Genomic DNA, 57,671 nt, shown 5'->3' with positions numbered 1-57,671 from the left:
GACGAAAATGAGGTCCGGTTTTTGAGCCAGAAAGCCTTCAAAGTTAAGTGGGGAAGATTCGCCGACAAGATGAAAGCCCTTTTGTTTGTCTTTCGGGAAGTAGCTGTAAAAGTTATCGCTGATGGTAGCTTTAGGTGCAATTTTGACGGGAATACCGAGTGGGATCAGGTATTCCATGAGCTGCTGGCTTGTGGCCGCGACCTTTTTCGGCTGTGCAGGAATGGTTTTTTTGCCTGTTGCATCGGTAATTGTTCTTTGCTTGGTCGATGTATGATCCGTATTTTGGTCACCTTGTTGTCCGGTGCAGGCCGACAGCAAAGTTAACGTCAAGATCAAGACGGCGATTCGTACAAGTACTTTTCGATTATATGAAAAAAAATGCATGAAGTTGGCTCCTTTTAATGAAAATGATTATCAATTTCATTAAAATGTTACCAAAATGCGACAATTTCGTCAATCATCAAAATTTTTGGCGAGTCATTTAACGAATTTTTTTCTCATGCTTTGGCGGGTTCAAGTTTTTTTGAAGAGCGGGAATGTGGTCATTTAAAAATTTTCTTGCATAAACAGCTGAATCATTTCTTGTTGCAGATTGGTCAGAAGATGATTTGATCGATAGACGAGCTGGATTAAGAATTCCGGCTGCGGCTGATCGCGGAGCGTCAATACGGCGACCGGATCCTGCGGCAGCAGGGCGGCCGCGCTGAGCAGGCTGATGCCGACACCCTTTGCAACCATGCCTTTGATAATCTGCACATCATTGGTTTGGTAGATGAGTTTCGGTTTAATCTGTGCCTGTCGGCTGAGTTGATTGAAGGCGATGGAATGCACAAAACGCTCATTTAACTGAATGAAGGACTCTTGCGCAAGATCGTAAAATCGGATTGAACCGTTTTTGGCTAAAGGGTGTGCTGGGCTTGTAATCACTTTAAACGGCTTTCGTGTAAGCAAACTTACGGACAGCTGGTCATCTTGAATAGGCGTGGTAGAGCCAAGTAAGGCGAGATCGAGCTGTCCGTTTTTTAACTGATTCAGGAGCGACTTGGAGCCGTCTTCATGCGTGTCCAGATGGCCAAGCAGATTTTTCTGGGAAAGTCTTGCTGAAAGGGCCGGGAACAGCGCGCTGCCGATAATTGGCGGCAGGCCTAGCCGGACGCGTTCGTGTTTGATCGCTGAAATTTCTAACTGTGCTGTCTTTAATTCCTGCAGCATTTGCGTGGCATGCTGCGCAAACTGTCTGCCGCAATCCGTGAAGGTGAGCGCGTTGTGCGATTGGTCGCGAATGATCAGCTGTGCGTCGAGCTCTTTTTCCAACCGCTGAATTGCTGCCGTGATCGTCGGCTGACTGACCTTAAAAAAACGAGCAACTTTTGTGAAATTTTTATCCTGACACAGCCGGTTATAATAGTGCAGATCACGTATGTTCATTCGGAATCCTCTCTCATTAAATCGTCTTATCCATTATTCTATCATGTACCGTACGCATGAAAAAACCGCCCAATGGAGCGGTTTTGGATTCCATGATACTAAGTATGAGGATTGAGGACGTTCTGATAAAAGGATCGGCGGTTTTTATATAGGGTCAGTTCGAGACCTGTAGACCGCTTGAACGGTTAAGAAGCGCGTACTTAGAGAAGTCCAATTAATTTCATCCACAGTGAACCGAGCCCGAGCCAGATGATGAAATAGACGATGGCGAGCATCGCGTTTAATTTCCACCAGGTTTGTTGCGTGACGTAACCTGATGAGAACAAAATCGGTGCCGGTCCATTGCTGTAATGCGTTGTTGAAGCAAAAAGGTTGCCAAAGAAGCCGAGCATTAGTGCAGCAAGCAATGCCGGAACCCCCGCTGCCAGGGCGACACCGAGCAGCGCACTGTACATGGCACTGATATGGGCCGTCGCGCTGGCGAACAGATAGTGACTGTAAAAATAGGCGAGGATGAGCACGACAAGCACGATCATCCAGTTCATTCCGTGGAGGCCACCTGAAATAAAACGGCTGAGCCATGGAATAAAGCCGAGTGTGTTGAGCTGACCGGCCATCATTACCAGAATGGAGAACCAGACCAGTGTATTCCATGCGCCTTTTTCACCAAGAATATCATTCCAGGAGAGAACCCCGCTAAGCAGCAGCAGCGTTAACGCGATAAATGCGGTTAGTGTTGCATCAATGTGCACTGTGCCGCCAAGCACCCATAAAACCAAAGAGATAAGGAAGATACCACTCATAAATTTTTCCGGACGCGACATTTTGCCAAATTCTTGCAGTTGACTTTCCGCCCACTCCTTGGCGTTCGGTGTTTCCTTGATTTCCGGGGGAAACCATTTATAGATTAAAAAAGGAACCACAATTAATGAAATCAACCCTGGAATTAAAGCAGCAGTGAACCAATTCATCCAAGTGATGGAAACATGCACCGATCTGGCGAGCGACTGCGCTAATGGGTTTCCGGCCATGGCTGTAAGAAACATGGCCGAGGTAATGATGTTTCCGTGGAACGCTGAAAAAATCAAAAAAGATCCCATTTTGCGCTGCGTATGACGTTCCGGACTGGAATCAAAAGAGCGCGACAGTGAATTGATGATTGGGAACATAATGCCACCGGCGCGAGCGGTGTTGCTTGGCGTTGCTGGAGACAGAACCAGATCGACACCAATCAGTGAATAGGCGAGGCCCAGTGTTTTTTTGCCGAATCGTTTGACAAAGTTTAGGGCAATCCTTGTGCCGAGTCCGGTCTTGATAAACCCGCGAGAAATAAAGAACGCCATCGCAATCAACCAAATGCTGTTGTTGCCAAATCCGGCAATAGCAGTCTCCAGCGGTACTTCTCCGGTCAAAACGCTTAATGTAAAGCCGATCACGGCCACGGCGCCAATCGGCAGCGGCTGGGTGATGCAGCCGATAATGGTGGCGACAAAAATGGCAAACATATGCCAAGCGGCGGGGGAAACCGCTGCCGGTTTAATTGGCGTCAGCAGCCATAAAATGACGCCAACCAATACAGGAATCAGAAATTTCTTGTAGCTGATTTTCTCTAATGTCATCGTTGATCGCCTAGATCTTTGTATTCAGGGAGCCATTTTTCTTTTTCAATTGCCGCGGCAACATGAGTCATTGGTTCCCGGTTCAGATTCTGCGCAACCGCGCATTTGGCCACAGCCAGAGCAACCGTTTGCGAGAAGGCATCCAACTTGGAAACCGGCGGGAGAACAGCCGCACCCGGTTGATCCGGATCAACAATACCGCCGAGCGAGTGGGCGGCAGCTGAAATCATTTCATCTGTTAATAATCGTGCCGTTGAAGCGATCACGCCAAGGCCGAGTCCAGGATAAACGAGGGCGTTGTTCGCTTGGCCGATGTGGTAGCTGATGCCGTTGTAGCGGACGTCCGGAGCAGGAATGCCTGTCGCAACGAGTGCACGGCCGTCCGTCCACTGAATAAGCTCTTCCGCTTTGGCTTCAGCGAGTTTCGTTGGGTTGGAAAGCGGGAAGATGATCGGGCGTTCGGTATGAGCGGCCATTTCTTTCACGATTTCTTCGGTAAACGTCCCCGGTTGCGTCGAGGTGCCGACGAGAATGGTTGGATGAATAGCGGCAACAGCAGCCCGCAAGTCCGTGAATTGTTCCGGGTTTTCAAATTCCGAACGGTTGCGAGCAAATGGCTTTTGTTCCGGGGTCAGCGTTGGATCGTCATCAAACAGCAAGCCCTGCTTATCCACCATATAAAAGTGTTGTTTGGCCTCTTTTTCAGACAAGCCCTGTTGCAGGAATTCATCATAAATACGCTTGGTGATGCCTGCCCCTGCGGTTCCTGCGCCAAAGCACATATAGATTTGTTCGGTCATTTTCTGTTTAGAGATATTAAGCGCACCGAGAATAGCGGCTAAAACAATGATTCCGGTTCCCTGAATATCGTCATTGAAGGTTGTGATTTTGTCCTTGTACTTGTTTAAAATGCTGGCGGCATGATCACGGCCAAAGTCTTCAAAGTGCAGGTACAGGTTTGGAAACAGCTGCTCCGCAGTTTCAACGAATTGGTCAACGAATTGGGTGTAGCGATCACCTTTGATGCGTTCATGGCGATTGCCGAGATACATGGGGTTGTCCAGCAGCTTTTTATTGTTTGTGCCTACATCCAGTACAACGGGCATCACCTGACTCGGATCAATACCGGCAGCAACGGTATAGACCATCAGCTTGCCAACCGATATATCGACGCCTTGCACGCCCCAGTCGCCGATACCGAGAATGCCTTCAGCATCGGTGACAACGATCAGACGGATGTCACGACCGCCAGCGGCATTTTTTAAAGCATCTTCCATTGCATCCGGATCGTTGATCGACAAGAAAGCGGCATTCTGCGGCTCTACGAACAGATTGCTGTAGTTTTCGATGGTGTCGGCAACCGTCGGATCATAGACAATCGGCATAAATTCAACAACATGCTGACTGAATAACTTAAAGAACAAGACACGGTTTTCGTTAAAAATTTGCATTAAAAAAAGCCGTTTTTCTAAGTTGGATGACTTTGATTTGAATTGGGCATAGGTTTGTTCCGTCTGCTCCGCCAAGGTTTGTACGCGAGGCGGGAGCAGCCCGGCCAATCCATAGTTTCGCCGTTCTTCTTCTGTAAACGCGGTTCCTTTGTTTCGAAAAGGATCATTTAGAATCGATAGTGGGTTCATAGAAAAGGATCTCCTTAACCTTTAGGATGGTTCATGAACATCATAGAAAGGCACGCAGAATATAGTCAAACGTAGCAGAAGCAATCAGATTTATTTATATGAAAGGACGAATTGCGGAATTTGTCCGTCTATTGACATTATTTCCTCTTGAATTTCTTTTATAATGAAGTGAAAATGAATTTTAATGATGATGCATGAGGACAGCGTGAACGATCGTGCGAAAGCATATAGAAAAGGCCGCTGCGTGTGAACCGAGTTTTAATCGCGTTCCGTGCGGCGTTTCATTTGACTTTCTTGGGGAGGAAAGGTTATGAAACCGGACGACTGTAGTTACCACATTTATTTGAATCTTTTAAAAGAGGAGCTTATTCCTGCGACAGGCTGCACGGAACCGATTTCCGTTGCTTATGCGGCGGCAATGGCAAGAGAAGTACTGGGCGTGCTGCCCGACACATGCACGATTGAGGCAAGCGGAAACATCATCAAAAATGTTAAAAGTGTCGTCGTTCCGAATACGGGGGGACTAAAAGGAATTGCGGCAGCCGCTGTGGCAGGCATTGTCGCCGGAGATGCCTCAAAGAAATTGGAAGTGCTGGGCGCGATCGAAGAGGCGGCGAAGTCTCAGATTAAGGAATATCTTAAAGCGCATACCGTGACGGTACTTCCAGCGCACAACGACATTGTTTTTTTTATTGCGGCAACGGTGAAAAAGGGCAATGACGAAGCAACGGTTGTGATTGAAGACAAGCATACCAACATCGTTCGGATCGTGCGAAATGGGGAAACTCAGTTCGAAAAAGGGGACGGCCCTGCTGAGGGCGGCGGCTTGACGGATCGGAACAGTCTAAATGTCAAAGATATTTTAGACTTTGCAGACAGCGTGCGTCTTGAAGATATAGCGGAAATCATTGAAAGGCAAGTCACGTATAACTGTGCTGTATCGGAAGAAGGATTAAAGCACGATTGGGGCGCTAATATAGGGAAAGTGCTGCTGAAAGCATATGGCAATGATATTAGAACGCGCGCTCGCGCTGCCGCAGCGGCCGGATCCGATGCACGGATGAGCGGCTGCGAAAAGCCGGTCGTGATTGTCTCAGGCAGCGGCAACCAAGGAATGACCGCATCGCTTCCGGTGATTGAGTATGCAAAAGCATTACATGTTTCACGTGAAAAGCTTTATCGCGCCCTGGTCTTGTCGAATCTGACGACCATTTACCAAAAAGCGGGCATCGGACGCCTTTCCGCATACTGTGGTGCGGTGAGTGCCGGATGCGGCGCGGGTGCCGGTATAGCTTATCTACATGGCGGCGGTTATGAGGAGATTGCGCATACGATTGTCAATGCACTGGCGATCACATCGGGGATTGTTTGCGACGGCGCAAAGCCTTCTTGTGCGGCCAAAATCTCCTCGGCGGTTGATGCCGGCATTCTTGGTTATCACATGTACCAGAATAAGCAGCAATTTTTTGGCGGCGATGGTATTGTGACAAAAGGTGTGGACGCCACCATTCGTAACGTTGGAGTTTTGGCCAAAGATGGCATGCGGCAAACGGATCGTCAGATTATTGATATTATGCTGAACCGGACCAGCAGCAAGCAACCCGCAGGAAATAAATCTTAAACACGTATGCAAAAAGCCCCGCAGCGCTGAGGCAAAATCGGCTGTGCGAGGGCTTTTCGTATTTAAGTTTACCAGGAGGGTACGACCGAGCCTTTAAATGTTTTTTTGATATAGGCTTTGATTTCATCAGAATGGTAGTATTTTTTGATTTGCTTGACCACTTCATCGTTCTTATTTTCGTTGCGGACAACAAAATAATTCGGATAGCGGTTATGCGTGAGCGATTCATGATCAATCGAATCGTCCAAAATCGTCAGTCCGGCACCCATTGCGAAATTGGAATTGATCGCTGCTGCAGTGACTTCGTCCAAATGGGAGGTAATTTGCGCGGGATCCATGGCAACGAACTGAATTTTTTTGGGGTTGCTGGCAACGTCACGGGTAGATCCGGTTGTTTGCGTTCCCGGTTTCATTTTGATGACGCCTGCTTTTTCAAGAAGGGTCAGGCTGCGCGGTTGGCTGGATGGATCGTTTGGGATGGCGATCTTGTCTCCTTTTTTTAGATCCTTGAGATGCTTGATTTTATTGGAGTAGATCCCCATTGGCAAGGCGACCGTCTTGAAAACATCCGTTATTTTATAGCCTCGGTCCTTGATTTGTGCTTTTAGAAACGGCAGGGTTTCATAGCTACTTGCATCCAAATCGCCGCCATCCAATGCGGTATTCGGCTGGTTATAGTCGTTAAAGACTTTTAAATGAATGGTGAGCCCATCTTTTTTGGCAAGTTTCGCAACCTGCTCCATAATCTGTTCGTGTGGTCCGCCGGTCACCCCGATGGTAAGTTCTTTCGTGCTGAGTGAGCCGGATGTGCTGGATCCGCATGCGGACAGAGCAAAAATTAGTATAAGAATTAATCCGATAAACACTGGCTTGACGTGATGCTTCATCTGTTTTGCTCCTCTTTTTTGGGTTTGTAGCTTCTTTCTATCTGTTTATATTAGCAAGGCTCGGCTCATTAAACAAATAAAACACAGATGTTAACTGTGCTTTTGGCGGCAACGATAAAAAATTTTTCCAACCTTGGATGCCCGGATTCGTGCGCTCATCGCTAAACGAGCGGGAAATCATGGGAAAAATACTTTAGTGAATAAACGCGTTGCATTGCGAAATGCGATGTGTTAGAATAGCAACACTCACCATTGATGAAGAAGAACTAGAGAAAGAAAACAGGAGAGGGTGTTGCAGGTGGGAAGAGAAAAGATGACGGTGAAAACGTTTGTAAATCACGTGCTTGTCGGTCATGCGGTTGGAATTGTGGCAGCGTTGGTACCGTCGGCATTGCTCGGTGAATTGAGTAAAGCGTTGATGGGACGGGTGCCGGTTTTCGGTACGATCTATCAATTGGTCACAATCTTCATGCTGGCCGTTCCTCTACTAATTGGGGCGGCTGTCGCCTACCAGTTCAAAATGAAGCCGATTCCGATGGCTTGCGTGGCAGCTGCCTCATGGGCTGGATCGGGTGCATTGAAATTTACAGCCAATGGCATCGTCGTTACCGGAATGGGCGATCTGGTGAATACCTTGGTGACGATCAGTGTCACTTGCGCCTTGGTGCTTCTGATCGGCCATCGTTTGAAATCGTTCGAACCACTTGTATTGCCACCGGTCATCTGTATCGTCGGAGGCGGATTAGGTGTTGTTCTCTATCCGTTCGTCCACAATGTAACGGTTGGGCTTGGACAAGTGATCAATAGCTTCTCCATGCTTCAACCGATCCCGATGAGCGTTTTGATCGCAGCCGTTTTCTCGGTCGTCATGATCTCGCCGATTTCAACCGTAGCCATTGCATCGGCGATTGGCATGAGCGGTATCGCATCCGGAGCAGGCAATTTGGGCTGCGTGGCGGCGGCCGTTGGTATGTTTGTCGGTGGACTGCGCGTCAATAAAATCGGCCTTTCTCTCTCCATCTTGCTGGGGACACCGAAGATCATGATTGCGGCAATGGTCCGTCAGCCGAAAATTTGTATTCCAATTGTGCTTAACGCAACCTTCCTTGGCGTCATCGGTGCCTTGTTCCAAATTAAAGGAACGCCGATCAGTGCCGGATTCGGCTTCTCTGGAATGGTAGGACCGATCAATGCGCTGCATTTTATGCCTGGCGGCGCAACAGCGGCGAATCTGCTGATTATCGGTTTGGTTTACATCGCCGCACCCTTTGCCGGCGGCTTCTTCTTCGAATGGCTCTGCCGCAGCGTGCTCCATCTCTATGGTTCAGAAGACTACAGTACCGAAATGGCAGAATTTAAGAAAGAAAAGAAGCAATCGAAGGCAAAGCTTGTGTTGGAAAAAGCTTAATCGTATTAGAAAACTTGGCTTTGCCAAACCTCTGGCGAGGGCAAAGTCTTAGTTGTACTGACACTCGTTTCCTTGAATTTTTTTATATACTTTCTTACCAGTGTAAAAAGGAACCCCTCACGTGGCAGTTCACGCGAGGGGTTTTTAGCGTTTAATTCAAATTCGATACCTGAATCATTCAGTGCTCAGGATCTCCTCGATCCGTCTTTCGGTCTCTGAATCTAAGATCAGATCAGCGGCTTTGGCATTGTCCACGATTTGTTCCGTTTTGCTGGCACCTACGACGACACTGGCAACCTGCTCCTGACGAAGCACCCAGGCAAGGGCCAATTGTGCCATGCTGACGCCTAATTCAGCAGCGATTTTCTTAAGTTTGTTCACTTTACTCAAATTGAGTTCGGTCAGATACGTGCGGATCCCGCCTTTATTCTCGGCGGCACGGCTACCGGCCGGAAATTCACTGACGGAACTGTATTTTCCGGTCAGCACACCTTGCGCGAGCGGCGACCAGCAGACCTGACTGACACCATGCGCCGCACTTGACGGAATCACTTCGGCTTCGATTTCGCGGGACAGCATATTGTATTTAGACTGATTTGCCACGAAATGATTAAGCAGTTTCTGATCGGCAATATGTGCTGCTTCGGTGATTTGAGCCGCCGTCCATTGGCTGACACCGATGTAGTTTATTTTGCCTTGATGAATCAAATCGTCAAACGCACGCAGCGTCTCCTCAATCGGTGTTTCCGGATCAAAGCGATGGCAGTAATACAGATCGATATAATCGGTGTTCAATCGTTTTAGGCTGGCATTCGCCTGTTCCATAATATGTTTTCGGGAAAGGCCATGGTCATTTGGTCCATCACCCATCGGAAAGAATACTTTTGTCGAGAGCACGATCGCTTCACGTGGGAAGGCTTTAATCGCTTTTCCGACGACTTTTTCCGCTTCACCGCGCATGTATACATTGGCAGTATCAAAAAAGTTGATGCCCAGATCATAAGCTTTATGAATGGTACTTATTGCGTTTTCTTGTGCGACATAACCGCCGTAAGTCAGCCAGCTGCCCAGACTGACGGTGCTGACTTTGACGCCGGTACTGCCGAGATGGCGATACTTCATCAGAAACCTCCTCAAAATACGTTTTTTGCGGAATGCCTTCAGCGGACAATCACATGATCTCTTTAATGATAGCTGTCTTTCTCATTAAGCGCACGCAAAGAGAACCGCAAGCCAGCTTGTCCAGCTGCAACAAAAAGGACAGCCTGATTGCGGCTGCCCGTATCGTCTTCACGGCATCGGACACCAAACGATGATTTTGTACGGCACGGTTTGGGCGGGGATACTTTTTGTTGCTGCGCCGTAAATCACAATCAAATCACGATTTGCCGGATTAGGATTGAAGTCTTGGCCGTTTGCCAGCATAACCTGTGTAAACGGTCCCAAGTTTAATTGTAGTTGACCATCGCGGCTCAAGAGCTGTTCGTTGAAAAAACCGACCTTTACATTCTGATCGGAGCGTTCCTTTACAAGAATGAGCGCTCGGTATTGCGGTGGATAGATGAGAATAACCGGCGCGTTTCCGTCATAATATCCGCTGACCCGATCGCCAATTCGAATCTTGGCTTGGTCGACAACGTAAGTCATTGGCGACACCACAAAACGAACAACCTGATCGTTATTCTCCAGCGTCATCAGCTTCCAGCAGCCTGAATTTTCACCGCTCGGGCTGGTGATATAATCGTCAATCGCCGTAACAATGCCTTGAAACGATCGCCACTCCATACGCGTCACCCCTCACCTATTCTTCTTGATAAAGTCACCTATGGTTTTACTGTATGGTTTTGTGGCGGATGTGTGCCTAACTCAAAGGGTCCGTTTCCTGCCATTGGCAAAAAATAAGTCTTAAGGCGTAGCGGAATCCGGACTTGAGCGCATTACCCTGGACGGCTTGGTGTACTATAGTAGGATTATAGAGATGCGGCTGGGCAAGGGATGAACGGCCACATGCATCTTAGTCGAACGGGTCATGAAAGGAACGAACATTATGGGACTTATTTTCGGATTGATTGCAGCGTTGATTCTCTTTATTATCTTCATTGTAATCGGCGGTGTGCTGATTACATCGGCAGTATGGATTGTGCTAGCCGTCCTAGCAATTATTTTCATCATCTTCTTTGGTTTTTTGTTCAAGTGGTTTTTAATTCTTTTGCTGATTGTTGGTATTTTCGTCTTGGTGAAACGCATGTTTAACCGCTAAGCAGGGTTAAATAAAAGAGCAGAGCGAATTTTCTCGCACGGCTCTTTTACTCATCAGTGACCTCCGGGTTTAATATTACGATGGTGCGACCAATCTTTTTGCCGCTGAGCAGGGCGGGCAAGGCGTTTGGAAGCTGGCTCAAGGGAATTTCTTTTTGAGCGATTGCTGCCAGCTTTTCCGGCTTATGCAATTCGGCGAGCCGCTGCCAAATGACCTGGCGGAGCTCCATCGGGCAAGAAACAGAGTCGATCCCGAGCAAGTTGACGCCGCGTAAAATAAATGGAAAGACGGTTGCCGGGAGCTCAGACCCTGCTGCGAGTCCGCAGGCGGCAACATAGCCGCCATAGCGCATCCTGCCGAGTAATCCGGCAAGCGGCTTTCCCCCGACCGAATCAACTGCCGACGTCCACTGCTGTTTTTGCAACGGCTTTACCGTTCCGTCAAATACAGCTTCACGTGCGATAACGCTCTGCGCGCCTAGCATTTTCAAATAGCTTGATGCCTCGGCGCTTTTTCCGGAACTTGCGACAACCGAATAACCGAGATCGGAAAGTAGTGCAACGGCATGGCTGCCGACGCCGCCCGACGCACCAGTGACGATTACCTCTCCTTTGTCCGGCGCAATCCCTGCCTGTTCCAGGCGAAAAACAGACAGTGCTGCAGTGAAGCCGGCGGTTCCAATCCTCATGGCTTCCTTGAGTGTTAGCCCTGAAGGCAGCGGAACGATCCAATCAGCGGGGATCCGTGCGTATTCACTAAATCCGCCAAAATGGGAAACACCAAGGCCGTAACCGGTTACAATGACCGGGTCGTCTTTTTTGAAACGCGGGTCTTCTGAGGATACGACAATTCCTGAGAGGTCAATACCGGGCACAAAGGGATAGTTTTTCAAAATATGTCCGTTAGGAATGGCTGCAAGACTGTCCTTATAATTGATCCCTGAGTAGCAAACGCGTATGAGCACGCCTGCTTCAGGCAGATCGTTTAATGTTAAGGATTCAATCCTGCGTGAAAAACTTTGCTCGATTTTGTTAACCACAAGCGCATGGAAACTTTTATTCAAGCATCTCACCTACTTTTCATTCAGATCACTTAGCGTTCTCATAGATTATAATTAGCGAAAGGATGCCGAAAGCCCTTCAATTTGGCGCAACTTTTTTGAACGCAGCCAGTTATAAGGGTTATTGAGGCTCGCCACGCTTTTTGCAAAGTTCGATACAACCATGGCTGCATTTCTACGATTTGATGAACGTTTGATACGACTTTTCTCTGAACATAAAGTAAAAAAAGGGAAAGCACCGTCGGCTTTCCTTTTTTCATTAGAAATTTATGCGGCACTCACTTAACAGAAAGTTATTAACCTGTGGATAACTTTCTGAATGGTGAATGTGCACTGTGGATAACATGCGCATGCAGTTTTTATCTTCTTGTGAGCATCCGCTGGTAGGCCAGTCGTTTGCCGTTCGGCATATCGAGGTAAACGACCCCGCGATACTCAAAACCGGCTTGCTTGATCACGTGCTGCATGCGCGGGTTTTCCGGATGAGTATCGATGCGCAGATCAGTATAGCCTTTAAGTGCTGCAGCGCTAATCAGGTGATCCATCAGCACTGAAGAAAGGTGACGGCCACGAAAATCGGAGGAAAGTGCGATGCGGTGTATCGACACATACGGAACGCCAGTCTGTACCCAAGCACCTTCTTTGATCGCTTCATAAGCCGGTTCGAGTTCTTCAAAAAGAACACCATAACCGGCAATTTGATCATCGGTGATCAGGACAAAGCCCCTTTTCTGTTCAAGGTCATGATGCAGGACAGTGTCGTCCGGATAGCCGTCCTGCCATTGATCAATGCCGTCTGCTTTAAGCAATTGTTTTGCCTGATCAATGATTTTTTGTATACCGGAAAAGTCATGCGGAGTTGCTTGGCGTAAATAAGCGGTCAAAAGAGGTCCCCCCAATCTATTGATATTGCAGGCTTAAAGGTAACTTGTGATGATGTAAGTAATGATTTCATTATATTATAGAATCCGAGAGTCAAGCAATCACGGTGTGTGCGGCGGCGTTTGGCTGATGAAACGGTGAAAGAGCATGCACTGATTTGAAACATTGGATAAGTCGTTACCATACATAAATGGCTTTAAATGAATACAATGCAATTTAAATTTCAATCCTTTAGGAGGGGCACGTATGTTATTCGGTGGGCGCTTGAAGCCTATTATCTTGCCCAGGCAGTCGTCAGCTATACTTTGGTGCTGCGACCGGAGCGAATCATTCTCGCCGGGTTGCTATTGGCAAAAAAGCACTTAAAAAATGAGTTTAAAAAACAAATCCCCCTGACCGGAACGGCAAGGGGGATTTAACGTATTTAACGCAATTTCAGTGCAGCGGTGTCCACTGCCAATTGGAAACTTCCGGGAGATCTTGTCCTTCATCGCGAATGAATCGGTGATGCTTGGCAATCATTCGATCCATTTCTGCGATAAATGCATCGCGTTTTTCTTCATAAGCCGGTTGAATCATGACGGCGGTCTTAGCGAGATGGAACCGGTCGAGATGGTTTAAGACGCGCATGTCAAATGGCGTGGTGATATCGCCGTCTTCACGATAGCCGTGAACCGTTAACTTGTTATTATGACGACCAAAGAACAAGCTTTCGATAAGGTCTTCGTAGCCGTGGAAGGCAAAGAGAATCGGCTTGTCTTTGGTGAAATAATGGTCGAAGGCTTCATCAGAAAGACCGCGTGCACTTTTCTTTGGACTTCTGAGTTTGAGCAGATCAACGACATTGACAAAGCGAATCTTCATTTCCGGAAACGCGTCATGCAAGAGCTGAAGCGCGGCGAGCGACTCAAGCGTGGGTTCGGTTCCGGCGCTGGCAATGACAAGGTCTGGTTCCAAGCCTTGATCGGTACTTGCCCAGTCAATCATTCCAAGTCCATTCGCAACAAGTTCCGAAGCTTCTTCGATTGAAAACCATTGCGGGCGTGGGTGTTTGGATGTAACCACTAGATTGATTTTATTACGGCTTTTGAAAATCTTATTTGCAACGGCAAGCAAGGTATTGGCATCCGCCGGAAGATATTCACGGATAAACGCAGGTTTCTTCTCAGCGAGATGCGTCAGCATGCCGGGATCTTGATGCGTATAGCCGTTATGATCCTGCTGGAAAACGGTCGATGATGCAATCACGTTTAAAGAAGGATAGGAACTTCTCCATGCGAGTTCACTTGCTTTGCGTAGCCATTTGAAATGCTGTGTCAGCATCGAGTCAACGATTCTGAGAAACGCTTCATAGCTGGCAAAAAATCCGTGTCTGCCGGTTAATGTATAGCCTTCAAGCCATCCCTCTGCCTGATGCTCGGAAAGCTGTGCATCGAGGACGCGGCCGGCGGGTGCGACGAATTCATCACGCGGTTCGTCGACCTCGCCGAGCCATTGCCGGCTTGTGGCTTCAAAAACCGCGCCCAAGCGGTTTGATGCCGTTTCATCCGGACCAAAAATACGGAAATTTGTTGGATTCAGCTTAATCAAATCGCGGGCGTATTCGCCAAAGATGATCATGTCTTGTGCCAGCTGTCTGCCACGTACTTTCGTGTCTGTCGCATAGCTGCGATAGTCAGGTAAACGCAGTTCGCGCGGATCTACGCCGCCGTTTGTGATTGGATTCACGGCCATTCTTTTGGTGCCCTTAGGAATGACTTGAGCGATCTCGGATTGTAATGATCCGTCCGCATTGAACAGTTCTTCCGGCTTATAGGACTTGAGCCAGCGAACCAATTCATCGCTATGCTCCAGATGGTTTTGATCGACCGGAATTGGAATCTGATGCGACCGGAACGAGTCTTCAACTGGTTTCCCTTCCCATGTTTTTGGTCCGGTCCATCCTTTGGGGCTGCGGAAAATAACGACCGGCCAATGCGGCATGGTTGGATCATCGTTTTCACGTGCTTGCTTTTGAATCGCTTGAATTTTTTCAATCGCTTGATCGAGCGCGCTTGCCATTTTCGGATGAACCTCTTGCGGATCATTTCCGGAAACAAACAGCGGATCCCAGCCGAGTCCTTCAAAATAGTGCTGCAAATCTTGATCGGACGTACGCGAGAACAAGGTTGGGTTGCTCAATTTATAACCGTTAATGTAAACGATCGGCAGAACGGCACCGTCATGAATCGGATTGATAAAATGGTTGGACTGCCAGGAAGCGGCAAGCGGTCCGGTTTCAGCCTCTCCATCGCCGACAACAACTGCGGCAATTTGATCCGGATTATCGAGAATGGCCCCGACACCATGGGAAATCGAATAGCCCAGTTCGCCGCCTTCGTGAAGCGATCCGGGCGTAATCGGGGCTGCGTGTGAGGCCACGCCGCCAGGCCAGGAGAACTGTTTGAACAACTTTTGCATGCCTGCTTTATCCTGCGTGATGTCCGGGTAAATTTCGGTGTAGCTTCCATCGAGATAACTATTCGATACCATCACTTGGCCACCATGTCCCGGTCCTTCGATATAGAACATGGTGACGTCATATTTGTTAATAATACGGTTCAAATGAGCATAGATAAAATTTTGTCCGGAAATCGTTCCCCAATGACCGATCGGATGCACTTTGACATCGCTCGCTTTAAGCGGACGATCCAGCAATGGGTTGTCTTTCAAATAGATTTGACCCACAGACAGGTAATTAGCCGCTTGCCAGTATTTATCCAATAAATCGAAGTATGCTTTTGAAGAATAGTCGCTTGCTTTTTCAGTTGATTGATTCATGCTGCAACGTTCCTTTCTCTTGCAAGATGCAATGCTGCTGATGCGCCACCCTTAATTATTTAGAGTGTTTGTTAAATGGACGAAAAAAATGAGTCGGCATTGATGAAAAGCAGAACGACGCGTTCAAGTAGGAGAAAAACGATTTCAAAAATGTTTGCCGTTCGCTTCAACAAGCGCTCTCTATTTCTTTTTCCCCAACACTCTTGATAATTCCTTTATTTTCTAAAAAAATTTTTCACAATGAAGCGGAAAGAACGGAACTTTTCTACTCGTGGTTGATTTGATTTTTGACTGGAACATCAAATCAAAGACAAATATAATAGGAAGAAGTAAACGATTCATTTGCCGCTTCTCTTAATGAAATTTATGGAAACAAACGGTGTGAATGGGACGAATGATTGTTTGGTGAACGTATCGTTTGATCGTACACTGTTACATTAACGATGAATGCGTATTGGAGGTTATTTCAGTGAGTGTTGAAGAACTGAAACTAAGCTATTTCTTTGAGAATACGGAAAGCTTTGCTGTTCCTGAAGTTTTTGAAGGGGTTGAGTACCCTTGGGAAGCTTTGCAAAAAGCAACACAGATTGTTGACGAACGGGTTGAAGAAAAGAAGCTGCAAGTCAATGAAGGCACTTTAGCCGAGGGCAGTTATCTGCACGGCAACTATTTGATCGGAAAGGGCACGCAGATTCATTCGCAAGTGACGATTGAGGGCCCGGTGATCATTGGTGAAAACGTGACGATTCAGTCCGGCGCGTTGATTCGTCCCTACACGGTTATCGGCAATAACTGCGTGATCGGTCACGGCTGCGAAGTGAAACATGCGATTGTCGGAAACGGCGCGAAGGTGCAGAGCTTCACGTTTGCAGGCGATTCGGTGCTTGGTCAAGGTGCACGTGTCGGTTCCGGTACGATTATTGCTAATCGCCGCTTCGATCAAGGCATCATCGGCGTCAAAGTCGGCGACACCTATACCAAATTTGACACTGATTTCTTCGGTTGCGTGCTCGGCGACTTCAGTCGAATTGGCGCCAACTCGGCGACACTTCCGGGAACATGCATCGGACCATATACGTGGGTATTCCCGCTGACCCGTGTTCATGGCTTTGTGCCAAAGGAAACGCGCGTATCAACAAGCAAAGCACTGAACTTTACCCCGAACAAGAAAATGAAACTGAAGCCGTAAAAGCAAATGAAAAGCATATGATTTTGCCCTGCGTCAAAAAATGGATGAGACCGGTATTTGCTAGCGAGATTGGAATATCGCGATAAGGCCGCAATCGAGCAGCAGCGAAACTTTGAATCACGGGACCTTCTTTAGGTCATGCTATAATGAACTTAAAAGTAACCGATTTCACCTATTATAGCGATGGGGCAGGGGGGATAGATGTGACGCGAACGCAAAAGGCAACATTTGCCGGTGGTTGTTTTTGGTGCATGGTTCAGCCCTTTGATCAAGAACCGGGCATTATCAAGGTGCGCTCGGGCTACACCGGCGGCCATACGGAAAACCCAAGCTATCGTGAGGTCTGCTCCGGAACAACGGGACATGCAGAAGCGGTGCAAATTACGTTCGATCCTGAGGTGTATCCGTATCGCAAGTTATTGGAACGGTACTGGCAGCAGATTGATCCGACCGATCGTCAAGGGCAGTTCCATGATCGCGGCGATCAGTACCGAACGGCCATCTTTTATCATAATGCCGAGCAGAAACATCTTGCAGAAGCGTCAAAAAAAGAACTGGAGCAAAGTGGACGTTTTCGTGAGCCGATTGTGACTGAGATTGTCGCGGCAGGTCCATTCTATCCGGCAGAGGAGTCGCACCAAAACTATTATCGAAAAGATCCGGGCAGCTATCGGCGCTATCGCCGGGGCTCCGGTCGGGATGATTTTATCGCGGAACATTGGGGAACAAAGAAAAACCATAAGCAGTTAAAAGAGCAGATGACACCGATCCAGTATGAGGTGACGCAGAAAAGCGGTACGGAGCCGCCATTTCAAAACGCATATTGGGACAACAGTAGACCCGGGATTTATGTCGATCTGGTCTCCGGTGAACCGTTGTTTTCGACGACCAATCAATACGATGCGGGCTGCGGCTGGCCGAGTTTCACGCGGCCAATCAGCACCTATCGGATAGTGACGCATCCGGACAATACATTGGGTATGTCCCGCACCGAGGTACGCAGCAAGCTGGGCGATGCGCATCTCGGCCATGTTTTCACTGAACCGACCGGAACGCGGTTCTGCATCAATTCAGCAGCACTGCGTTTTATTCCGAAAGAAGATTTGGAAAAGGAAGGCTATGGGGAGTACTTGGCGCTTTTTAAACAAGGTGCACGATGAGCGGGTTTTTAACCGCTCTTTTTTTCTGCGATTGAATCCGCTACACTGGAAGATAAAGGGAAAAAGGAAGTGCTTTAAAATGCAGCAAGCGAGTCGCGTTCAACATGACCATAATCAGGCAGTGTTCAAGCTCTCACCATTCAAAAAGTTGTCGGAGCAGCAAAAAAAGCTGAAGCAAAGCATTGAAGCTTTTTGCCGGGTCCACGTGCAAACTTCCGATCCGGCACTGTTCGTCATTCAGGGCGATGCGGGCACAGGAAAGAGTGTTGTGCTCAGTTCCGTCTTTAACACGATTCAAAGCGCGTCACGCAGCGGTGCTGCAGATGATCCGCTGGCGCATACGGAGAATTACCTGATTGTCAATCATGCGGAAATGATTAAACTGTACAAAGAGATTGCTGAAGAACTGCCGCATGTGCGCAAAAAGGACTTTATTCGTCCCACCTCGTTCATTAACCTCATGCACAAACGCGGAGCACGCGCGGACATTGCCTTTGTCGATGAGGCACATCTGCTGCTAAGCAAAAGTGACCGCTACAATCGCTTCAATCAGGACAACCAGCTTGAGGAAATCTTGAAATGCAGCCGAGTGGTTGTGATCGTCTTTGATGAAAAACAGGTACTGAAATTTAAAAGCTATTGGAATCCCATGGCTGTTAAACGGTTTATGGACGGTATCCCAAGCGAAACCTTTCATTTAACCGATCAGTTTCGGGTGCGTGCTGCTGCGGATGTTTCGGAATGGATCAATGCCTTCATCCATAAGCATGTGCTGCCGCTGCCGCACAAGCAAGCCTTTGATTTTCGCATCTTCGATGATGCGGGAGAACTTTTCCAAGTCATCAAAGCGCGCAACAGTCGCGATCATTTGTCTCGTTTACTTGCAACATATGATTATCCTTATGCGCTCGACGGCAAGGACTATTTTATTGATGAGCCGAATTTCCATGTGCGCTGGGACCGCTCGAAACCGACCGAGAAGCAGGCGTGGGCTGAGCGTGCCGACACAATTGATGAAGTTGGATCGGTGTATACGATTCAAGGCTTTGACTTGAATTATGCCGGTGTCATTCTCGGTCCAACCGTTACCTATGATGAGCCGAACGATCAGCTTGTGATTCGTCCCGAAAACTACCAGGATGGTGCGGCGTTCGTCAAACGCGATGATCTCGCTCATGTCGATGCGATTAAAGAGCAGATCATCCTGAACGCGATTAATGTATTGATGACGCGCGGCGTTTATGGGCTGTATCTGTATGCCAGCGATCCGAAGCTGCGGCGCAGGTTGATGGCGCTTCAGGAAAAGAGACGCTGACAAAAAGCACGCGGCTGCTTGCGAAAGCTGCGTGCTCAACCTTGTAAAAATTGATAGATACGACATGCCATGGCGAGGTTCATCCAGTCTTCGCTATGAGAAAGTTTAACCGATAAAATGGCTTCAATCTGATTGATCCGGTAATACAGTGTATTGTGATGGATCATCAATGCCTCTGTTGTTTTCTGCAGATTACGATTATGCTCCAAATAGACGAGGAGTGTTTTTAAGAGTTCTTTATGCTTGCGTGCATCATACTCCAGCAGCAGGCCCAGATGATCCTCAACAAAAAGCTTCAGCTCATCCGGGTCATGATTCATGAGCAAATGATCAATCCCGCCGCTGGAAAAACGGTACACTTTGCCGCTTTTTTTCTTTTTGAGCAATCGGATGCATTGCCGGGCGTCGTTGTAGGATTGATTTATTCGAATAAATCCCTCCTCCAAACGGCCGATGCCTACTTTGATCGCCCCCGGAAATTGATTAATGCGGGTGCTGAAGCGCGTCAGTTTCGAATCAATGGTTCGTTTCTCAGCATCAGATGGGAAGGATAAAAAGGCGACAATGGCTCCTCTTCTGTGGGCAACCAAGCCTTTAATCGTCACTTCCTTGAGTGCTTGTTCCAGCCACTTCATGCAGGCTTCACTGGCAAATTGCTCCTGAATTCCCGGAGTTGCCGCATGCGTGTACTCGCAGATGAGCACGGTGTAAAGATCCTTCTCATTCAGATCTAGATTTTTTGCCTGCTGAAGCATGTTCTCGTTAAAAGTATTACTCAGCACCTGATCAAAGATATCACCGAACAGCTGTCGCTTTGTCTGCTCAACAGCCTGCCGTTTCATGGACTCAAGTCCAAGAAATGAGGCGCTGTACTCAAGCAAGGTCCGGTCACTGTCGTTGAACGTATTTTTATTGATCCAGGCACAGAGAAATCCGATCACGCGTTCAGCACCGACTACGGGGATGATTAACAAAAGTTCATCCTCTGTCAGTTTGAGCAGCTGCCATTTTTTCACGCGTACGGAATAACGTGCTTCACGTGTTTTTAAAAAATGGTCCGGCAGTACGTGCTGCTCACTGGTTCCGCAGGAGGCAATAGGAAAGAGCAGTTCATCATAATAGACAATTGGCGTATGTGCGGTGCTGTACATCGCGCTCATGATTTCATTGATGCCTTTGTTATTACGACTCAATGCAGTCAGAATGTTATATAAGTCGAGCGTTTTTCGCAGCTGCGAGTGCTCGGTGCGAAGCGCGCGATAGGTGATATCCAGTTCACGCTTCGTCTTTTTCGCTTCGCGCTGGTTCTTATAACGACCGTATAATAATGAAATATAGTTTAGAACGTTCTGCAGTGTATCAACGATTTCCGGTGAAAAACAGGAGCCGTCGCTGAAACCAAACAAAACAACAACACCAAAGGATTGCTGGTTGTTGATAATTGGAAAAGCAAGCGCCGTGCTGGGCATCCGCTTCCACTGTGCTGCCTGAATCAGATAGTCCCGGTTTTTCGGCGACAGGGATGCCATGGCTTGTTGAAGAGCTGTTTTCGTGTTATAAACCAGCAATTCTTGTTTAGAAAAGGCGGTGCCGGCGAGCGACTCATCGGATGAGAGCTGAATGCGTTGATAATATTCATGATCGAATCCGATGCCGGACTCAATGACCAGTTTGCTTGTCCGCTCGTTATTCAGTAGCAATAAGCCGGCCTCGGCACCAGGGAGACCTGTAATCAGCGTGTCCAGCAATTTTGTGTAAAAGGAGTCGTCAACGTCATTTAATACCTCCCCGCTCAGACCGAGCCAAAGCTTTTCTTCAACGCTGCGCTTCTCTAAGGCTAATGCCGCTTCAAAGCATACAGGCAGAAATGTACGGCACTGCTGCAAATAGTCACGAAAAACGGCCGTTTTTTCCGTATCGAAGACAAGCAAAAAATGATCCGCTACAGAAACGCAGTCCGCTGCCTTTGGCAATTTGGCGATATAGTCCTGCTGAGGGAAGGCCCAGATGCAGTGCTTTCTGTCTCCGACCCGTTCCCACAATGAGAGATGGGTCAGCGCAAAACGACTGCACCAATTGTGAAGCGTTGCTGCGACAAAATGACGGTTATCCGGTTGTTTCTGGTTGCGGGTTCTGATCGTCAAAGGATTATCCTCTTTCTTTTTTCATCGCTGCTTGGCGATCCTGAAGTTTTACTCCTGCCCGGACTGCATCGATCCACTCATAGTATTCATCGATGAGCACATGCTTATTATTCTTGTAAATGGCGTTCAATTCCTGAATGGGCTCAGCTGAATCATCGACACGAAAGTCGACAAAGGGAAACCCCTCCTCAGCCACCACTTTGATTGCAGCCGCTTGTTTTCCGCGCGCGTCTCCGCCGACCTTGTCGCCTGCAAGCATCGCTGCAAGCAGACGTTCCTGTATTGGTCCGTTGGTTCGTTCAAAGGTTTCCGCTACGGCATAGAGTACATCCAGACTGGTCAGAATATTGCCTTGAACGGCAAATTGATCGCCGATAATATGCCCTTTGGCATCATCATTTTCAACACCGGTATAAACGGCACTGTTTCCAAAATGATCCATGACGATTAATTGACGCAATTCTCGGCCCGGATCTTTCATGAGCAGCGTATTTAACGTTTCATTGGCTGTTTTGCCCGCTTCCAGGTATTTGATTCCAATTGGCCCCAAAGTGGGGTTGACCCATCCCTGGGAAGCGATAATCCCGATATTGGCTTTAATGGTCGGGGAGTAGGCGCCGATACCTGGAAAACATGAGGTTACCGCTGCACCAAAATATCCGGTTTCTTTACATTTGGCGACAATTGAATAAGTCATTGGTGCGCCTCCTGAACAACGTGACATGCGACATAGTGACCTTTTTTCATTTCAACCCACTCCGGTTCTTTTTCTGCACAAATCGCTTTGGCGAACGGGCATCGCGTTCGGAAATGGCATCCGGACGGAGGATGGACAGGACTTGGAATTTCGCCCTTGAGCATGATTTTCTTCTTGGATCGTTTTGGTTCTGCAATCGGAATTGCCGAGAGCAGGGCCTGGGTATAAGGGTGCAGGGGTTCTTGATACAATGCATCCCGATCTGTTAATTCTACCATTTTTCCAAGATACATGACGCCGATGCGGTCACTCATATAATCGATCACACTCAAATCATGAGAGATGAAGAGATACGTATAATTGAAAGCGTGCTGAAGCTCCTTCATTAGATTGAGAATCTGCGCCTGAATACTCATATCAAGTGCAGCCACGGGCTCGTCGGCGACCACAAATTTAGGTTTCAATGCGAGTGAACGCGCAATGCCGATCCGCTGTAACTGCCCTCCGGAGAATTCATGCGGATAGCGATTCAAGTACTGGGACGGGATCCCAACCGCATCGATAAGCGTTTTGATTGTTTCGCTGCGCGTCCGCTTATCTTCGCCGTAAGCTTTTAGCGGCTCATGAAGACTGTCTTGAATGGTCATTCTCGGATTAAGCGCGGCGTACGGGTCTTGGAAGATGAATTGCATCTCCCGGCGTTTTTGCCACAGCGCCTGCTTCGACAGCTGCGTTAAGTCCTGACCGTCAAAAAAGAGTGATCCGGATGTCGGCGCCAGCAAGTGCAGCAGCAGTCGGCCGGTTGTTGATTTTCCACATCCGGATTCGCCAACAAGGCCAAGTGTTTCACCTTCATCGATTGAAAAAGAGACATCATCGACGGCTTTTACGTATTGGCTGTTTTTTCCACGCCAGTTTTTAGCAACTGGAAAATATTTTTTTAGATGATCGACACGAATGAATGGTTTATAGTCACGGTTCAAAAGGAATTCATCCTCTCACTTGATAAATGACAAGCAGACTGATGATTTTCTGCGATTTTATGCAGCGGCGGTTCGACATTTTTGCAGCGGTCAAAAGCGAAGGGGCATCGCTCTTGAAACAGGCAGCCGCCATGCATTTCATAGAGATTTGGCGGATGGCCGCTGATCGGTATCAGTTTTTTTCTTGAGCCGATTTTCGGCATCGATGCCAGCAATCCTTTCGTGTATGGATGCTGCGGATGATGAAACAGTTCGTCAACCGGTGCCTGCTCAACGATCTTCCCGGCGTACATGACGGCGACGCGGTCGCATACTTCTGCGACAACGCCTAAATCATGGGTGATGAGCAAAACCCCTGCTTGCGTCTCGTCTCTGAGCTTAACCATCAGGTCAAGAATTTGTGCTTGTATCGTGACATCAAGCGCAGTTGTCGGTTCATCGGCAATAAGCAATGATGGATTTCCAGCAAGCGCCATGGCGATAACTGCGCGCTGCTTCATACCTCCACTGAATTGATGTGCATATTGTTTGGCACGGGTTTCGTGATCGGAAATCCCTACTTTTTGCAGCATCTTTAAGGCGATCGACCAGGCTTTATTTTTTGCTGCGCGCTGATGCATCTGCGGGACTTCCGCGATCTGATTGCCGATGGTAAAGACAGGATTGAGCGAAGACATTGGATTCTGTGCAATAAAGCCAATTTTGTTGCCACGGATCTTCTGCATTTGTTTGTCGCTTTTTTTGATCAGATCCTCACCCTCGAAGAAAGCTTCTCCTTCAAGGTACTCCTTTTTTTGATTACCGATTAAGCGGAGCAGTGCCTTTGTCGTTGTGCTTTTTCCGCATCCGGATTCACCAACAAGGCCGAGAATTTCGCCTTTTTTTAAAGTGAAGGACAGATCATCGACCGCCTTCACGGTACGTTGTTTTGATCTAAAATATGCTTTGAGATGCCGAACATCAAGAAGCAGGTCGTCATTCATCGTGTTCTCCTCCCATCGATTAGTTGCCTGTGCCGGTTCTTGGATCAAGTGCATCGCGCAATCCGTCTCCGACACTATTGAAACTGAACACCGCAAGCGTGATTGCGATCCCCGGGAATACAGCCGTCCACCATGCAAGTTCCATCCAATCTTTTGCGCTGCTGAGCATGATGCCCCAGGAAGGGGTGTCCGGCGAGACGCCAAGGCCTAAGAAGCTTAGCGCAGCTTCCGATAGGATGGCGAAGGCAAAGGAAAGGGTGACTTGAACGATCAGCGGCGAGAGGATATTCGGCAGAATATGATGCCATAAGATCTTAATCTTCTTAACGCCCATTGAATAGGCGGCTTCAATATATAAGGAATCTCTGATATTTAATACGGCACCGCGTGCGATACGCGAGAAAATAGGTGTATAGACAATGCCGATTGCCAGCATCAAATTGTTTAGACTCGGACCGAGAATCGCCATGATCACGAGCGCCAGAAGAATATCCGGAAGCGCAAACAGAACGTCCGTAATTCTTGAAATCAGTGAATCGACCCAACCGCCACTGTATCCGGCGATTACCCCCATAACCGTGCCGACAATGAAGGAAACCCCAACGGCAATGATTCCGACTTGAAGAGAAATGCGCGAACCATAAATGATTCTGCTAAGAATATCTCTGCCGAATTGATCGGTGCCGAACCAATGCGAGCTGCTTGGACCTGTAAGCCGAGCCGCTGTGCTCATTGTATATGGATTGTGCGGTGCGATTTGTCTTGCAAAGATGGCGATGACGATCAGCAGAAGAATAAATACGAGGCCGCTGACTGCCAAAAGGTTGTGCCGATAACGATTCCAGACTTTTAACATGCGTGAATCACCTCATTTTACTTACTAAGTGCGCACTAGAAGATACTCAAGCGAGCTGCATAGGCATTTATTTATATCGAATGCTTGGATTGATCCATCCGTAGATCACATCAATGATCAGATTAATCATAATGAAGGTTACGGCAACGAACAGAATGGTTCCTTGAAGCAGGCTGTAGTCACGATTGGAAATGGCCTGCAGTGCAAGCCGGCCCATGCCCGGAAGTGCAAACACCTGTTCAATGATTACTGATCCGCCAAGCAGATAGCCGATCTGGATGCCGACGACAGTCATAACCGGTACCAATGCGTTGCGAAGCCCATGTTTCCATATGATTCTCGCATTGCTGGCACCTTTCGCTTTTGCCATTTTGATGTAGTCCTCATTAAGTACATCAAGCATTGCTGAACGTGTGGAACGCATGGTTACGGCGGCAACCGCTGTGCCAAGCGCGATAACCGGCATCAGCAATGATCTTAGATTTTCGCCGATACCTTTGCTCAGCGGCTGGTATCCGCCGGAAGGAAGCAGATGCAAGTGCAGTGAAAAGATGAGAATGAGCAAAGTGCCCAGCCAAAAGTTTGGAACGGAGATCCCGAACATGCCGAATGTTCCCGAAGCATAATCGGCTCTGGTGCCGTGTTTGTACGCGGCGAGCACACCTAGCGGGATCGCGATGATCAGGGCAACAACCAAGCTGAGCAGTGCCAGCTCCAGCGTGATCGGAAGCCGTTCCATAAGGGCTGAAAGCACCGGCTGTCCCGTAAATGAAGATGTACCGAAGTCGCCCATAAAGACGTGTCCAATCCAAATTAAATATTGAAGGATCACCGGCTGATCCAGTCCCATTTCGCTGCGCAGTTTATGCGCAAGTTTCGGGTCGTAATTGGTTCCAAGAATGGCTGTTACCGTGTCTCCCGGAACAAGCCGGATCAAGAAGAACGTTAAGATCGATATGCCGATAAGTATAGGTACAGCGATTATTAATCGGTGAAGAATGTATTTACCCATAAGCTCGCCCCTACAAAATTAGTATGTAATGAAAAAGACAAGGGCTGTCTTGTCTTTTTCGCAAGAAAAAAAGTATATCATTCGCCATAACCTAGTGTCCTAACTAGGAATCAAAAACGCAGGTCTATTAGCAGGGCCAAGGAGGCTTGCAGCGAGCAAGCGAAGCGCCCGTCAGGCACAAACTTGATGGCTTAAAACCGCATACGGAGCAAAAGGAACGTCCACTAAGTAAGGGAACTTCTGCTAACTAGAAATGAACTTTCGCTAAGGGAGTATACGTCCTGTATGCAACGCGAAAGCCACCGCATCCTGCGGAAGTAAGGACCGGGCGCTTTTTGCCCGGTTTTTCTCAATAAGACTTAGGATTATTTGCTGAGCCAAGTGCTCTCCAAAGACTTCGTTGTGACGGTTGGGTTTACATCAAATCCATGAACCGTGTCGGTCATCGCTGTTGATTGTTTGTTGGCATATAAGAATACCATCGGTGCATCTTCCACAATCAATTTCTGTGCATGGTCATAGATCTGTTTGCGTTTTGCTTCATCCATGGTGACGCGGCCTTCTTCAAGCAGCTTGTCAACTTCTTTGTTGGTGTAACCTTGCTGGTTGTAGGCACCGCCTGTATGGAAAATATTGTAGAAGAATTCGTCCGGATCAACGAAGCCGACCCAGCCGACAATCGTCATTTCAAATTGCTTTTTGCCTAGTGCATTAAAGAATACACTGTCTTCTTGCTGCTCAATGTTGACTTTAATGCCGACAGCTTTTAACTGGTCCTTAATAACCTGAGCAGCATCCACTTGATCCTGGTTTTGTCCGACCTTAAGTGTAATTGAGAACCCATCCGGATAGCCGGCATCAGCCAGCAGCTGCTTCGCTTTAGCTGTATCGCGCTTGCTGAATGTGTCCAGCTTTGCGTCATAGGCATGGCCGGGCGGGATTGGTCCACCCGTCAGTGGTGTTGCTTGTCCGAATTTCACTTGCTTATTCAGCGCATTGCGGTCAACGGCCCATGCAATCGCGTCACGGACTTCTTTTTTCTTGAGCGGCCCTTTGGTGACATTAAGCCCAATGTATTCCCAATAGGTGCCGGTCACCGACTTAACCGTGACACCGGATGCATGATCAAGCAGCATTTTATCTTTTGCGGTGAGCTGCAGATCGATATTTAATTCCTTATTTCGAATGGCTGTTGAACGGGCGGTGCTGTCGGGGATGGCTTTAAAAACAACTTTATCTAGATAAGGAAGTCCTTTTTTGAAGTAGGATTTATTCTTTTTAAGGACCATTTCCTGATCTTTCTTCCAAGAAACAAGCGTGAAAGGTCCGCTTCCTGCATCAGCCTGATCCAACTTGCCTCCATTTTTCTCAACAATAGTTTTGTTAACAATTGCGTTCATTGGGTTGGCTAAGAACGTCAGGAACGGAGCAACTGCTTGTTTCAGAGTAATGACAACCGTTGTCTTATCCGGCGTGTCGATGGACTTCACAGCATCAAATTGTTGTGCGCGAACACCCATTTTGATGATCCGCTCAATGGAGTATTTCACATCTGATGAAGTTAACGGATCACCATTATGAAATTTAACGTTATCGTGAAGATGAAGGGTATAGGTCTTGCCGTCTTTGGAAATCGTATAATCGTTGACGAGATCCTTTTCGATGATGCCGTATTTCCCATCCTTATAGCGAAATAAGGTATCATACATATTTTCGATATAGTGGAAGGATTGAGCACTAGTTTCTTTATGTGGATCGAGCCCTTTTGCATCATTAAGGTCGGCAATGGTCAGCGTGCCGCCGTATACGGGTTTTTGATCTGTTTTTGCAGATGTTCCGGAGTCCTTAGTACTGTTTCCAGAAGAACATGCGCTGATTATGGTGAATAAGAGTAGGAAGCATGTGAGCAATGACAACTTCTTCATGTAAGAAAACCTCACCTTCTAAAATGTATAACTAAATTATAGATGGGCGAAAATAGATATTATACAGAAAATTTACTAAAGATTAAAAACCGCTTTTTGGGAGAATTCCCAAAAAAGCGGTTTTGTTTTGCCATCATTCACAATGGTGTGGGAGTGACTGAGGGGTTATGTCCCCCGTCGCAGTGTCACCGGTAAAATATAGTTCTTTTTAATCCCGTCAAATTCATTGTTGATCTCTTTCAATAGAAGATCGACAGCGAGCTGAGCCATGGCGCGGATCGGCTGAACAATCGTTGTCAGCTCGGGGAGGCAGGTCGTTACCATTTCCGTCCCATCATAGCCGACGATCTGGATGTCTCTGTTTCTTTTGCGAATCATGCTGAGCGCGATTGCGGCGGTCAAATCATCACTTAAAAACATGCCGTCGATCGTTGGATCCTGATCCAATAGCGACGAGAGAATCTGTTTTTTGACTTCAGGGTCAAAAGGCGATTCGATTTCATAGGTTTTGAAAGGAAGACCGTGTTCGGTCATTACGTCCTCGTACCCTTTTCGGCGCAAGTAGCTCGAGGGCGCCTCCTTTTGACGGATGCTGTTCACATGAATAATTTTGCTCCGTCCTTGACGAAGCAGTTCTTCAGCGGCCATGCGTCCGCCTTGATAGTTATCGCTGCTGACAACGGTGATCGTTTCCGACATTTTGCGGTCGATAGCGACAATCGGCAGTTTTGCGCGTTGATAAATATCAATCCCGATATTGTGCGCACCAACGATCATTCCATCAACTTGATTGGACAGAAGCATGTCCAAGTAGCTGCGCTCTTTTTCCGTTTGATCCATGGTATTGCAGATCAGTACCTTGTAGTGTTTTTCAGAAAGGATATTTTCAATCTGAAAGATCAACTCTCCGAAAAAAGGATGCCCGGTGGATGGAAAAATTAGTCCGATAAAATGCGTCTTGCTGCCAAATAAAGAGCGTGCGATTTCATTGGGATGATAGTTTAATTGTTGAATAGCATTGTTCACATTGCGCCGTGTCCGTTCACTGATCGCGCCTCGGTTGTTCAGTACGCGTGATACGGTTGTCGGTGATACACCCGCAAGTTTGGCGACATCCTCCAGTTTTGGTTTTTCCGGCAAATCGACATCCTCCTCAAGACCACATCATACACGATTACAATTAGTATAACTGATTTGTTGATTAAAAAATAAATTTTCATCTGAGACAAACTTTTATTTCAAAAAAGTTTTCTGCGGCTCGGCGTAGCGAGTATTATCGCTGACTTTGCCGTTTTTTGCGATGCAGGCTATAGGCAATAAACAGAAGCAAGAACCATACCGGTGTCACAAAAAGAGCGATGCGTGTGTCGGCAGCCATGCCAATGAGCACAAGAAGAAAGATGAAAAAGGCAAGGACGATCCAATTAATTAATGGAGCGAGCGGTGCCTTGAATTTGGATGCGGCAGCAAGATCCGGGCGCTTTTTTAAATAGATAATATGCGCGACTAAAATGACGCCCCATACCCAGATGAAACAAATGGCGCTGATGCTTGTAACGAGCGTGAACACAATGTCGGGCAGGAAATAGTTAAGGATAACGCCTGCAAACAGTGCCAATGTTGAGCAGATTAATGCTGCGCTTGGCACGGCACTTTTCCCTAAGCGTGCGAAGCTTTTCGGTGCATTGCCGTCACGCCCGAGAGAAAAGAGCATACGACTGGTCGAGAACAGCCCACTGTTGCATGCGGAAGCTGCCGAGGTCAGCACGACAAAATTAATGATTCCGGCAGCGGCGGGGATGCCGACGAGTGTAAATACCGTGACAAAGGGGCTGTGCTCTGCATGAAGTTTTATCCAAGGAATGATGCAGAGAATGACAAATAGTGCGCCAATATAAAACAGCAGAACACGTACGGGCAGGCTGTTGATCGCGCGTGGAATATTTTTCTCGGGATCCGCCGTTTCAGCAGCGGTCACACCGACCAGTTCAATCCCGACAAATGAGAAGACAGCCATTTGAAAGCCAAGGAAAAAGCCATCGATGCCATGCGGGAATAAGCCGCCGTACGCCCATAAATTTTGGACGGAAGCTTGTCCATAATCTGTTTTAAAACCGATAACAATTAAAATTAATCCGAGGATAATCAAAGCAACGATGGTAACAACTTTTATGATGGCGAACCAGAATTCAATTTCACCGAACATTTTTACCGTAAGCAAATTTAAAATCGTTAAAACGATCAGGCAGAGGAAGGCAGGAATCCATTGCGGAACCTGAAACCAAAACTGCATGTACTTGCCTACGGCGGTGATGTCGGCCATGGCGGTCATGATCCAGCAAAACCAGTAGGTCCATCCGGTGACAAAACCAGCCCATGGGCCAAGGTATTCCGAGGTAAAATCGGTGAATGATGCATAGCCGGAATTTGATAAGAGCAGCTCACCAAGTGCACGCATAACAAAAAACAGAGCAATACCAATGATGAGATAGGCAAAAATAATCGACGGACCAGCTAAATGAATCGCTTTTCCGGATCCAAGAAATAATCCGGTGCCAATGGCTCCGCCAATTGCGATCAGCTGAATATGTCTGTTTTTCAGCTTTCGCTCAAGATGCTGATTTTCCACTTCATTTCCTCCCTGTTGTCGTTCTCTCTTATGATGGGTTCCGCCCGATGTTTAATCGGGGGATTTATATAGTATAACAAATCAAAAAAAAGGAAAGTGTATGAAAAAACGCCATTTACAACGTAACAGTGTTATGTTATGGTTGGCGTGTGAAAAGACGTGAGGGAGGATCGCGTGTGGATGAACCATTAATTACAAAAAAAGAGCTGCTTGAGCGAACGGGCATTTCGTATGGTCAGCTCTATCGTTGGAAGCGGAAAAATTTGATTCCGGAAAACTGGTTTATTCGAAAAGCAACTTATACCGGGCAAGAAACCTTTTTCCCAGAAAAGAAAATCTTAAATCGGGTTCATGTGATATCGGAGATGAAGGATACGTTGTCGCTTGATGAACTGGCAGAGCATTTTTCGCCGCGGTCGGTGACAAAAATCTTTTTATCTGAAGAACAGATGCTTGATCAAAACATTGTTTCAACAACAGCCCTGAATCTTTTCAAGAAGCAACGACCGAATCAGAGCGAATATCCGTTTATCGATTTACTGGCCATGTTTCTGCTTGACCAAATGCTGAGCGAGGGGCAAATGAATCGTTCGGAAGCCAGCGATCTACTCAATGTTATGCAGGAGAACAGCAGCAGACTTTACGATAAAAATAGTTATTTATATTATATCCGGAAAATGGGTGTTTCTGTGGTTTTGATTGCTGCAGATGAAGTTTCGATTTTCTTTGATCAAGGAGTGCACGTCATTAAGAAACAGTCAATCTCCTCGAATATTGAGAAATTAAAAAAACGAATCGAATCGATAAACGCGAGAGAAATCAGTCGAGAGGGCGGGTAAAATGAGTCAAGCGACAGGAAAAGACTTGAAAATAATGGGCGAAACGCAATCGAACGGCGGGCAATTCGATAAAGTGCGAACGATGGGTGAATGTACGATAACGGGATCGGTGGAAGCGGACTCATGCAAGGTGATGGGTGAATGCTCCATTTCCGGCGACCTGTCCTGTACGACATTTAAAAATATGGGTGAAGTCGCTATCGGCGGCAGTTTGGCAGCCAAGCAGGCCCGGCTGATTGGGACAAACGCAGGTGCAAGGTCATTGTGCGTTGCAGCAGTCCGTGGTTTACGGGGAACTGACGATTGCGCAGAACGTCACCGGTGAGTCGATGAAAGTACATGGTATGCTCAGCGTTTCCGGCGATGTATCGCTTGAGGCATTGGGTATGCGCGGCGGTATTCAGGTAGCGGGTTTGCTCAATTGCGACACAATTGATATGGTACTGAAATTTAATACGATCAATAAGGTGCGGGAAATCGGTGCAACAGCTGAGCGCCGAATCGATGATCATTAACGGTTCATGTAAGGTGAAGGGCGATGTTCATGGAGAACGCATTCAAAGTGACGGCCAGACCAAGGTGTTTGGTGCGATGCACGGCGACTCTATAAGTAGTTCCGGAATGCTGGTCGTTGAAAAAGATTTAGAGAGTGAGGAGCTTGCGGTTAACGGTCCGCCGTCAGACAGCAGCAACTGCGTTGTTTGCTTCACTGTTGAGCGCTATGGGTAAAAGAAGGTTGATCGTGGATACGATCGAAGGCGATGATATTTATCTCGAAGATACTGAAGCAAACGTTGTTCGCGGCGATCGCGTGAAAATCGGCCCCGGCTGTATGATTGGACGCGTGATCTATAGAAGTGATTATCAAAAAGATGATAAAGCAGAGGTTCAAACGTCGCTTACCATGTAATGGAAGATGCGTGCGAAACCCGGAGAGAAGCAAAAGAAGTCCAATCGGAAACAGCCATCCGCACCGTTCGCGTATGGCTGTTTTATCAGAACAAACGAAGAAAGAAAAGCGTAACAAGGAGGCTATACAGCGGTGAAGCAACCGATCGATGCCGAAAGTCATTGAAGAAGGTGCACGTGTGCTGATTCTTGGTGCGATGTCGGGACGTGCGTCCCTAGCTAAGCAACCGTATGACGCGCATCCGCGCAATCAATCTTGGCCAATTGTGTATATACTTTTCGGAAGCAGGAAACGTCCCTGCTTCATATCCGTCAATGCGTCCGACTCCATCGCGTTAGAAAAGTTAAAGGAGTGGCCCAAAGTTAAAAACGAGTTGTCATCTCACCGCTCATAGACAATCTGCTCGTTAACGATGGTTTTTCGAATGGTCAGCGCACGCAGATCTGCAGGATCAACGGTAAAGGGATCTTGATCGAGTACCGTGAAATCGGCAAACTTGCCGGGTGCAATCGTCCCGCATGAACCGCTCTGACCAGCCGCTGCCGCACTGCCTGAAGTATAAAGCGACAGCGCATCAAAAATACTCAGCGCTTCTTCAGGAAAATAACGCTTGCCGTTCACATCTGAATTGCAAGTCCGTGTAACGGCAGCATGGATGGCCAGAAACGGGTTAGGGACTTCGATTGGGGCATCACTCCCACCGGCTATCGGGAAGCCGTTTTCCTTGATCGATTTCCAGGCGAAGGCAAGCGGCGGAAAGTCCGAACCAAGGACATCCAGTGCCCAAGGCATGTCGCTGCTCATGAATTGCGGCTGAATGTCAAAAATCAGCGGCATGCCTTTTGCCGCATCAAGCATATCGCTGCGCAGCCACGGCGTATGAATCATGCGATCAAGCTGACCCGGCTGCGGCGGGAATTTCTTGAGTACGTGAACCACGTCGGCAAAAGCGCGATCGCCAATGATATGAACTGCCACCGGAAGCTGCGCGAGTCGTGCTTGCTGCACGATCTGCTCAAAGGCTTCCGCGCGATGAAACTGCAGCCCGTAATTATTCGGCTCCCCGGCATACGGTTGGGTCATGAAGGCGGTATGTGAGCCAACCGTACCATCATAGAAAATCTTCACTGCGCCGAGTGTCACAAATTCGTCGGGCGAGGTAACGGTGCGGGGCGCGCGTAAGTAAGCATCCAGTTCACGGTGATGAACGAGCAGATGCGCGCGAAACGGGAAGGGTTCGTTTAGTGTCTGCCGATACGCTCGGACGGTCCCAACAAGCCCATTGAAGTAATGAAGGTCCTCTGAGTGTGCACCAACAATCCCTTTTTTCCATAAATCGTTGACGGCGATCCGGATTAGCCGCGCCAGTTCTGCCTGAGACTCTTTTGGGAATCGCTCTATGGCGAGTGTCGATGCCTCATCGCGCAAAACCCCGGTCGGGAAACCATCATCATCTAAGTCAATCATTCCGCCTCCGTCAAAGACTTGATTGCGTTTGAGTCCAATTGCGTGAATGAACGGCGTATTGATGCTGACGGTGTGGTAATCGATGCGCCGGACCAGGATCGGATGCGTGCGGCTGATCGCATCGAGATCGCGGCACGTCAAAAGTCGGTTGCTGTCGGTTAAACGATTGTCGTCATAGCCTTCGACAAACAGCCAGTCGCCATCCTTCAATATTTCGGCACGCGCGGCAATAGCTTCGAGACATGCTTTTTTGGTTGTAGCCTTTGAAAGATTGAGTCGATCCAAGGCTTGTCCATACCAGATCAAATGCAGATGGCTGTCGATAAAACCGGGAAAAATCGTCCTGCCTTTAAGGTCCATGACGTCAACAGCTCTTCCCCGAACCTGCGCTTCAGCTTCGTGACCGGTTGCGACAATTTTTCCATGTTCTGTGAGCACGCAATGGATGGTTTCTCCAGGTTTTCTCATTGTATAAAAAGTCCCATTTGTCCAAAACTTCATCTTTTTCACCCCATCTTTTAGATTAACATAAGGGAAATAAAAAAAGACAAAACACCCCCATTGCCGGTTGCTCAATCGGTGAATGGACACAAGAAATCATACGAGCGCATAGCAATCAGTGGACAAGATCGGGTATAATAGCAGTGCATGTGAGAAAAGACAGGCTTGATCGTCAGAGACGGGTAGCCAAAGAGAGAGGGAGTATACCATGATTGCGGAAAAATATAAACAAATGCTCGGTCAGAAATCAGTTATTCGCGAGCTTTCGGAATATGCAACAGAACGGGCAAAACAGATATGCGCAGAGAATATCTTCGATTACAGTCTGGGCAATCCGTCTGTGCCCGTACCTCAGGAATTTACGGATCAGCTGGTCAAGCTGGCCTCAAGCGATAATCCAATGGCGGTACACGGATACAGCCCAAGCCTTGGCATCACCTCGGTTCGTGAAAAAGTGGCTGCGTCGCTTTCCAGACGATTTGGTTTAAATTATAAGAAAGAACATATCTTTATGACTTCCGGTGCAGCAGGTGCCTTGGCACATGCACTGCGCTCAGTTGTGGCTGCGGGCGATGAAGTGTTAACCTTCGCACCGTTCTTCCCGGAGTATACCCCTTATGTGCACGGTCTCGATGCTGAACTGAAGGTTGTTCCGCCGAATACGGAAACGTTTCAGATTAACTTTGATGCATTCGAGGAAATGCTGTCGCCAAAAGTTTCCGCAGTACTGATCAACACGCCGAATAACCCATCCGGTGCGGTCTACTCTACGGAAACCATTAAAAAGCTCGCATCGATTCTGACTCAGAAACAAGAAGAATTCGGTCATGACATTTATTTGATTTCGGATGAACCGTACCGTGAAATTGTTTTCAACCATGTCGATGCGCCTTATGTCGCAACGTACTACGCGAACACGCTAACCTGCTATTCATTCAGCAAGTCGCTGTCGCTTCCCGGCGAACGGATTGGCTACGTTGCGGTGAATCCGAATTGCCCTGACGCCGAACTGATCGTGAACATGTGCGGACAAATATCGCGTGGCATCGGTCATAACTGCCCGCCGTCGATCATTCAGCTTGCCGTTGCTGAAGTCATTGATCAAACATCAGATTTGTCGGTCTACGAAAAAAATAAAGACATCTTGTATGACGGCTTGACCAAGCTCGGCTTTTCTTGCGTCAAACCGGGCGGGACGTTCTATATTTTTCCGAAGGCATTGGAAGAGGACGCCGTCGCCTTCTCTAAACGCGCGTTAAAGTATGATCTGATCCTTGTTCCGGCAGACAGCTTCGGATGCCCAGGCTACTTCCGCATGGCCTACTGTATTCCAACAGAAAAAGTTGAACGCTCGCTTGCAGCTTTCGAAAAGCTGGCGGAAGACTATAAACAATGAGAAACAGCTTCACTTAAGGTTGCCTGAATGAACGAAGTACGTTATGATCGTGAAACGGGACCGTCCTCTGCGGAAGAAGCCCGCTGGGAAAAGCTGGGCATTGTTTTCTCCGCTGCTCAAGAGGTATGCGGCTAAAGGCTAGTATAAAAGTAAAAAACGTATAAAATGAGCGTCTCAAAAGTCCGTGTTCGACTTTGAGACGCTTTTTGATGGCGAGTCGCTGAAGCTTGTCGAGCCAAAGCGGCATCTAAGACGCCATCGTTTGTCCGCCATTGATATGAATGACCTGTCCGGTGATATAGGAACCATCGTCAGAGGCGAGGAGGACATAGGCAGGAGCGAGCTCATAAGGCTGTCCAGCACGTTTCATTGGCGTATCAGCGCCAAGCGTCTGAACCGTATCGGCAGACCACGAGGCCGGTTGGAGCGGTGTCCAGATTGGACCGGGAGCAATCGCATTGACACGAATCCCTTGACCTGCAAGACTATGTGCCAATGCTCGTGTAAAGCTGACAATGGCCCCCTTTGTCGAAGCGTAATCAATCAGATTTCTGCTGGCAAGATACGCTTGGATGGATGTTGTGTTCACAATACTGTCGCCGCGCTGCAAATGGGGGATCACTGCCCGTGAGAGCCGGAACATCGCTTTGATATTCACATCAAAAGTAGTTTCCAGCTGTTTGTCGCTGATTGCTTCCAGTGATGGTTGTGGGAATTGAACGCCGGCATTGTTGATCAGAATGTTTATTTTTCGATAGCTTTGCAAGGCGCGGGACACAATCTGATCTGCGGCGCCGCGCTGCCTCAAGTCAATCGGCAGAAGCAGCGCGCTTCGGCCCAGCTTTTCAATGGCTGTTTTCGTAGTCTGAGCATCTTCTTCTTCCGACTTCATGGAGACAATGACCAGATCCGCACCTTCCTTGGCGAAGGCAACGGCAACAGCCCGACCGATGCCACTGTCGCCGCCAGTGACGATGGCAACCCTGTCTTTTAATTTTCCTGTACCGATATAGCTTGGGTTATCATAGATTGGTTTGGGATTCATCAAATACTCCAGACCTGGCTGCTGATCTTGGTGCTGTGCCGGGAAGGTGATCGGTACCTCGTGACACTGAGTCATTGAGCCGTAATAGGGTGATTCATCACGTTGCATGGTCTTCAGTCCCTTTCGTTCAAAGATCGTAACAGTGTACGCATCGAAGCGGGAATCAGTGCCTAAAGCGCATCAATTGCGTCAATCCTTTGGGAAAATGGATCAAAAAATAAAAAAAGATGTTAAGATTAAAAGAGCACAACATCATGTGAAACGGGAGGCAACCCATGAAGAAGACACTACTAGCATTATTCATAATCGTAGTTCTTGTCCTAGGTGGATGCGCAAATCAAGAGGACAAGGCTTATGACCAAGAGATGGAAAAAGGACAGGCTGCCTTGGTTTCTAAGGATTATGATGCTGCGGCAAGTGCTTTTAAGAAAGCTTTAACGCACAAAGAAAAAGATCATCAGGCAACGCTTCTTTTAGCACAGACCAACAACTTTATTCATGCAAAGCGTTCGATCAATCAGCCGGCGCAAACTAAAAAATTGTTGAACTTAGTCATTAACCAAGAAAAAGGTTCTGCAGTGCTTAAAAAAGATGCCATCGCTCTGAAAAAACAAGTGGTAACGATGCGTGAAGGAAGTGTGACGACAGCGTCAGCCGCTTCTTCAAGTATGTCATCATCCGAAGCATTCTCTGAGGAGTCCTCGTCAAGTGCAGTGAATTATTCGGATGAAACAGCGCCGCCATCAGCTGCTCCAAGCAGTTCAGGAAGTAAGGCAAGCCGTTCGTCAAGCAGCACAACGGAGGTTCAAGCACAACAGAAAGAGGCGGAGCTGGCGGTCATTCAAGCGGCCGGTTATTCACCGAATAAGGTGTATATCGATACGCGCGATGACGGTGCGTACTACTCAATGGAATTGAGAGAGAACCACAAAAACGACAGCGCCGCAGATTCTGATACGGCACCGTCCATCGGTTTTTTTCGATACTATAAAAATTCAGGGAAAGTTATGCAGTTAGATGTTTTAAGTAATAAGTATAAGGAAGTTAAGGATTAATCTGTCCAAGGACGGACGAATAAAAAATGGATCTGCCGCGTATTTCCGGCAGATTCATTTTTTACACTGGTAAGAAAGGATAGAAAATCAAAGATTTAAGGAAACGAGTGTAAGTGGTTCGGTAGAACGCCGCGTCCTGCGGCTCACCGAACACTAGGCCGTCCATGGCCGTCGCGGGCGGCGACTTTGCCTTCGCCAGAGGCTTGGCAAAGCCAAGTTTTCTAACAGGATAAAGTTTATGATTTTGTCCCGTCTTCAAGCCAATAGAGCTGTGTCTTGACCGAGAATCAAAGCGGAGGCGCTCTGGCGCCAGCGGGATCGCGCGTTGTTGATGCGTGCCAGCGAGATCCCGCAGATTCCTGCCTGTCTGAGGAGCTCGCGGTGCGCCCGCGGTAAGCGAGTAACCGAAGCGACGATTCAGCACCGAAAGATGTGTTGCGAGATCTGAAGATTTAGCCAAACCGATCTTTATTTAGGACTTCTGCTGCGTACGTTTTTCTCAAGCCATCCATTAACGAGTAGATTGGCGAGAAATGGAGCAGCTGCTTTGCTTTGGTATTATCCAGTGCAATGTGGCGGACGTCTGCCGGGTTTGGATCTGTATAAATGATGTTTAATCGTGATCCATGGATTTGCTCAAGCATTTCAATGAGCTGGTTGATGGTCGTTGTCAGTGAGGTACTGATATGAATAACCTCCCCGTCACCATGATTGACTGCAGCCAAATTTGCGCGAACGATATCCTTTACATAAATAAAGTCACGGCTTTGCGTTCCATCTCCAAATACGGTTAACGGTTCCCCTTTCTTTATCTGATTTATAAAGGAGGAAATCACGCCGTCTGTTTTTTGTGTGTGCTGTCTTGGACCAAATACACTGGCATATCTGAGAATGGTGTAAGGAAGCTGTTCGATACGATTAAAAAGACGGATGTAAGACTCTTCTGCTAATTTTGCCCATCCATACTTGGTTGTTGGTCTCGGGGGATCCTTCTCTGCGATCAGATCAGTCCGAGGGTCACCATATACAGCAGCGGTTGACGCGAAAATGACCTTATTGACTCGGGCAAGGCGGCAGCCCTCCAACAAATGGATCGTACCGTCAATTGTAATGGCGGAACCGGAATTCAGTGACGGTGCGGAGGAGGCTGCTGCTGTTTCTGGATGATCTGCTAAATGGAAGACGACATCAGGTTTGATCCGAACAATCAGATCCTTAATCTCCGGACTCGAACCGTCCATTACATGCACCGTGGCACGCGGATGGAGGGCTTCAAGGTGGCCTGAGTGCAGATTATCAATAATGTGAACCTCATCACCGCGGTTAATCAACGCATCCACGAGATGAGCACCGATAAATCCTGCACCTCCTGAAACAATTGCTTTCATTGTGCTGCCTCCCTAGTCGGTCATTACTTTATAAAGACAAATTTATAGTGACCGTTTTTTGAGGACTTCGGGTTCTGATCAACAGGCTCGATAATCTTCTTACTTGACTGAAGCGGTGTAATGCTGAGCGCAGGCTCGGTTTTCGGTACTGCTGCCTTTCTGTTTTCGTACGGGCTCAAGGCTGAACGCTTCTCAGGCTTAGGGGCAATGGTTGGTGTGACTGCTTTGGTAAGATGAATCCGTTGATTCAAATGCTTCGATGGATTGGTTTTCATGGCAGCGGCATATGGAAGGATTGTGTTGTCGTTTGGAAGCTCCGCGTTTATTTTGGAAACCGTCCGGCCACCCTTACGTTTTACATCATGTTTAACGTCTGTCGTCGCGTTGTAGCGCGCATCGATATTGCTCAATGTGCTGAGATCCGGAAAGGTATAACTGGTTGGCAGCGAATGAATAATCTTCTCGAAAATAGGTTCCGACATGAAGACTGTTGCGTCCTCCTGAGGCGGAGAAGTAAAGAGTGAATGCGTGTCTTTGATGTTTAAAAGCGTAGGATCAGTACGTTGCTCACTCATAAAGTCAGGCGTGTTGCTTGGTTTCTTCCCCCATGCTTTTTTCAAAAGATCGGTAACTTTCCAATAGCAGACGAGAAAAATATATTTGAAGAATTCAATCAGCTTATACAAGCTTCTCACCCTTTCTTTTGGTGTATATGGCCTGAAGATAGACGTTCAGAAGATCCTGAGTGCCGCGATCGATTGACCAATGTGTCAAACCCCATTTTCGAGCATTAATTCCGAGTTTTTTTCTCAAATGATTATCAGAGAGCAGCTGATTGATCATATTGAATAGTGCATCAGCATTTTCAGGCGGTGTCAACATGCCTGTCACACCCTGCTGAATCATTTCCGAGATTCCGCCAACATTGCTTGCAATCACCGCTTTGCCCGCTATTTGTGCTTCGATCACTGATAAGGGCTGGTTTTCAATCAATGTCGGCAGAACAAGTATATCTGCTTGAGTGAGCAGACTTGGCACATCCTCTCTTTTTCCTAGAAACCGCACGGAATCACCGAGACCAAGCGACAGCACTTGGCTTTTGAGTTCCGATTCTTTTTCACCAGTACCGACGATCCAGCCTACCCAGTCGTTTCTAATTTGTTTCAGTTTGGCTAATGCGTCGATGAGATAATTGACGCCTTTAAGTTCAACGAGCCTTCCGGTGTAAATAATTACTTTTTTGCCCTTCGGTGCCTCAAGGGTTGCCTTTTGATGTAATTTCTGAATAAAGCTCTCGGTATCAAATCCGTAATGCAGCACCTTAAGCTGATCTTTCGGAACATGGAATTCATCGGTCAGCATTGTTTGCAACCACTGATTGCAGACGATGGTTGTGTCTGCTGATACCGCTCCGTCGTGTTCCAACTCATCGTAGTATGTTCTGGCGAGATAAGCCGTTTCCGACTTGTGAACGGTTTTCAACTGACGTCTGATCTCGTGAGCAACGGATCCGTGCAGAGTGGCAATTAAGGGTGTATTTGGATCCTTGATTCGGCTCATTGCAACGGTGGAGAGTACATCCTGAGTGTGGATGATGTCATAATCTTTAACACCGAAATAAGCGGCGCTTAATTCATAGACATAACGCTGCATTTCTGTCCATTTCACTAAGAAATTAGCATACATTGCAGGATAATTTTCTTGCGTAAAATGGGCATCGATTAATGGAGTAACCTGTTCTCTTGACAGAACCAATCCTTTATTGATCACGGTGACGTTAAGGTTGGATTGATCGTAGCCAAGCAGATCAACTTCATGACCATATGACTCCAGCTTTTTTTTCAGCTGGGTCATATATTGCCAAACCCCGCCCACATGGGGAATGGACCAATAAGTGGCTAGCAAAATTTTCATTGTCCGCATCTCTCCTATGGTTGATATATTGTTACTGTATTGTGCAGGCATGATATTGTGTAGGCATGTTTCTTTCTTTTTGACAAAAAAATATTTTAATCGTCTATTTTTTTTAGGTTGGCGCTGATCGAAGCAATGATTGTGTTCTAGATCAGAAAGGTCTAATCCTGTACATTCTTTGTGAACAAAAAACAACGCCAAAGTGTCTGCTTGGTCGGCAGCTTTAGCGTTGTGCGAATTGAGCGTGATTTAACAGTTTCTGCAGTTTATCTAATATGAACCCCTTTTAAGACTTGAGCCCAAAGTGCGTTATTTCCTTCCCATCTTTCACCATTAGGGAACTCCAGTGAAAGGACATTGTCAAGCGGCCAGTCTTTGACAACGATCCCAGCAACGTTTGTATGGTTGATCACAAGAATGCGGAAGTCGCCCTTAACCAGTTTAGATAAGGTATCTTCTAATGCTAGAATTTCATCAAATGTCCCCTCGGTTCGAACAAAAAGAATCCGTTTGCTTGTTTCGCATTTGTTTAAGAATCGCTTAATTCGACGATCAAATTTTGCTTTTACTTCCGGATAGGTTGCCAAATAGGCTAAGGTATTTCTTTCTGTATCGAAGTCATGATTTGACATAATACCATACTGCTCCTCAGCGACTAGTAAATTTTGTGCATTGGCATAGCCTCTAATCGACAGATGTGAAGCGTCCATAAACCCTTCAAATCTATTTTTAAGCAAGCGATTGACATCATTCAGAGATGGCGATCCCATCCAGTCGATAACGCCGGCAAATGGACGCAGATTGTGTCTTCTTAATTGAATACTGGCTAAGCATAAGTCGCCTAAACTGAAAATCGCATCATAGGTTCCATTGATCGTTTTAAAACGCATGGTGCACCTCTTCTTTCTTTTTAAATGGACTTCCTTCTTCACTTGTTCAATTTCTCCCAGTTCCCGAAATTGTTTGATTTTAAAACGGGTTCTTGAAAACCAATGCAATAGTTTATATTTTAAGATAAACAGAGTAGTCCGCTTCATTGTTTAATCCGGTCCTCCTTTGCACTTACCTGTTCATAGACACGCACTAAATTTGGTACAGCATGTTCTTAAGACCAATGACTGTGCCCCCATTTGTTTGCATGGGTTCCTCGTTTTTCTCTGAGTCGGTTGTTGTCTAACAAAAGATCAAACGTTTCACATAGTGTCTGAGGATCACGCTTAGTATAACCATTCCGGTGACGCCATCAGCCACCCATTCAGGCAATCCGCCTGAACGGCTTACAACAACCACTTTTCCGGCAAGTTGAGCTTCAATGACGGACAGGGGCTGGTGGTCAAGAAGACTGCTGGGTTGTTTCAAGCTCATAGAAAACTTTGAGTGTGACGGATCCATACAATGTTGCGACGAGTGGGACATGCTTCAGCTTGATACGGCTTATGGCGACCGTTGCCAACACATCTTGTGTGTGGATGAGATCATAGTCGCTTAATCCAAAAGACGCTGCTGCCACTCATAGAAATTCATAGGAAGTTCCAAACCCCACCGACATGAGGAATCACCCAATACCTGGCAAGCAGTATTTTCAAAAGTCAACCCGCCCGCTTTCGCTATATGACATAATGTATTGCTCGATCCCGAATTTGGTTTGGATAGTTGACCTAAAGATCGAAATATCTCCGCTGCTTCTCTGTGAAAATAGCATCAGCGGGCGCGTATCTCATTTATCTTCAGTACACCGGCATTTATTCCTATTTCGCTTTAAATTAAGGAGACTGCCTATGACAATGAAACTAGGATTGCATACGTTATAAGAGTCGGCGCTTGATCAACGAAATCGTTCGATTCACCACGTGGCCATCGCGTAGCAAAGGAGCGTTCTTCCTTATAAAAACAGAAAAAAGCCGAACGACGACGGATGAGTTTAATAGCGTAACGTTGAAATTAGGAGGCATTGGACGTGTTGAACAATCAGACCATCCTTGTAACGGGTGGAACGGGATCATGGGGCTATGAGTTAGTTAGGCAACTATTAGATAAAGGGCCAAAAGAAATTAGGATTTTTTCACGCAATGAAAACAATCAATTTATCATGAGACAAGTATTTAATGGGGAATCTCGAATGCGTTTTATTATAGGTGACATAAGAGAAAAGGATGCACTTATTGAAGCTTGCCGAGGGGTGGATTATATTTTTCACCTAGCAGCATTAAAGCATGTCCCTGTTTGTGAAGAGCAGCCGCTCGATGCTCTGAAAACAAATGTGATCGGCACGCAGCATGTCATTGATGCAGCGATTCATTGCGGCGTGAAAAAAGTGGTTTATATCTCAACGGATAAGGCTTCTGATCCACTAAACTTTTACGGATTTTCAAAAGCAATGGGCGAGCGCTTGGTGATTCATGCAAATACATTGACCGCACAAACGAAATTTGTCTGTGTCCGTGGCGGAAACGTATTAGGAACAAACGGAAGTGTCATCCATGTCTTTAAAAGCCAGATGGAACAAAGCAATAAGATCGGCATTACCGATCCTAATATGACGCGCTTTTTCATGTCTGTGCAAGACGCAATTAAGCTTGTTTTGAAGGCCACTTATGAAAGCGTTGGCGGAGAAACCTTTGTCATGAAAATGTCTTCCTGTAAAATTAGTGATCTGGCACAGGTGCTGATTGAAGCTTCGGGAAGAACAAAGATAACGATTGAGACACTTGGTGTTCGTCCAGGGGAAAAAATTCATGAGCTGCTGCTTTCTTTAAATGAAAGTAGGAAAACCATTGTTTACAGCGATCAGTATTATGTGATTCTTCCAACCCTCCCGATTGAGGGTGTGGAAGAACATTACGCAAACTACCCCGCGGCAAAAATTGCAGAATACAGTTCCAAAGAGGGGTTAATGCGTAAACATGAGATCAAAGCGATGTTAGAGAAAGACGGTTTCATTAACTAACTCTGTCTCTCTTGAATGAATGGGCCGAACGCTTTAGCAATGCCAGGTGTCTGAATATAAAAAGTGCAGCGTGAAATACGTGCGCTGCACTTTTTACGTCATATGGAAGGGTAATGGAATGGTGCGTTACGCTTGCTTGGCGTTCAGCGCTTTTAACGAACGGGCAACGCGCTGTTTTTCGTCTTGGGTGTACGCAGAGGATGGTTTGACCCCGCCGAATCCGTCTGCAATACCTACAACTTGAGTGGGAGTCATGACTTGATCAACGATGAGATCGCCCCGGTTGCCGATAATCCCGCCGGACACCATATCATACCCCCTATCAGGGACGGTGATGCGCCCCATGACTTGCGAAAAGAATGCTTCTGCTTCATTGCTTAGAAGAAGCAAATGGTACAGAAAAGCAATCCGGACATCCAATCGGTAACATGTGACGCCTTTTGCCAGAGCGCCTTGAATGAATGATGCGGTAAAATTGTTAATCCCGCCGTCAATGACTAAGGAATGCGTGCTTAGCAGTGGTAAGTAGTTCGGGCCGATGATTCGTTCTGCAGATAGAAAGGAAATGATCATCGTGTAGTGTTGCTGAGGTTCTTGAATTGCTTGAATTGGAGGCGAAAATTTAGGAAGCATCAAATTGAGCGCTTCTGCGATTTGTGCAGTTTTTTGATGATTTCTGCTTTGCAGGTACACCTTTGCTTGCCGTTCGGCCAATCTCAAAGCGATTTTAGTACTTAAATTTCCTGATCCGACCACAAGTACGGACTTATGCTCCAACCGATCCGCGTAATGATGCCTAATGAGCAGATCACAGGATTCAATCGTCGCATCATTCGGTTTACACGTCAGGACCTTAGATCTTGTGATCAGTCGTCGGGCTTCGTGGATCAGTGTCAGGTCTTGTTTTCGCTCGATATCAATGAATATATAGTCAACATGGCCATCTAAAGCGCAGAAGCATGCTCTTGCTTGATCCATTTCCGTTACCAAGAAGTTGATTGCAGTAAATCCCATTGCAGATCGTCTTGGCAGCACACGCAGCCCGCTTGATTTTCGAGCCGTTGTACTGATAAAGGCGGCTGTTTTGGCGTTAATACCCTTCAGATAACTGAGTTCTCTCTCAATGCGTTGCGTGTCGCTCGTCATATAGATAAACCACCCACCCCATTGTAACGTTTCGCTTTGTCTGTACCTGCAACTAATCATAAAAAATAGCCATAAACAGTGTATTTAAGCAGCAAGCGGTTTATGACGGGAATTCATCTATTGTCATGTCGGTAATGCGTATCCTTTGCCTTAATGCGTTTAAAACAAAAAAAGTGCAGCGGTATTTATGCAAATGCACCGGCAAACCGTAACGGCTATAACGCGTGTGCGAGAACGGTATAGGCGCTGTTTTTAAAGTCAGCATGAACCGTTTCTTTGCATTTTCCGTTAGCGAATGGTAACCATTTGCAAAATGATTGGCGTTCCTTTAATTGGGATGTCCTCTGTACGGATGATTAACTTCCCTTGAGCAACGGCATAGCTTTGCTTGGATTGTAAAATGCCGTTAATGAATAAGTTCATGTAGGATACTTCATCAGGGGCTAAAATGACTTCTGTGCCATGGCCGCGAAGGGCGTCAGCGGATGTGTACACCCGTTTCCGCCCGTCGGATAACGTGTAAAACGTGAGCGTATCCACCTGTTGCGGATGCGTAAATAAACGTTTTGGGCCGCGTACTGCTTTTGGAAGTGACAGAAACGGCTGAGGAATGAGTGATTTTCTTTTTGCATAAAAACGGTGTTCCATTTTACTTCCCCTCTCCCGCTAACAGTATATGAGTACGCCCGGATTGAGTGCGCCCTGTTTTTTGATCGGCAGATTAGACGTATAAAGGCGGTGCACGCTGCATTCAATGAGGCTGTTGCTTGTTTATTTTCTGTCGGCATTTCTTTCGCGTGTGTTTCATGCCCACCATGATCCGTTTAGGTGTTTTTCTTATCTTTTTGTTTGTTGGCTTTCGTGGATGTCCTTTTTCCTTTTCGAGCATATGGTGTACTAAGTCAGCCAAGATGAGAGATGAGAACGATTAAGCAATGCGCTCCCTCTCAATAGAAATCTGATCTATCGATTAAAGGAGGAGATAGGATGGGCCTTAAAATCATTAAACCTGTATTCGAGGCGAAAACGAGCATCGCACTATCGCCGTCAGTGACCCGTTTTTTCTATGAACTGGAGCAGTCGGTGCCAGAGGAGACGGTCGTGAAAATTGATGCGGCGAAGTTCTTAGATGATACAGGTGCAGCGGTTCAATCATTTCCGGAACTAGAGCTTAATAATAGTTATATCAATGTCTACATTAATGGTGTCGTACAGATGGAGGACAATTTTGCTTATACAGCAGGTGAAAATGGAGTTGGCAACTTATTGATTACTGTACCTGAAGGATCAACGATTGCAAAAGGAACACCAATTATTATTGAAGTGGCGAACTTTGATCCTGTTCTTGCTGCTGATGCTGACTCTGATGAAAAAGAATAATTAATGATCCGTGATCCGCTTGAGGTTATTCATGGGACAGTTACATGTCCTATGAATAACCTTTTTGTCAAAAGAAAAGGAAATAGATGACTTTACTTTGTAGGACTACCATAAGCACATCCTGTAAAAGCAGGGACTAGGTGTAGCTTGGCTTCTCTTACATTTTGTCATGGCAGGGCAGGCCGTAAATGAAAAGGGCGGTTAAAGAAATTTTTTGATTGGACGAAATACGTTTTCCTCAAAGTTGCATCTCTATATTGATGTGAAGCTTGATGTGGAATGGCAACGCGCCGTTGCTGCAAACCACGTGCCAAAAGGGCATGATTCACAAAAAAATCACTTTTTCAGCACATTGCCGGATTGTCGATAATCACATGCAATGGTATACTTTTAAAGTGAAAAAAGGTTTCAGAATCGTTCGTTAAACAATAGGTTAAACTAACAAACGGTTGACTGACTGTTTGTCGGGCGTTGAAAAAGTTTTTCCATTGTGAAAACAATCACGAATAAGGGTACATCCCTGATGTTCAGAAACATCGGGGTAGAATAAATTTCTCTAGGAGGATGTTTCAGCATGGCTTTTAAAATTATTGCGTATGGTGTAGAACCTTATGAAGAACATTTGTACAGTGAATTGAACAAATATGGCTTTGAATTGACATTGGTTAATGATTTGCTTACTGCAGACAACGGCGATTTGGCAAAAGGTTACGATGGCGTATTGCTTTTCGTCAACTGCCTTGCAGATCGTGCAAACCTGGAAAAATTCAATGACTACGGCATCAACTATGTATTTACACGTACCGCAGGCTTCAACCACATTGATCTTCAGGCTGCTGCAGATCTCGGTATCAAAGTTGCCCGCGTCCCTGCATACTCACCGAATGCAATTGCAGAGCTTGCTGTTTATCTTGGTACGGCACTTCTTCGTCACACGGTTTACACAACTGCTCGTACATCGAAACTGAACTTTACCGTAACAGAAACAAACTTCAGCCACGAAGTACACAAAATTACGGTTGGTATCGTTGGAACAGGCCATATCGGCTGCGTTGAAGCAGAACTGTATAAAGGTCTTGGCGCGAAATTGCTCGGCTACGACATCTTCCAAAGCGACTTCGCTAAGAAATTGGTTGAATTCAAGGAATTGGATGAACTGCTTGCTGAATCTGATATTGTCAGCCTGCACCTTCCATACTTCCCGGGCAAGAACGAAAACTTTGTTGGTGAAGACTTCATCGGCAAGATGAAAGACGGCGCGATCTTGATCAACACGGCTCGCGGTGAACTCATTGATGAAGCTGCTGTTGTTAAAGCGATCAAGAGTGGCAAGCTCGAAGGCTTCGGCGCTGACGTATTGACCGACGAAGCACGCTTCTTCGGCAAAGATTTCTCTGATGGCACTGAATTCCCAGATGCTACGATCAAAGAATTGATCGAATTGTATCCGAAGGTATTGATTACGCCTCACGTTGCTGCAATGACGGATGTAGCCGTTTCAAACATGATTTCAACAAGCTACGACAACTTCAACGCAGCAATTAAAGGTGAAAGCCTTGGACGCGCAGAAGTTGAACTTCCTGAACCAGCAAAAAAATGAGTTGAGTGATAAAGAAGTGGCCTCGCGATTGCGGGGCCACTTTTTATATGATTTGTCTTGTAGTACGGCGAACAGCGGCATTTCATCAATAAGTCCGTTACAGACACGAAAGCGCTCCGGCGCCCGCGGCAAGCGAGTAACCGAAGCGACGATTCAGCACCGGGCGCTTTTTGCCCGTGGACTACAGCTTGATGCGTACGCGTAGCGTGCAAAATAAATAATGAATCCTTATTGAAAGGACCCCCTGAAGTTGGACAAAGGAAAGGCAACTTTAGGGGGTCTTGTTCATTGAAGGGTCAGCGCTGGTTGAGATACGCGCGCATTATTTTTTTTCATTGTCCATTTTCTTCTTCACAACTTGGTATAATTCATCGCTGTTCAGAAAATCAAAAAACTCGTTCAGCCATTTGTAATAATTTAAAATGTATTGATATTTATCCATGTCCGTTTGGATCAATTCGCGGTCGCTTTCGGAAAGCTCAGGATCATCCATGAGTCGCGTTAATTCGCTTAAGGATTGACGTACAGCCTTCATATTCATCGCAGTAACTTTTCGCCATTGATTCGAAAAGAAATCGGTAAAGATTTGGTACCAGTCGTCCTGAGCTTCGTACAAGTCTTTTCGAATCCCTTTTCTCCAGGCACGCTCAACCATATTCAGTTCCATGAGTGTACGTACGGAAGTACTCATGCTGGTCTTGCTCATTTTTAATTCTTCTTTCATATCATCTAAGGTCATCGGTTCACCATTGAAAAATAAGGTGCCATACAGTCGCCCGATCGAAGGGGAAACGCCGTAAAGATACATATTTTGTGATACAGATTCAATGACACGATCTCTTATGTTTTCAACGATCTCAGAGCGATCCATTTCATTCACCAACTTCATTGTAAAATTCACTACAGTTCATTGTACCCGTTGCTATTCTCTCTGAAAAGATGGAATTTGTTGCACATCTATTCATTCAGTATACATAGTTTTATCGGTTTGTACAGTTTGAACTGTACAAACAACTATGTTAACATGGTTTATGTTGCGAGTGATGCGATAAAAAAGTTTTTGGAAAAAATGTCGTGCCCATCCACGGTACACAGCAGCGTTTTGCGTGCTCCGAGTAAAAATAAATGCGAAAAATTTTGCGGAACTGAAGAAATTCTGTCTTTATTTTTACAGGTATTTGACAAAAATAAACGAAGAAAGCTGAGGTGTTTCAATGAAAAAGCTTGAGGTGAAGCAAGCAACTAAGATATTCGGAAAAAGTCCGAAACGCGGGTTGGAACTTTTGAAAAAAGGGCTAAGCAAACAAGCGATTAAAGAAAAAACTGACTTAAATGTTGGTGTGGCTGGTGCAACCTTTAACGTAGAATCCAATGAGATCTTTGTCATCATGGGCTTATCGGGCAGTGGCAAGTCGACACTTGTTCGATTGTTGAATCGGTTAATCAATCCGACTTCAGGAACGATTCTGATTGATGGCGAAGATATTACGCGAATGAATGCCGAGCAATTGCGCACGGTACGCCGTAAAAAAATCAGTATGGTTTTTCAAGGGTTCGCACTGTTTCCACATCGAACAGTTCTTGATAACACGCTGTTTGGGTTGGAGATCCAAGGCGTTGATAAAGAGGAACGAAAGGAACGTGCACGTCAAGCCCTCATACGTGTCGGGCTGAAAGGTTATGAGGACAGCTTTCCGGATCAGCTGTCCGGGGGGATGCAGCAGCGTGTCGGTTTGGCAAGAGCGTTAGCCAGTGATACGGATATTCTGCTTATGGACGAGGCATTTAGTGCGCTCGATCCATTAATCCGTAAAGAAATGCAGGATCAGTTGCTCGATTTGCAGAGCGATATGCAAAAAACAATTGTGTTCATTACACATGACCTGGATGAAGCGTTGCGCATTGGTGACCGAATCGCACTCATGAAAGATGGACAAATTGTTCAAATTGGCTCGCCGGAAGATATCTTGATGAATCCGGCTAATGAATATGTGGAACACTTTGTTGAGGATGTTGACTTGAGCAAAGTCATCACGGCCGGCCATATTATGACGCGTGCGGAGGCAATGACTTGTGACCGTGGTGCACGTGTGGCATTGCAGCTAATGAATGACAATGGCATTTCCAGTATTTTTGCTGTAGACCGCAATAAAAAATTGCTCGGTGTGGTGGATGCGGATGACGCTGCGGCAGCATCTAAATCAGGTACACCGCTGAGGGAGATCGTACAGGAAGTGAAACCGGTACAAGTAGACACTCATCTGAGTGACTTGTTTGAAGATATTTCCAAGTCCACGATTCCGCTTGCTGTTGTTGATGAACAGGGCAGGTTACGCGGACTGGTGCGCCGTGCCGCAATCATTCATGCTCTGGCCGGAAACACCGCCTTCACTAAGGCTGAGGAGGTTCAGAACGTATGAATGAAACGTTTTTGCCAAAAATTCCGATCGGCCACTGGGCTGATTTGCTGATTCAATTCATCACGGATCATTTTGAAGGGTTTTTCGGTTACATTGCTTCAGGAATACAGAGTTTTGTGGACAGTCTGGTCTGGATCTTTGCTTTAATGACGCCGATTGTTTTCATTTTAATTTGCGTGGCCATCGCTTTTTGGCGTCGCGGTATCGGAGTTGCTTTATTTACTTTGATCGGTTTGGTCTTAATTTATGATTTAGGTTATTGGGCACACGCGATGCAGACGTTTGCGCTTGTTCTGACCTCGGTTGTTTTGTCGATTCTTATTGGGTTTCCACTTGGAATCTTGGCTGGGATCAATAAAACGTTTCATCGCATTATGACGCCAATTCTTGACTTTATGCAGACCATGCCTTCATTTGTTTACTTGATTCCAGCTATTTTTCTGTTTGGTACCGGCATGCCTCCGGGAGTTGTGGCAACGATTGTGTTTGCCATGCCGCCGACGATTCGTATGACCGGACTCGGCATTCGTCAGGTTCCATCAGATTTAATAGAGGCTTCAGATGCATTTGGCTCGACCACTTGGCAAAAACTCTTTAAAGTCCAAATTCCAATAGCAGCGCCGACCGTCATGGCCGGTGTCAATCAAAGCATTATGCTTTCACTGTCAATGGTCGTTGTTGCGTCACTGGTTGGCGCACCGGGACTTGGTGCCGATGTCTATCTCGCAGTAACATCACTGCGTACCGACATTGGTGTTGAAGCGGGTCTTGCGATCGTGATTATTGCGATCATGCTGGACCGCATTTCACAAAATACGCGAAATAAAAAAACGGGGGAATCCTAACTTGAAGAAAATGAATCGTATCATGATGAGTCTGTTTATTTTAGTTGCCTTGACGCTAGCCGGATGTCAGAGTCAGAGTTCAGGAAATGCCGATGCGTTTGGCAATAAAGTCGATCACAAAATTATCGGTATTGATCCTGGCGCAGGCGAAATGAAACTGACCGACAAAGTCATTAAGGATTACGAGCTGAGCAATTGGACGGTACAGTCCGGTTCTGAGTCAACGATGATTGCTGCACTTGATAAAGCGATTAAGAAAAAAGAACCGATCGTCGTTACCGGCTGGACGCCGCATTGGATGTTCCAGAAATATGATCTGAAGTATCTGAAGGATCCGAAGGGTATTTATGGGAAAGAAGAGAAAATTCATACCGTCGTTCATAAGGGCTTCGAAAAGAAAGACCCGAATGCAACCAAGGTTCTGGATCAATTCTCTTGGACTGCTGATGATATGGGAAAAGTAATGCTCTCGATTCAAAACGGTACCGATGCGAAGAAAGCAGCCGCCCAATGGGTTAAGGATAATGCAGACAAAGTCAGCGCATGGACAAAAGGTGCTAATAAAGTCAGCGGCAAGAGCATCAAGCTCGGTTATGTAGCTTGGGCTTCTGAAATTGCCAGCACGAATGTTGTGGCAGCGGTACTTGAAGATTTAGGCTACAACGTAACGCTTGAACAGCTGGGTGCCGGACAAATGTGGGCTGGACTGGCTAAGGGCAGTGATGATGCCATCGTTGCCGCATGGCTGCCGACGACACATGCTGATTACATGAAACAATTTAAAAGTAAGGTTACCGATCTAGGTCCGAATTTGGAGGGAACAAAGCTTGGACTCGTTGTTCCGTCCTATGTAAAGATCGATTCGATCAATGACCTAAAAGATTGATCGAACGAACAAAGGTGTCTCAAACGTCAATTCATTTTGACGATGAGGCACCTTTTTTTCATCTAATCGGGCCGCATGCCAGCGGAACCTGTCTGAGGAGGCTCGCGGATCGTCCGCGGAAAGTGGGCACCAAAGTGTTGATTCAGGCCCCTAAAGGATAGAGCGAACTTGTTTGAGTAGGCATGGCATGTTTTCTCGACGGGTATTAATTCTTAAATATAAATATTCTTAAAATTCTATTGACATTCATAAAGGGATCATGTAAACTAACAACACTCACAAAAATTGTCTTTCAAGAAGGTTACCATTATGTTTCAGTTCAGAACGATAAAAGTAGTCGTCATTTTGATTAGCTAGGGCTCAGGTGCATCACCGTCGATAAACGATCGCGTGTACCTCGAGTCCTCTTCGTTCTGAGCGGGACTTGAGAAAGCCCCATTCAGAATTCCCTGAATGGGGCTTTTCGTATGGAAAAAGAGAAGCGAATGGGAGAAACCCATCAGAAAAAGAGGCAGGAAAGACAAAGAGAGATGAGAAAAAAGAGACTATACGAAAAGGAGACGAGAAGGATGAAGATTGTTGTGATCGGTGCAGGCGCAATGGGGTTAAGGTACGGTGTTCTGCTGCAGGAGGCAGGCAATGACGTTCATTTTGTCGACACATGGGAACCCAATGTTGAAGCGATCAAAAAAAATGGAGGCGTCCATGTGTGGCGCGATGGAAAAGATGAACGCTTTGTTGATGTCAGTATCAGCTATCCGGAAGAATATCATGAAGCACCGGAACTGGCGATTGTCTTTGTTAAAGACATGCATACGGTGGAAACAATGGAACGCTGCAAACCTTTCATTGGGGAGAATACCTATGTGATGACCAATCAAAACGGCTTTGGCGGTGCTGAATACATTGCACAGTTTGTGCCGCGTACGCGCATTATTGCCGGAACCGCAATGATTGCGACCGTACTGAAAGGGCCGGGTAAGGTAGACTTCATTGGTAAACGAGGCGGCGGTCATGCGCATATTGTCCGTGTTGAAGGCGAGCCGAATGACTTCATCTATAAGGTTGCCGACGAAATGGAAAAGGCATTAATGCATCCGACGGTTCAGAAAGACTATATGGGTACCGTCTGGACCAAGCTTGTCTTTAACTCGGTTGTTAATACCCTTTGTACACTGATGAATATTAAAATGGGTCAATTCGCTGCTTACAAAAATGCGAAAGAAATGGCGCGCAAATTGATCGATGAAGCCTACACAGCGATCGATGCAGAGGGCATTAAAATGGAAGAAACAAAAGATGCGCTGGTTGATCAAGTGATGTATGTATCGGAGGTCGGCAATCCGCGCCACTATCCGTCAATGCATCAGGATATGAGCACGAATCGGCCGACCGAAGTGGATTACATCAATGGCGCGATTGTCCGCCTTGCAGAGAAGCATGGACTTCAGGCGCCTTATCACGCCATGCTTGTCGACCTTGTTCATCTGAAGGAAGAATCCAGAAAATACAACGAAGAATGAACGAAACAGTGCAATGAGCAGACAGGAGCAAAAGACTCTGGATCAGGCCACGGAACGCCTGATTCGGAGTTTTTTGCTCCTTTTTATGGGTTGGGGTAAAATGGGAGATAGATTTTACGCGAGTGACAAATACGCGGTTTTTTCGAACCGTTTTACTTAATAGGAGGATCCCATGACCAAACGCTTTAAACGGATTCATATCATTGTCTTGGATTCGGTTGGTATTGGCGAAGCAACCGATGCAGCAAACTATAATGATGAAGGCTGCGACACCTTGGGCCATACAGCAGAAGCAATGAATGGATTGAACGTCCCCAATTTAACAAAGTTAGGCTTATCCAATATTCGTCCGGAACGACCAATTCAAGGTGTTCCGATTCAGGAGCAGCCACTGGCCTATTATACGAAAATGCACGAAGTGTCGGCTGGAAAGGACAGTATGGACGGGCATTGGGAAATGATGGGGCTTCCGGTTAGGACGCCGCTGCATACATTTCCAAATGGCTTTCCCGATGAACTGATTCAAAAGATTGAATCTTTCAGCGGCAGAAAAGTCCTCTGGAACAAGCCGGCGAGCGGAACGGAAATTATCCAGAAACTTGGTGAGCGTCAACTGAAGACCGGTGAACTCATTGTTTACACATCCGGAGATTCAGTACTGCAGATTGCAGCCCATGAGCATGTGATCCCGCTTGAGGAACTCTACAAAATTTGTGAATATGCACGTAAGCTGACCATTGATGAGCCCTATCACCTCGGCCGGGTCATTGCACGTCCATATGTGGGCAACTCTGCGGATACGTTTGAACGCACAGCCAATCGTCGCGATCTGACATTGGTTCCGCCTGAAAAAACCGCGCTCAATTTTCTAGATGATGCGGGACTGGATACGCTGGCAGTCGGGAAAATTAATGATATTTTCAGTGGCAAAGGAATAAAAGAAGGATGGCACACCGTCAGCAACGAAGATGGTATGGAGCGGTTCATTGCACTGCTTGACCGTGATTTTCATGGGCTAAGCTTCACGAACCTCGTCGATTTTGACGCCAAATACGGGCATCGCCGCGAGCCGGTTCTTTTTGGGAAAGCGTTGGAGGCGTTTGACCGTCAGCTCGGTGAAGCACTTCCAAAATTGAAAAAAGATGATCTGTTGATGATTACGGCGGACCACGGCAATGATCCGGGGTTCCGAGGAACGGATCATACACGTGAATTTGTACCGCTGCTCGTCTATTCACCATCCTTTTCTTCAGTCGAAGCGCTCCCCGTTCGACAGACATTTGCTGATTTAGGTGCGACTGTGGCCGATAATTTTGCTGTGGAAATGCCGAAAACGGGTGAAAGCTTCCTAAGTTTCTTAAACTAAATTCGAGGTGAGCCAAAATGAGAATGGTTGACATCATCACGAAGAAGCGAGACGGAGGCGTTATGTCTCCTGAGGAGATCCGCTTTTTCATTGAAGGCTATGTAGGCGGCACAATCCCCGATTACCAAGCCAGCGCACTTGCCATGGCGATTTGTTTTCGAGACATGAATGATGCCGAAATTGCCGAACTGACACGTGCAATGGTTGATTCAGGCGATACCGTAGATTTGTCTGCAATTGCCGGAAAGAAAGTGGATAAACATTCGACCGGCGGTGTTGGTGATACGACCACACTTGTTTTGGCGCCGCTTGTAGCCTCACTTGGTGTAAAGGTTGCGAAAATGAGTGGACGCGGCCTTGGATTTACCGGAGGAACGATTGACAAGCTGGAGTCCATTCCCGGATTTTCTGTGGAGATGAGCGGTAAGCAGTTCATCGATCATGTCAATCATGATCATATTGCGGTAATCGGACAAACAGGCGATCTTGTGCCTGCCGATAAAAAACTTTATGCACTGCGTGATGTCAGCGGTTCGGTTGAATCGATTCCGCTGATTGCCAGCTCGATTATGAGCAAGAAAATTGCTGCCGGCGCGGATGCGATTGTTCTCGAAGTAACCTGCGGCGACGGCGCTTTTATGAAAAATGAACGCGATGCCATACGCTTGGCCAAGACGATGGTTCAGATTGGAAAACATGTGGGGCGGGAAACGTCCGCAGTGATTACGGATATGGCGCAGCCGCTTGGCTATGCAATCGGCAACGCGCTTGAAGTAAAAGAAGCCATTGAGACATTAAAAGGAAATGGACCGAGTGATTTAAAGGAATTGGTTTATGAACTTGGCAGCCGCATGGTGCTTTTTGCCGGCAAAGCGGACCATTTGCCGGATGCACGCAAGCAGCTTGAACAAGCGCTTGCTCAAGGAAAGGCCTATGAAAAATTTAAGCAGTTCATCACCAACCAAGGCGGTGATCCGGAGATTATCGACCATCCGGAACGGTTGCCGAAAGCACAGCATCAATTCGAGTTTCGGGCATCATCTTCAGGAGTCGTGGCACGATTAAAGGCGGATCAAATAGGACTTGCGGCGATGCTGCTTGGCGCTGGGCGCGCAACAAAAGAAGATTCAATCAATCATGCGACTGGAATTGTCTTGCATAAAAAGGTTGGCGACAAAGTAAAAGAAGGCGAATCGTTGTTGACCATTCATGCGGATACTGAGGATATCGATCACGTCTTAGAAAAACTGGAACAGAGTATTTCGATAACCGAGCAGGCCGAGCCGTTGCAACTGATTCGCCGCATTATCAGCTAAAGAAATAAAGAATAAGGGTGATCAATTCGATGAATAAACTTGCGAGCTATATTGACCATACGGTTCTTAAACCAGAAGCAACAGAAGCAGAGATTATCAGAATTACAGATGAAGCCAAAAAGTTCGGGTTTGCCTCCGTCTGCATTAACCCGTGTTGGGTTCGTCTAGCGGCTGATCAACTAAAGAACAGCAAAACAAAGGTGTGCACGGTGATCGGCTTCCCGCTGGGTGCGTCAACGAGTGAAGCGAAGGCATTTGAAACTAAAGATGCAATTGCTAAAGGCGCTGATGAAGTCGATATGGTGATCAATATCGGTGCCCTAAAAAGTGGGCAAACGGATGCAGTAGAATCGGATATTGGTGCTGTTGTTGCAGCGGCAAACAAGCAAGCGCTTGTTAAAGTGATCATTGAAGCTTGCCTGCTTAGCGACGATGAAAAGGTACTGGCCTGCCAATTAGCGGTTCAAGCAGGCGCAGATTATGTCAAGACCTCAACCGGATTCTCTAGCGGTGGGGCAACCGTGAAAGATGTTGCACTGATGCGGAAGACGGTGGGCAGCGGAATTGGTGTCAAGGCAGCCGGGGGCATTCACTCTAAGGCAGATGCGGAAGCGATGATTGAAGCAGGTGCCTCACGAATCGGAGCCAGCTCAGGCGTGAAAATTATTGCCGCAAGCGTTTAAACCTCATACGATAAGGTCATCCGAGGTAAGTATCACATCCAGAAATTAAAAATAATTGCTTGAATCAATGATCAAAACTGTGGTATAATGTTTGTCGTGCTGAATGGGTGGTTAAAACGCCTATTCAGCGTGCAAACATGGTATAGGGCGTTGGGCAAGTGGTTAAGCCAATGGATTCTCATTCCATGATCGCGGGTTCAATTCCCGTACGCCCTCTAGAAATGAGATGCTCTCCGTAAACAGCGGGGAGCATTTTTTTTAAGGAGTAAGAAAGTATCTGATTCGTCTTTCAAACCAATAGACCCGTGTTTTGGCTAAGAATCAAAGCGCAGATTCCTGTCTGTCTGAGGAGGCTCCTGGACTGCCCGCGGCAGCGAGTAACCGAAGCGGTGATTCAGCACCGAAAAGACACGAGCCCATCACACATGGCTGGAGATTAAGGACCAAGCACAGCTTGGTTTTTCTCACAGGTAAAGAAAGTTTATGATTTTGCTTTGGTGTAGAACGATAAGCGGCAATTTCATCA

Annotated in this window: 54 protein-coding genes and 1 tRNA gene (1 of these 55 running past the window's edge); 25 read left to right on the top strand and 30 right to left on the bottom strand. The window is 46.8% G+C overall.

Features of this window, described 5'->3' with window-relative positions:
* The 4 genes from AA84_RS0110490 to AA84_RS0110475 form a co-directional block, all read right to left on the bottom strand.
* On the bottom strand, nt 1-384 hold the start of the coding sequence (locus tag AA84_RS0110490; RefSeq protein ID WP_028977162.1) for an ABC transporter substrate-binding protein. It extends 582 nt beyond the left edge of the window; only the first 384 of its 966 coding nucleotides appear in the window; its start codon is at nt 382-384; its stop codon lies beyond the left edge, outside the window.
* A gap of 162 nt (nt 385-546) precedes the next feature.
* Nucleotides 547-1,428: a LysR substrate-binding domain-containing protein gene (locus AA84_RS0110485; RefSeq protein WP_028977161.1), complete on the bottom strand. Its 882-nt coding sequence runs from the start codon at nt 1,426-1,428 to the stop codon at nt 547-549.
* Nucleotides 1,429-1,628: 200 nt separating this feature from the next.
* Nucleotides 1,629-3,047, bottom strand: coding sequence for an anion permease (locus AA84_RS0110480; protein WP_028977160.1), 1,419 nt, complete (start codon nt 3,045-3,047; stop codon nt 1,629-1,631).
* Complete coding sequence (locus AA84_RS0110475; RefSeq protein ID WP_028977159.1) at nt 3,044-4,687, bottom strand: malolactic enzyme; 1,644 nt, start codon at nt 4,685-4,687, stop codon at nt 3,044-3,046. Before AA84_RS0110475 ends, AA84_RS0110480 begins: the two co-directional genes overlap by 4 nt.
* Before the next feature lie 310 nt (nt 4,688-4,997).
* Between AA84_RS0110475 and AA84_RS0110470 the strand changes: the two genes are divergently transcribed.
* Nucleotides 4,998-6,308: an L-cysteine desulfidase family protein gene (locus tag AA84_RS0110470; protein ID WP_028977158.1), complete on the top strand. Its 1,311-nt coding sequence runs from the start codon at nt 4,998-5,000 to the stop codon at nt 6,306-6,308.
* A 68-nt stretch (nt 6,309-6,376) separates the two neighbouring features.
* On the opposite strand, the gene AA84_RS0110465 is transcribed toward AA84_RS0110470, so the two are convergent.
* On the bottom strand, nt 6,377-7,195 hold the full coding sequence (locus tag AA84_RS0110465) for a MetQ/NlpA family ABC transporter substrate-binding protein (protein ID WP_028977157.1): 819 nt from the start codon (nt 7,193-7,195) through the stop codon (nt 6,377-6,379).
* A 313-nt stretch (nt 7,196-7,508) separates the two neighbouring features.
* On the opposite strand from AA84_RS0110465, the gene AA84_RS17650 reads away from it, so the two are divergent.
* A complete protein-coding gene (locus AA84_RS17650; protein WP_223362344.1) occupies nt 7,509-8,603 on the top strand; it encodes a PTS sugar transporter subunit IIC in 1,095 nt (364 codons plus the stop codon).
* Nucleotides 8,604-8,777: 174 nt separating this feature from the next.
* On the opposite strand, the gene AA84_RS0110455 is transcribed toward AA84_RS17650, so the two are convergent.
* Both AA84_RS0110455 and AA84_RS0110450 read right to left on the bottom strand, forming a co-directional pair.
* Complete coding sequence (locus tag AA84_RS0110455; RefSeq protein ID WP_028977156.1) at nt 8,778-9,725, bottom strand: aldo/keto reductase family protein; 948 nt, start codon at nt 9,723-9,725, stop codon at nt 8,778-8,780.
* 168 nt (nt 9,726-9,893) lie between these two features.
* Nucleotides 9,894-10,388, bottom strand: coding sequence for a hypothetical protein (locus AA84_RS0110450; protein ID WP_028977155.1), 495 nt, complete (start codon nt 10,386-10,388; stop codon nt 9,894-9,896).
* A 262-nt stretch (nt 10,389-10,650) separates the two neighbouring features.
* Here AA84_RS0110450 and AA84_RS0110445 point away from each other — a divergent pair, with 262 nt between their 5' ends.
* Nucleotides 10,651-10,863 carry a hypothetical protein gene (locus AA84_RS0110445; RefSeq protein WP_028977154.1) on the top strand — a complete coding sequence of 71 codons (213 nt, stop codon included), beginning with the start codon at nt 10,651-10,653 and terminating at the stop codon, nt 10,861-10,863.
* A gap of 46 nt (nt 10,864-10,909) precedes the next feature.
* Here AA84_RS0110445 and AA84_RS0110440 read toward each other — a convergent pair whose 3' ends face one another.
* The gene (locus AA84_RS0110440) at nt 10,910-11,926 is read right to left on the bottom strand and encodes an oxidoreductase (RefSeq protein ID WP_028977153.1); all 1,017 of its coding nucleotides are present in this window, start codon (nt 11,924-11,926) and stop codon (nt 10,910-10,912) included.
* A gap of 356 nt (nt 11,927-12,282) precedes the next feature.
* Nucleotides 12,283-12,807, bottom strand: a complete 525-nt coding sequence (locus AA84_RS0110435) for a GNAT family N-acetyltransferase (RefSeq protein WP_010025890.1) — start codon at nt 12,805-12,807, stop codon at nt 12,283-12,285.
* A gap of 198 nt (nt 12,808-13,005) precedes the next feature.
* Between AA84_RS0110435 and AA84_RS19215 the strand changes: the two genes are divergently transcribed.
* The gene (locus AA84_RS19215) at nt 13,006-13,224 is read left to right on the top strand and encodes an ROK family protein (protein WP_028977152.1); all 219 of its coding nucleotides are present in this window, start codon (nt 13,006-13,008) and stop codon (nt 13,222-13,224) included.
* Between the two features lie 16 nt (nt 13,225-13,240).
* Here AA84_RS19215 and AA84_RS0110425 read toward each other — a convergent pair whose 3' ends face one another.
* Entirely contained in the window at nt 13,241-15,625 is a 2,385-nt protein-coding gene (locus AA84_RS0110425) for a phosphoketolase family protein (protein WP_028977151.1), read from the bottom strand.
* Nucleotides 15,626-16,094: 469 nt separating this feature from the next.
* On the opposite strand from AA84_RS0110425, the gene AA84_RS17645 reads away from it, so the two are divergent.
* The 3 genes from AA84_RS17645 to AA84_RS0110405 all read left to right on the top strand — a co-directional run bounded on the left by AA84_RS17645 (nt 16,095) and on the right by AA84_RS0110405 (nt 19,289).
* Entirely contained in the window at nt 16,095-16,814 is a 720-nt protein-coding gene (locus AA84_RS17645) for an LbetaH domain-containing protein (protein ID WP_010023575.1), read from the top strand.
* Nucleotides 16,815-17,017: 203 nt separating this feature from the next.
* A complete protein-coding gene (gene msrA, locus AA84_RS0110410; protein ID WP_037563443.1) occupies nt 17,018-17,974 on the top strand; it encodes a peptide-methionine (S)-S-oxide reductase MsrA in 957 nt (318 codons plus the stop codon).
* Nucleotides 17,975-18,053: 79 nt separating this feature from the next.
* Nucleotides 18,054-19,289 (top strand): DUF2075 domain-containing protein, encoded by a 1,236-nt coding sequence (locus AA84_RS0110405; protein WP_028977149.1) that lies wholly within the window; start codon nt 18,054-18,056, stop codon nt 19,287-19,289.
* Between the two features lie 35 nt (nt 19,290-19,324).
* On the opposite strand, the gene AA84_RS0110400 is transcribed toward AA84_RS0110405, so the two are convergent.
* From AA84_RS0110400 to AA84_RS0110360, 9 genes are all read right to left on the bottom strand, one after another.
* Complete coding sequence (locus tag AA84_RS0110400) at nt 19,325-21,433, bottom strand: helix-turn-helix domain-containing protein (protein WP_028977148.1); 2,109 nt, start codon at nt 21,431-21,433, stop codon at nt 19,325-19,327.
* A gap of 4 nt (nt 21,434-21,437) precedes the next feature.
* Nucleotides 21,438-22,130 carry a DUF1028 domain-containing protein gene (locus AA84_RS17640; protein ID WP_037563441.1) on the bottom strand — a complete coding sequence of 231 codons (693 nt, stop codon included), beginning with the start codon at nt 22,128-22,130 and terminating at the stop codon, nt 21,438-21,440.
* On the bottom strand, nt 22,127-23,113 hold the full coding sequence (locus AA84_RS0110390; protein WP_028977147.1) for an ABC transporter ATP-binding protein: 987 nt from the start codon (nt 23,111-23,113) through the stop codon (nt 22,127-22,129). The genes AA84_RS17640 and AA84_RS0110390 overlap by 4 nt, the downstream gene beginning before the upstream one ends.
* Complete coding sequence (locus AA84_RS0110385) at nt 23,110-24,096, bottom strand: ABC transporter ATP-binding protein (RefSeq protein WP_028977146.1); 987 nt, start codon at nt 24,094-24,096, stop codon at nt 23,110-23,112. Before AA84_RS0110385 ends, AA84_RS0110390 begins: the two co-directional genes overlap by 4 nt.
* 19 nt (nt 24,097-24,115) lie before the next feature.
* Nucleotides 24,116-24,952: an ABC transporter permease gene (locus AA84_RS17635; protein ID WP_037563439.1), complete on the bottom strand. Its 837-nt coding sequence runs from the start codon at nt 24,950-24,952 to the stop codon at nt 24,116-24,118.
* Nucleotides 24,953-25,019: 67 nt separating this feature from the next.
* Nucleotides 25,020-25,964 (bottom strand): ABC transporter permease, encoded by a 945-nt coding sequence (locus AA84_RS0110375; protein WP_028977145.1) that lies wholly within the window; start codon nt 25,962-25,964, stop codon nt 25,020-25,022.
* A gap of 365 nt (nt 25,965-26,329) precedes the next feature.
* On the bottom strand, nt 26,330-27,889 hold the full coding sequence (locus tag AA84_RS0110370; RefSeq protein WP_028977144.1) for an ABC transporter substrate-binding protein: 1,560 nt from the start codon (nt 27,887-27,889) through the stop codon (nt 26,330-26,332).
* 165 nt (nt 27,890-28,054) lie between these two features.
* Entirely contained in the window at nt 28,055-29,029 is a 975-nt protein-coding gene (locus AA84_RS0110365) for a LacI family DNA-binding transcriptional regulator (RefSeq protein WP_028977143.1), read from the bottom strand.
* A 133-nt stretch (nt 29,030-29,162) separates the two neighbouring features.
* A complete protein-coding gene (locus AA84_RS0110360; protein WP_028977142.1) occupies nt 29,163-30,518 on the bottom strand; it encodes an amino acid permease in 1,356 nt (451 codons plus the stop codon).
* A 176-nt stretch (nt 30,519-30,694) separates the two neighbouring features.
* On the opposite strand from AA84_RS0110360, the gene AA84_RS0110355 reads away from it, so the two are divergent.
* From AA84_RS0110355 to AA84_RS19025, 5 genes are read left to right on the top strand one after another with little or no spacing between them, the layout of a single operon-like run.
* Nucleotides 30,695-31,357, top strand: coding sequence for a YhbD family protein (locus tag AA84_RS0110355; protein ID WP_028977141.1), 663 nt, complete (start codon nt 30,695-30,697; stop codon nt 31,355-31,357).
* 1 nt (nt 31,358) lies between these two features.
* A complete protein-coding gene (locus AA84_RS18400; RefSeq protein ID WP_028977140.1) occupies nt 31,359-31,682 on the top strand; it encodes a hypothetical protein in 324 nt (107 codons plus the stop codon).
* Between the two features lie 4 nt (nt 31,683-31,686).
* Complete coding sequence (locus AA84_RS18840; protein ID WP_160168718.1) at nt 31,687-31,872, top strand: hypothetical protein; 186 nt, start codon at nt 31,687-31,689, stop codon at nt 31,870-31,872.
* Nucleotides 31,838-32,086, top strand: a complete 249-nt coding sequence (locus AA84_RS0110340) for a hypothetical protein (RefSeq protein WP_128167233.1) — start codon at nt 31,838-31,840, stop codon at nt 32,084-32,086. Before AA84_RS18840 ends, AA84_RS0110340 begins: the two co-directional genes overlap by 35 nt.
* 13 nt (nt 32,087-32,099) lie before the next feature.
* Nucleotides 32,100-32,267 (top strand): hypothetical protein, encoded by a 168-nt coding sequence (locus AA84_RS19025; RefSeq protein WP_160168717.1) that lies wholly within the window; start codon nt 32,100-32,102, stop codon nt 32,265-32,267.
* Between the two features lie 381 nt (nt 32,268-32,648).
* Here the strand turns inward: AA84_RS19025 and AA84_RS0110325 are convergent, their stop codons facing one another.
* Nucleotides 32,649-34,235, bottom strand: a complete 1,587-nt coding sequence (locus AA84_RS0110325; protein ID WP_028977137.1) for an amidohydrolase — start codon at nt 34,233-34,235, stop codon at nt 32,649-32,651.
* A 208-nt stretch (nt 34,236-34,443) separates the two neighbouring features.
* On the opposite strand from AA84_RS0110325, the gene AA84_RS0110320 reads away from it, so the two are divergent.
* Nucleotides 34,444-35,631 (top strand): pyridoxal phosphate-dependent aminotransferase, encoded by a 1,188-nt coding sequence (locus tag AA84_RS0110320; protein WP_028977136.1) that lies wholly within the window; start codon nt 34,444-34,446, stop codon nt 35,629-35,631.
* 247 nt (nt 35,632-35,878) lie between these two features.
* On the opposite strand, the gene AA84_RS0110310 is transcribed toward AA84_RS0110320, so the two are convergent.
* The gene (locus AA84_RS0110310) at nt 35,879-36,784 is read right to left on the bottom strand and encodes an SDR family oxidoreductase (protein ID WP_028977135.1); all 906 of its coding nucleotides are present in this window, start codon (nt 36,782-36,784) and stop codon (nt 35,879-35,881) included.
* A 167-nt stretch (nt 36,785-36,951) separates the two neighbouring features.
* Here AA84_RS0110310 and AA84_RS0110305 point away from each other — a divergent pair, with 167 nt between their 5' ends.
* Entirely contained in the window at nt 36,952-37,731 is a 780-nt protein-coding gene (locus tag AA84_RS0110305) for an outer membrane protein assembly factor BamD (protein ID WP_028977134.1), read from the top strand.
* Nucleotides 37,732-38,183: 452 nt separating this feature from the next.
* Here AA84_RS0110305 and AA84_RS0110295 read toward each other — a convergent pair whose 3' ends face one another.
* From AA84_RS0110295 to AA84_RS19185, 6 genes are all read right to left on the bottom strand, one after another.
* On the bottom strand, nt 38,184-39,119 hold the full coding sequence (locus tag AA84_RS0110295) for an NAD-dependent epimerase/dehydratase family protein (protein ID WP_028977132.1): 936 nt from the start codon (nt 39,117-39,119) through the stop codon (nt 38,184-38,186).
* Nucleotides 39,120-39,142: 23 nt separating this feature from the next.
* On the bottom strand, nt 39,143-39,805 hold the full coding sequence (locus AA84_RS0110290; RefSeq protein ID WP_028977131.1) for a hypothetical protein: 663 nt from the start codon (nt 39,803-39,805) through the stop codon (nt 39,143-39,145).
* Nucleotides 39,798-41,033 (bottom strand): glycosyltransferase family 4 protein, encoded by a 1,236-nt coding sequence (locus tag AA84_RS0110285; protein ID WP_028977130.1) that lies wholly within the window; start codon nt 41,031-41,033, stop codon nt 39,798-39,800. Before AA84_RS0110285 ends, AA84_RS0110290 begins: the two co-directional genes overlap by 8 nt.
* A 266-nt stretch (nt 41,034-41,299) precedes the next feature.
* A complete protein-coding gene (locus tag AA84_RS0110280) occupies nt 41,300-42,070 on the bottom strand; it encodes a DUF1796 family putative cysteine peptidase (RefSeq protein ID WP_081787945.1) in 771 nt (256 codons plus the stop codon).
* Nucleotides 42,071-42,206: 136 nt separating this feature from the next.
* Complete coding sequence (locus tag AA84_RS18650; RefSeq protein ID WP_223362342.1) at nt 42,207-42,398, bottom strand: glycosyltransferase; 192 nt, start codon at nt 42,396-42,398, stop codon at nt 42,207-42,209.
* Nucleotides 42,367-42,543: a hypothetical protein gene (locus tag AA84_RS19185; RefSeq protein ID WP_156031396.1), complete on the bottom strand. Its 177-nt coding sequence runs from the start codon at nt 42,541-42,543 to the stop codon at nt 42,367-42,369. Before AA84_RS19185 ends, AA84_RS18650 begins: the two co-directional genes overlap by 32 nt.
* A gap of 447 nt (nt 42,544-42,990) precedes the next feature.
* Here AA84_RS19185 and AA84_RS0110270 point away from each other — a divergent pair, with 447 nt between their 5' ends.
* Nucleotides 42,991-43,980 carry a polysaccharide biosynthesis protein gene (locus AA84_RS0110270; protein ID WP_081791765.1) on the top strand — a complete coding sequence of 330 codons (990 nt, stop codon included), beginning with the start codon at nt 42,991-42,993 and terminating at the stop codon, nt 43,978-43,980.
* A gap of 126 nt (nt 43,981-44,106) precedes the next feature.
* On the opposite strand, the gene AA84_RS0110265 is transcribed toward AA84_RS0110270, so the two are convergent.
* Both AA84_RS0110265 and AA84_RS0110260 read right to left on the bottom strand, forming a co-directional pair.
* Nucleotides 44,107-45,126 (bottom strand): Rossmann-fold NAD(P)-binding domain-containing protein, encoded by a 1,020-nt coding sequence (locus AA84_RS0110265; protein WP_028977127.1) that lies wholly within the window; start codon nt 45,124-45,126, stop codon nt 44,107-44,109.
* Between the two features lie 288 nt (nt 45,127-45,414).
* The gene (locus tag AA84_RS0110260; RefSeq protein ID WP_028977126.1) at nt 45,415-45,774 is read right to left on the bottom strand and encodes a DUF4183 domain-containing protein; all 360 of its coding nucleotides are present in this window, start codon (nt 45,772-45,774) and stop codon (nt 45,415-45,417) included.
* A 339-nt stretch (nt 45,775-46,113) separates the two neighbouring features.
* Here AA84_RS0110260 and AA84_RS0110255 point away from each other — a divergent pair, with 339 nt between their 5' ends.
* A complete protein-coding gene (locus AA84_RS0110255; protein WP_010024027.1) occupies nt 46,114-46,506 on the top strand; it encodes a DUF4183 domain-containing protein in 393 nt (130 codons plus the stop codon).
* Nucleotides 46,507-47,080: 574 nt separating this feature from the next.
* Nucleotides 47,081-48,106, top strand: coding sequence for an NAD(P)-dependent oxidoreductase (locus AA84_RS0110245; protein ID WP_028977125.1), 1,026 nt, complete (start codon nt 47,081-47,083; stop codon nt 48,104-48,106).
* Between the two features lie 322 nt (nt 48,107-48,428).
* On the opposite strand, the gene AA84_RS0110240 is transcribed toward AA84_RS0110245, so the two are convergent.
* Complete coding sequence (locus AA84_RS0110240) at nt 48,429-48,995, bottom strand: GbsR/MarR family transcriptional regulator (RefSeq protein WP_081791764.1); 567 nt, start codon at nt 48,993-48,995, stop codon at nt 48,429-48,431.
* Nucleotides 48,996-49,320: 325 nt separating this feature from the next.
* Between AA84_RS0110240 and AA84_RS0110230 the strand changes: the two genes are divergently transcribed.
* The 8 genes from AA84_RS0110230 (at nt 49,321) to AA84_RS0110195 (ending at nt 57,361) form a co-directional block, all read left to right on the top strand.
* The gene (locus tag AA84_RS0110230; protein ID WP_028977122.1) at nt 49,321-50,526 is read left to right on the top strand and encodes a quaternary amine ABC transporter ATP-binding protein; all 1,206 of its coding nucleotides are present in this window, start codon (nt 49,321-49,323) and stop codon (nt 50,524-50,526) included.
* The gene (locus AA84_RS0110225; RefSeq protein WP_028977121.1) at nt 50,523-51,371 is read left to right on the top strand and encodes an ABC transporter permease; all 849 of its coding nucleotides are present in this window, start codon (nt 50,523-50,525) and stop codon (nt 51,369-51,371) included. Before AA84_RS0110230 ends, AA84_RS0110225 begins: the two co-directional genes overlap by 4 nt.
* 10 nt (nt 51,372-51,381) lie before the next feature.
* Nucleotides 51,382-52,257: a glycine betaine ABC transporter substrate-binding protein gene (locus tag AA84_RS0110220; RefSeq protein ID WP_028977120.1), complete on the top strand. Its 876-nt coding sequence runs from the start codon at nt 51,382-51,384 to the stop codon at nt 52,255-52,257.
* A gap of 569 nt (nt 52,258-52,826) precedes the next feature.
* Complete coding sequence (locus tag AA84_RS0110215; RefSeq protein ID WP_028977119.1) at nt 52,827-53,780, top strand: ketopantoate reductase family protein; 954 nt, start codon at nt 52,827-52,829, stop codon at nt 53,778-53,780.
* Between the two features lie 172 nt (nt 53,781-53,952).
* Nucleotides 53,953-55,146 carry a phosphopentomutase gene (locus AA84_RS0110210; protein WP_028977118.1) on the top strand — a complete coding sequence of 398 codons (1,194 nt, stop codon included), beginning with the start codon at nt 53,953-53,955 and terminating at the stop codon, nt 55,144-55,146.
* A gap of 17 nt (nt 55,147-55,163) precedes the next feature.
* The gene (locus tag AA84_RS0110205) at nt 55,164-56,462 is read left to right on the top strand and encodes a pyrimidine-nucleoside phosphorylase (protein ID WP_028977117.1); all 1,299 of its coding nucleotides are present in this window, start codon (nt 55,164-55,166) and stop codon (nt 56,460-56,462) included.
* A gap of 29 nt (nt 56,463-56,491) precedes the next feature.
* On the top strand, nt 56,492-57,145 hold the full coding sequence (gene deoC, locus AA84_RS0110200; protein ID WP_028977116.1) for a deoxyribose-phosphate aldolase: 654 nt from the start codon (nt 56,492-56,494) through the stop codon (nt 57,143-57,145).
* A gap of 144 nt (nt 57,146-57,289) precedes the next feature.
* Nucleotides 57,290-57,361, top strand: a tRNA-Glu gene (locus AA84_RS0110195).
* The last annotated feature ends 310 nt before the right edge of the window (nt 57,362-57,671 follow it).

It is taken from the genome of Sporolactobacillus terrae DSM 11697, assembly GCF_000648615.1.
Lineage (GTDB): Bacteria > Bacillota > Bacilli > Bacillales > Sporolactobacillaceae > Sporolactobacillus > Sporolactobacillus terrae.
This window is presented reverse-complemented; position numbering and strand designations above follow the sequence as displayed.

Excerpts from the sequence above, each read along its gene's own strand:
- AA84_RS0110485 (WP_028977161.1), bottom strand. The coding sequence starts at position 1,428 with ATGAACATACGTGATCTGCACTATTATAACCGGCTGTGTCAGGATAAA.
- AA84_RS0110480 (WP_028977160.1), bottom strand. The coding sequence starts at position 3,047 with ATGACATTAGAGAAAATCAGCTACAAGAAATTTCTGATTCCTGTATTG.
- AA84_RS0110475 (WP_028977159.1), bottom strand. The coding sequence starts at position 4,687 with ATGAACCCACTATCGATTCTAAATGATCCTTTTCGAAACAAAGGAACC.
- AA84_RS0110470 (WP_028977158.1), top strand. The coding sequence starts at position 4,998 with ATGAAACCGGACGACTGTAGTTACCACATTTATTTGAATCTTTTAAAA.
- AA84_RS0110465 (WP_028977157.1), bottom strand. The coding sequence starts at position 7,195 with ATGAAGCATCACGTCAAGCCAGTGTTTATCGGATTAATTCTTATACTA.
- AA84_RS17650 (WP_223362344.1), top strand. The coding sequence starts at position 7,509 with ATGACGGTGAAAACGTTTGTAAATCACGTGCTTGTCGGTCATGCGGTT.
- AA84_RS0110455 (WP_028977156.1), bottom strand. The coding sequence starts at position 9,725 with ATGAAGTATCGCCATCTCGGCAGTACCGGCGTCAAAGTCAGCACCGTC.
- AA84_RS0110450 (WP_028977155.1), bottom strand. The coding sequence starts at position 10,388 with ATGGAGTGGCGATCGTTTCAAGGCATTGTTACGGCGATTGACGATTAT.
- AA84_RS0110445 (WP_028977154.1), top strand. The coding sequence starts at position 10,651 with ATGGGACTTATTTTCGGATTGATTGCAGCGTTGATTCTCTTTATTATC.
- AA84_RS19215 (WP_028977152.1), top strand. The coding sequence starts at position 13,006 with ATGAATACAATGCAATTTAAATTTCAATCCTTTAGGAGGGGCACGTAT.
- AA84_RS0110425 (WP_028977151.1), bottom strand. The coding sequence starts at position 15,625 with ATGAATCAATCAACTGAAAAAGCAAGCGACTATTCTTCAAAAGCATAC.
- AA84_RS0110405 (WP_028977149.1), top strand. The coding sequence starts at position 18,054 with ATGCAGCAAGCGAGTCGCGTTCAACATGACCATAATCAGGCAGTGTTC.
- AA84_RS17640 (WP_037563441.1), bottom strand. The coding sequence starts at position 22,130 with ATGACTTATTCAATTGTCGCCAAATGTAAAGAAACCGGATATTTTGGT.
- AA84_RS0110385 (WP_028977146.1), bottom strand. The coding sequence starts at position 24,096 with ATGAATGACGACCTGCTTCTTGATGTTCGGCATCTCAAAGCATATTTT.
- AA84_RS17635 (WP_037563439.1), bottom strand. The coding sequence starts at position 24,952 with ATGTTAAAAGTCTGGAATCGTTATCGGCACAACCTTTTGGCAGTCAGC.
- AA84_RS0110375 (WP_028977145.1), bottom strand. The coding sequence starts at position 25,964 with ATGGGTAAATACATTCTTCACCGATTAATAATCGCTGTACCTATACTT.
- AA84_RS0110370 (WP_028977144.1), bottom strand. The coding sequence starts at position 27,889 with ATGAAGAAGTTGTCATTGCTCACATGCTTCCTACTCTTATTCACCATA.
- AA84_RS18400 (WP_028977140.1), top strand. The coding sequence starts at position 31,359 with ATGAGTCAAGCGACAGGAAAAGACTTGAAAATAATGGGCGAAACGCAA.
- AA84_RS18840 (WP_160168718.1), top strand. The coding sequence starts at position 31,687 with ATGAAAGTACATGGTATGCTCAGCGTTTCCGGCGATGTATCGCTTGAG.
- AA84_RS0110325 (WP_028977137.1), bottom strand. The coding sequence starts at position 34,235 with ATGAAGTTTTGGACAAATGGGACTTTTTATACAATGAGAAAACCTGGA.
- AA84_RS0110320 (WP_028977136.1), top strand. The coding sequence starts at position 34,444 with ATGATTGCGGAAAAATATAAACAAATGCTCGGTCAGAAATCAGTTATT.
- AA84_RS0110310 (WP_028977135.1), bottom strand. The coding sequence starts at position 36,784 with ATGCAACGTGATGAATCACCCTATTACGGCTCAATGACTCAGTGTCAC.
- AA84_RS0110305 (WP_028977134.1), top strand. The coding sequence starts at position 36,952 with ATGAAGAAGACACTACTAGCATTATTCATAATCGTAGTTCTTGTCCTA.
- AA84_RS0110295 (WP_028977132.1), bottom strand. The coding sequence starts at position 39,119 with ATGAAAGCAATTGTTTCAGGAGGTGCAGGATTTATCGGTGCTCATCTC.
- AA84_RS0110285 (WP_028977130.1), bottom strand. The coding sequence starts at position 41,033 with ATGAAAATTTTGCTAGCCACTTATTGGTCCATTCCCCATGTGGGCGGG.
- AA84_RS0110280 (WP_081787945.1), bottom strand. The coding sequence starts at position 42,070 with ATGAAGCGGACTACTCTGTTTATCTTAAAATATAAACTATTGCATTGG.
- AA84_RS18650 (WP_223362342.1), bottom strand. The coding sequence starts at position 42,398 with ATGAGCTTGAAACAACCCAGCAGTCTTCTTGACCACCAGCCCCTGTCC.
- AA84_RS0110265 (WP_028977127.1), bottom strand. The coding sequence starts at position 45,126 with ATGACGAGCGACACGCAACGCATTGAGAGAGAACTCAGTTATCTGAAG.
- AA84_RS0110260 (WP_028977126.1), bottom strand. The coding sequence starts at position 45,774 with ATGGAACACCGTTTTTATGCAAAAAGAAAATCACTCATTCCTCAGCCG.
- AA84_RS0110255 (WP_010024027.1), top strand. The coding sequence starts at position 46,114 with ATGGGCCTTAAAATCATTAAACCTGTATTCGAGGCGAAAACGAGCATC.
- AA84_RS0110245 (WP_028977125.1), top strand. The coding sequence starts at position 47,081 with ATGGCTTTTAAAATTATTGCGTATGGTGTAGAACCTTATGAAGAACAT.
- AA84_RS0110240 (WP_081791764.1), bottom strand. The coding sequence starts at position 48,995 with ATGAAGTTGGTGAATGAAATGGATCGCTCTGAGATCGTTGAAAACATA.
- AA84_RS0110230 (WP_028977122.1), top strand. The coding sequence starts at position 49,321 with ATGAAAAAGCTTGAGGTGAAGCAAGCAACTAAGATATTCGGAAAAAGT.
- AA84_RS0110225 (WP_028977121.1), top strand. The coding sequence starts at position 50,523 with ATGAATGAAACGTTTTTGCCAAAAATTCCGATCGGCCACTGGGCTGAT.
- AA84_RS0110220 (WP_028977120.1), top strand. The coding sequence starts at position 51,382 with ATGAATCGTATCATGATGAGTCTGTTTATTTTAGTTGCCTTGACGCTA.
- AA84_RS0110215 (WP_028977119.1), top strand. The coding sequence starts at position 52,827 with ATGAAGATTGTTGTGATCGGTGCAGGCGCAATGGGGTTAAGGTACGGT.
- AA84_RS0110210 (WP_028977118.1), top strand. The coding sequence starts at position 53,953 with ATGACCAAACGCTTTAAACGGATTCATATCATTGTCTTGGATTCGGTT.
- AA84_RS0110205 (WP_028977117.1), top strand. The coding sequence starts at position 55,164 with ATGAGAATGGTTGACATCATCACGAAGAAGCGAGACGGAGGCGTTATG.
- deoC (WP_028977116.1), top strand. The coding sequence starts at position 56,492 with ATGAATAAACTTGCGAGCTATATTGACCATACGGTTCTTAAACCAGAA.